The sequence below is a fragment of the Streptomyces sp. CC208A genome, assembly GCF_030010625.1.
GTDB lineage: Bacteria > Actinomycetota > Actinomycetes > Streptomycetales > Streptomycetaceae > Streptomyces.
Window position 1 is genome coordinate 1 of record NZ_JASCXN010000038.1, and the last position, 56,409, is coordinate 56,409.

At 73.7% G+C, this 56,409-nt stretch carries 50 protein-coding genes and 2 pseudogenes (1 of these 52 only partly in view); 16 read left to right on the plus strand and 36 right to left on the minus strand.

The window, feature by feature from the left end; all coding sequences use genetic code 11:
• Window positions 1–853, minus strand: an 853-nt coding sequence (locus QK442_RS30525; protein ID WP_282697331.1) for an alpha/beta fold hydrolase, incomplete at its 3' end; no start/stop codon positions are given.
• Between the two features lie 266 nt (window positions 854–1,119).
• On the opposite strand from QK442_RS30525, the gene QK442_RS30530 reads away from it, so the two are divergent.
• Window positions 1,120–2,157, plus strand: a complete 1,038-nt coding sequence (locus QK442_RS30530; protein ID WP_282697332.1) for a DUF3533 domain-containing protein — start codon at window positions 1,120–1,122, stop codon at window positions 2,155–2,157.
• Between the two features lie 53 nt (window positions 2,158–2,210).
• Here QK442_RS30530 and QK442_RS30535 read toward each other — a convergent pair whose 3' ends face one another.
• From QK442_RS30535 to QK442_RS30545, 3 genes are all read right to left on the minus strand, one after another.
• Window positions 2,211–3,065, minus strand: coding sequence for a S1 family peptidase (locus tag QK442_RS30535; RefSeq protein ID WP_282697333.1), 855 nt, complete (start codon window positions 3,063–3,065; stop codon window positions 2,211–2,213).
• A 229-nt stretch (window positions 3,066–3,294) separates the two neighbouring features.
• A complete protein-coding gene (locus QK442_RS30540; RefSeq protein ID WP_282697334.1) occupies window positions 3,295–4,119 on the minus strand; it encodes a DUF1684 domain-containing protein in 825 nt (274 codons plus the stop codon).
• A 98-nt stretch (window positions 4,120–4,217) separates the two neighbouring features.
• Window positions 4,218–5,453 carry a DUF5685 family protein gene (locus tag QK442_RS30545; RefSeq protein ID WP_282697335.1) on the minus strand — a complete coding sequence of 412 codons (1,236 nt, stop codon included), beginning with the start codon at window positions 5,451–5,453 and terminating at the stop codon, window positions 4,218–4,220.
• 381 nt (window positions 5,454–5,834) lie between these two features.
• On the opposite strand from QK442_RS30545, the gene sepF reads away from it, so the two are divergent.
• Window positions 5,835–6,269 carry a cell division protein SepF gene (gene sepF, locus QK442_RS30550; protein WP_282697336.1) on the plus strand — a complete coding sequence of 145 codons (435 nt, stop codon included), beginning with the start codon at window positions 5,835–5,837 and terminating at the stop codon, window positions 6,267–6,269.
• Between the two features lie 97 nt (window positions 6,270–6,366).
• Here the strand turns inward: sepF and QK442_RS30555 are convergent, their stop codons facing one another.
• On the minus strand, window positions 6,367–8,121 hold the full coding sequence (locus QK442_RS30555; protein ID WP_282697337.1) for an MFS transporter: 1,755 nt from the start codon (window positions 8,119–8,121) through the stop codon (window positions 6,367–6,369).
• A gap of 409 nt (window positions 8,122–8,530) precedes the next feature.
• On the opposite strand from QK442_RS30555, the gene QK442_RS30560 reads away from it, so the two are divergent.
• Window positions 8,531–9,427 carry a phosphatase PAP2 family protein gene (locus QK442_RS30560; protein WP_349239694.1) on the plus strand — a complete coding sequence of 299 codons (897 nt, stop codon included), beginning with the start codon at window positions 8,531–8,533 and terminating at the stop codon, window positions 9,425–9,427.
• A gap of 69 nt (window positions 9,428–9,496) precedes the next feature.
• On the opposite strand, the gene QK442_RS30565 is transcribed toward QK442_RS30560, so the two are convergent.
• Window positions 9,497–9,712, minus strand: coding sequence for an I78 family peptidase inhibitor (locus QK442_RS30565; protein ID WP_282697339.1), 216 nt, complete (start codon window positions 9,710–9,712; stop codon window positions 9,497–9,499).
• Window positions 9,713–10,005: 293 nt separating this feature from the next.
• Here QK442_RS30565 and ctaD point away from each other — a divergent pair, with 293 nt between their 5' ends.
• Window positions 10,006–11,697 carry a cytochrome c oxidase subunit I gene (gene ctaD / locus QK442_RS30570; RefSeq protein ID WP_282697340.1) on the plus strand — a complete coding sequence of 564 codons (1,692 nt, stop codon included), beginning with the start codon at window positions 10,006–10,008 and terminating at the stop codon, window positions 11,695–11,697.
• A gap of 24 nt (window positions 11,698–11,721) precedes the next feature.
• On the opposite strand, the gene QK442_RS30575 is transcribed toward ctaD, so the two are convergent.
• From QK442_RS30575 to QK442_RS30590, 4 genes and pseudogenes are all read right to left on the minus strand, one after another.
• Window positions 11,722–13,005, minus strand: a complete 1,284-nt coding sequence (locus tag QK442_RS30575) for a glycosyltransferase (RefSeq protein WP_282697341.1) — start codon at window positions 13,003–13,005, stop codon at window positions 11,722–11,724.
• Between the two features lie 64 nt (window positions 13,006–13,069).
• A pseudogene (locus tag QK442_RS30580) lies at window positions 13,070–13,882 on the minus strand (ABC transporter substrate-binding protein); the annotation flags it as partial.
• Window positions 13,866–14,243: pseudogene (locus QK442_RS30585) on the minus strand (ABC transporter substrate-binding protein); the annotation flags it as partial. The pseudogenes QK442_RS30580 and QK442_RS30585, both read right to left, overlap by 17 nt.
• On the minus strand, window positions 14,221–14,748 hold the full coding sequence (locus QK442_RS30590; protein ID WP_349239697.1) for a hypothetical protein: 528 nt from the start codon (window positions 14,746–14,748) through the stop codon (window positions 14,221–14,223). The gene QK442_RS30590 and the pseudogene QK442_RS30585, both read right to left, overlap by 23 nt.
• A 142-nt stretch (window positions 14,749–14,890) precedes the next feature.
• On the opposite strand from QK442_RS30590, the gene QK442_RS30595 reads away from it, so the two are divergent.
• From QK442_RS30595 to QK442_RS30605, 3 genes are read left to right on the plus strand one after another with little or no spacing between them, the layout of a single operon-like run.
• Complete coding sequence (locus QK442_RS30595) at window positions 14,891–15,298, plus strand: hypothetical protein (protein ID WP_282697380.1); 408 nt, start codon at window positions 14,891–14,893, stop codon at window positions 15,296–15,298.
• A complete protein-coding gene (locus tag QK442_RS30600; RefSeq protein WP_282697343.1) occupies window positions 15,286–17,817 on the plus strand; it encodes an ATP-binding cassette domain-containing protein in 2,532 nt (843 codons plus the stop codon). The genes QK442_RS30595 and QK442_RS30600 overlap by 13 nt, the downstream gene beginning before the upstream one ends.
• Window positions 17,814–18,461: an ATP-binding cassette domain-containing protein gene (locus QK442_RS30605; protein WP_282697344.1), complete on the plus strand. Its 648-nt coding sequence runs from the start codon at window positions 17,814–17,816 to the stop codon at window positions 18,459–18,461. The genes QK442_RS30600 and QK442_RS30605 overlap by 4 nt, the downstream gene beginning before the upstream one ends.
• A 13-nt stretch (window positions 18,462–18,474) precedes the next feature.
• Here the strand turns inward: QK442_RS30605 and QK442_RS30610 are convergent, their stop codons facing one another.
• Window positions 18,475–19,107, minus strand: coding sequence for a transglycosylase family protein (locus tag QK442_RS30610; RefSeq protein ID WP_282697381.1), 633 nt, complete (start codon window positions 19,105–19,107; stop codon window positions 18,475–18,477).
• A 422-nt stretch (window positions 19,108–19,529) separates the two neighbouring features.
• On the opposite strand from QK442_RS30610, the gene QK442_RS30615 reads away from it, so the two are divergent.
• Window positions 19,530–20,312, plus strand: coding sequence for a hypothetical protein (locus QK442_RS30615; RefSeq protein WP_282697345.1), 783 nt, complete (start codon window positions 19,530–19,532; stop codon window positions 20,310–20,312).
• A 179-nt stretch (window positions 20,313–20,491) separates the two neighbouring features.
• The gene (locus QK442_RS30620) at window positions 20,492–20,767 is read left to right on the plus strand and encodes a hypothetical protein (RefSeq protein WP_349239695.1); all 276 of its coding nucleotides are present in this window, start codon (window positions 20,492–20,494) and stop codon (window positions 20,765–20,767) included.
• A gap of 81 nt (window positions 20,768–20,848) precedes the next feature.
• Here QK442_RS30620 and der read toward each other — a convergent pair whose 3' ends face one another.
• From der to QK442_RS30645, 5 genes are all read right to left on the minus strand, one after another.
• Window positions 20,849–22,297: a ribosome biogenesis GTPase Der gene (gene der / locus QK442_RS30625; RefSeq protein ID WP_282697347.1), complete on the minus strand. Its 1,449-nt coding sequence runs from the start codon at window positions 22,295–22,297 to the stop codon at window positions 20,849–20,851.
• Window positions 22,298–22,372: 75 nt separating this feature from the next.
• Window positions 22,373–23,017: a lysophospholipid acyltransferase family protein gene (locus QK442_RS30630; RefSeq protein WP_282697348.1), complete on the minus strand. Its 645-nt coding sequence runs from the start codon at window positions 23,015–23,017 to the stop codon at window positions 22,373–22,375.
• On the minus strand, window positions 23,014–23,715 hold the full coding sequence (cmk, locus tag QK442_RS30635; protein ID WP_282697349.1) for a (d)CMP kinase: 702 nt from the start codon (window positions 23,713–23,715) through the stop codon (window positions 23,014–23,016). The genes QK442_RS30630 and cmk overlap by 4 nt, the downstream gene beginning before the upstream one ends.
• A gap of 568 nt (window positions 23,716–24,283) precedes the next feature.
• Complete coding sequence (locus QK442_RS30640; protein WP_282697350.1) at window positions 24,284–25,372, minus strand: prephenate dehydrogenase; 1,089 nt, start codon at window positions 25,370–25,372, stop codon at window positions 24,284–24,286.
• A 122-nt stretch (window positions 25,373–25,494) separates the two neighbouring features.
• A complete protein-coding gene (locus tag QK442_RS30645; RefSeq protein ID WP_282697351.1) occupies window positions 25,495–25,911 on the minus strand; it encodes a YidB family protein in 417 nt (138 codons plus the stop codon).
• Window positions 25,912–26,025: 114 nt separating this feature from the next.
• Here QK442_RS30645 and QK442_RS30650 point away from each other — a divergent pair, with 114 nt between their 5' ends.
• The 3 genes from QK442_RS30650 to QK442_RS30660 are packed head-to-tail and all read left to right on the plus strand — an operon-like array spanning window position 26,026 to window position 27,578.
• Window positions 26,026–26,361, plus strand: a complete 336-nt coding sequence (locus QK442_RS30650) for a DUF952 domain-containing protein (protein ID WP_282697352.1) — start codon at window positions 26,026–26,028, stop codon at window positions 26,359–26,361.
• A gap of 55 nt (window positions 26,362–26,416) precedes the next feature.
• Window positions 26,417–26,872, plus strand: a complete 456-nt coding sequence (locus QK442_RS30655) for a Rieske (2Fe-2S) protein (protein ID WP_282697353.1) — start codon at window positions 26,417–26,419, stop codon at window positions 26,870–26,872.
• Between the two features lie 16 nt (window positions 26,873–26,888).
• Complete coding sequence (locus tag QK442_RS30660) at window positions 26,889–27,578, plus strand: nucleotidyltransferase domain-containing protein (protein ID WP_282697382.1); 690 nt, start codon at window positions 26,889–26,891, stop codon at window positions 27,576–27,578.
• On the opposite strand, the gene QK442_RS30665 is transcribed toward QK442_RS30660, so the two are convergent.
• From QK442_RS30665 to QK442_RS30725, 13 genes are all read right to left on the minus strand, one after another.
• Complete coding sequence (locus QK442_RS30665; RefSeq protein ID WP_282697354.1) at window positions 27,558–28,328, minus strand: nucleotidyltransferase domain-containing protein; 771 nt, start codon at window positions 28,326–28,328, stop codon at window positions 27,558–27,560. The genes QK442_RS30660 and QK442_RS30665 overlap by 21 nt on opposite strands.
• A gap of 25 nt (window positions 28,329–28,353) precedes the next feature.
• The gene (locus tag QK442_RS30670) at window positions 28,354–29,367 is read right to left on the minus strand and encodes an ADP-ribosylglycohydrolase family protein (RefSeq protein ID WP_282697355.1); all 1,014 of its coding nucleotides are present in this window, start codon (window positions 29,365–29,367) and stop codon (window positions 28,354–28,356) included.
• The gene (locus QK442_RS30675) at window positions 29,364–30,095 is read right to left on the minus strand and encodes an NUDIX domain-containing protein (RefSeq protein ID WP_282697356.1); all 732 of its coding nucleotides are present in this window, start codon (window positions 30,093–30,095) and stop codon (window positions 29,364–29,366) included. The genes QK442_RS30670 and QK442_RS30675 overlap by 4 nt, the downstream gene beginning before the upstream one ends.
• Window positions 30,092–31,144, minus strand: coding sequence for an AAA family ATPase (locus QK442_RS30680; RefSeq protein ID WP_282697357.1), 1,053 nt, complete (start codon window positions 31,142–31,144; stop codon window positions 30,092–30,094). Before QK442_RS30680 ends, QK442_RS30675 begins: the two co-directional genes overlap by 4 nt.
• Before the next feature lie 288 nt (window positions 31,145–31,432).
• A complete protein-coding gene (locus QK442_RS30685; RefSeq protein ID WP_282697358.1) occupies window positions 31,433–32,557 on the minus strand; it encodes a pseudouridine synthase in 1,125 nt (374 codons plus the stop codon).
• Window positions 32,557–33,174 (minus strand): SMC-Scp complex subunit ScpB, encoded by a 618-nt coding sequence (scpB, locus tag QK442_RS30690; RefSeq protein WP_282697383.1) that lies wholly within the window; start codon window positions 33,172–33,174, stop codon window positions 32,557–32,559. Before scpB ends, QK442_RS30685 begins: the two co-directional genes overlap by 1 nt.
• Before the next feature lie 5 nt (window positions 33,175–33,179).
• Window positions 33,180–34,199: a segregation/condensation protein A gene (locus QK442_RS30695; protein ID WP_282697359.1), complete on the minus strand. Its 1,020-nt coding sequence runs from the start codon at window positions 34,197–34,199 to the stop codon at window positions 33,180–33,182.
• 50 nt (window positions 34,200–34,249) lie between these two features.
• Window positions 34,250–34,744 carry a hypothetical protein gene (locus QK442_RS30700; protein ID WP_282697360.1) on the minus strand — a complete coding sequence of 165 codons (495 nt, stop codon included), beginning with the start codon at window positions 34,742–34,744 and terminating at the stop codon, window positions 34,250–34,252.
• Complete coding sequence (locus QK442_RS30705; RefSeq protein WP_282697361.1) at window positions 34,741–35,784, minus strand: ParA family protein; 1,044 nt, start codon at window positions 35,782–35,784, stop codon at window positions 34,741–34,743. Before QK442_RS30705 ends, QK442_RS30700 begins: the two co-directional genes overlap by 4 nt.
• A 453-nt stretch (window positions 35,785–36,237) precedes the next feature.
• Complete coding sequence (gene ald, locus QK442_RS30710; RefSeq protein ID WP_282697362.1) at window positions 36,238–37,353, minus strand: alanine dehydrogenase; 1,116 nt, start codon at window positions 37,351–37,353, stop codon at window positions 36,238–36,240.
• Between the two features lie 145 nt (window positions 37,354–37,498).
• Window positions 37,499–39,487: a tetratricopeptide repeat protein gene (locus tag QK442_RS30715; RefSeq protein ID WP_282697363.1), complete on the minus strand. Its 1,989-nt coding sequence runs from the start codon at window positions 39,485–39,487 to the stop codon at window positions 37,499–37,501.
• 216 nt (window positions 39,488–39,703) lie between these two features.
• On the minus strand, window positions 39,704–40,333 hold the full coding sequence (locus tag QK442_RS30720) for an NUDIX hydrolase (RefSeq protein WP_282697364.1): 630 nt from the start codon (window positions 40,331–40,333) through the stop codon (window positions 39,704–39,706).
• Window positions 40,334–40,412: 79 nt separating this feature from the next.
• Entirely contained in the window at window positions 40,413–42,062 is a 1,650-nt protein-coding gene (locus QK442_RS30725) for a CTP synthase (RefSeq protein WP_282697365.1), read from the minus strand.
• 564 nt (window positions 42,063–42,626) lie between these two features.
• On the opposite strand from QK442_RS30725, the gene QK442_RS30730 reads away from it, so the two are divergent.
• A complete protein-coding gene (locus QK442_RS30730; RefSeq protein WP_282697366.1) occupies window positions 42,627–44,429 on the plus strand; it encodes a glycoside hydrolase family 15 protein in 1,803 nt (600 codons plus the stop codon).
• An 82-nt stretch (window positions 44,430–44,511) separates the two neighbouring features.
• The gene (locus tag QK442_RS30735) at window positions 44,512–45,903 is read left to right on the plus strand and encodes an FAD-binding oxidoreductase (protein ID WP_282697367.1); all 1,392 of its coding nucleotides are present in this window, start codon (window positions 44,512–44,514) and stop codon (window positions 45,901–45,903) included.
• Between the two features lie 12 nt (window positions 45,904–45,915).
• Here the strand turns inward: QK442_RS30735 and QK442_RS30740 are convergent, their stop codons facing one another.
• On the minus strand, window positions 45,916–47,565 hold the full coding sequence (locus QK442_RS30740) for an NAD(P)/FAD-dependent oxidoreductase (protein WP_282697368.1): 1,650 nt from the start codon (window positions 47,563–47,565) through the stop codon (window positions 45,916–45,918).
• Between the two features lie 54 nt (window positions 47,566–47,619).
• Window positions 47,620–49,155: an APC family permease gene (locus QK442_RS30745; protein WP_282697369.1), complete on the minus strand. Its 1,536-nt coding sequence runs from the start codon at window positions 49,153–49,155 to the stop codon at window positions 47,620–47,622.
• A 159-nt stretch (window positions 49,156–49,314) separates the two neighbouring features.
• On the opposite strand from QK442_RS30745, the gene QK442_RS30750 reads away from it, so the two are divergent.
• Window positions 49,315–50,937, plus strand: a complete 1,623-nt coding sequence (locus tag QK442_RS30750; protein ID WP_282697370.1) for a PucR family transcriptional regulator — start codon at window positions 49,315–49,317, stop codon at window positions 50,935–50,937.
• Window positions 50,938–50,944: 7 nt separating this feature from the next.
• On the opposite strand, the gene QK442_RS30755 is transcribed toward QK442_RS30750, so the two are convergent.
• The 5 genes from QK442_RS30755 to QK442_RS30775 all read right to left on the minus strand — a co-directional run bounded on the left by QK442_RS30755 (window position 50,945) and on the right by QK442_RS30775 (window position 56,053).
• Window positions 50,945–52,033: a glycosyltransferase family 4 protein gene (locus tag QK442_RS30755; RefSeq protein ID WP_282697371.1), complete on the minus strand. Its 1,089-nt coding sequence runs from the start codon at window positions 52,031–52,033 to the stop codon at window positions 50,945–50,947.
• Window positions 52,034–52,226: 193 nt separating this feature from the next.
• Window positions 52,227–53,978: a DNA repair protein RecN gene (gene recN / locus QK442_RS30760; RefSeq protein WP_282697372.1), complete on the minus strand. Its 1,752-nt coding sequence runs from the start codon at window positions 53,976–53,978 to the stop codon at window positions 52,227–52,229.
• Window positions 53,979–54,025: 47 nt separating this feature from the next.
• Window positions 54,026–54,943 (minus strand): NAD kinase, encoded by a 918-nt coding sequence (locus QK442_RS30765; protein ID WP_282697373.1) that lies wholly within the window; start codon window positions 54,941–54,943, stop codon window positions 54,026–54,028.
• Entirely contained in the window at window positions 54,940–55,755 is an 816-nt protein-coding gene (locus QK442_RS30770) for a TlyA family RNA methyltransferase (protein WP_282697374.1), read from the minus strand. The genes QK442_RS30765 and QK442_RS30770 overlap by 4 nt, the downstream gene beginning before the upstream one ends.
• A gap of 7 nt (window positions 55,756–55,762) precedes the next feature.
• A complete protein-coding gene (locus tag QK442_RS30775; RefSeq protein ID WP_349239696.1) occupies window positions 55,763–56,053 on the minus strand; it encodes a hypothetical protein in 291 nt (96 codons plus the stop codon).
• A 42-nt stretch (window positions 56,054–56,095) separates the two neighbouring features.
• On the opposite strand from QK442_RS30775, the gene QK442_RS30780 reads away from it, so the two are divergent.
• Window positions 56,096–56,409, plus strand: partial view of an SCP2 sterol-binding domain-containing protein gene (locus QK442_RS30780; RefSeq protein WP_282697375.1) — the 5' portion only. Its footprint extends 34 nt past the window's final position; the window shows 314 of its 348 coding nt (coding positions 1–314); the start codon lies at window positions 56,096–56,098; its stop codon lies off the right edge, out of view.

A 56,409-nucleotide genomic window follows, 5' to 3' on the forward strand; every position in this document is an offset into this window, starting at 1 on the left:
CGATCACCGACAGGCAGGTGGTCGGGGTGGCGTGGGCCGGGTCGAGGGCGTTGGCGACCTCGTGGAAGGCGACCCGGTCCACCGTGCCGATGGCCACGTGCTCGGAGAGGTCGAGGGCGCACTTGTCCTGGATGAGGACGTTGGTGACGTTCGGCCCCGTGAGGAACTGGGAGCGGTACGGGGTGACGACCTCGTCGTACTTGGTCGCGATGACGTGGTAGCGGACGCCGGGCACGGTGTCGCCGCCCTCGTTGAGCTTCGTGAGGAAGGCGGAGCCCGCGATCTGGTCGGCGAGGCCCGGCGTGGCGGAGCTGATGAGGTCCTCGGCGCCGGGGAAGTACGGCAGCAGCCTCGTGAGGCCGAGGAGGGTGGTGCCGTGGTTGTCGGGGGCGATGCCGACGAGCGCGTTCACCTTCTCGGCCCCGCCGAGGAACTTGAGGTACCAGCGGGGCATCATGCCGCCCTGCGAGTGTCCGACGAGGTCGGCCTCGGGGGCGCCGGTGGCGGCGAGGACCCTGTCGACGAAGGCGTCGAGCTGTCCCGCGGACTTCTCGATGGGGCCGAGGCCGTGGAAGAAGGGCACGTTCGGCAGTTGCCCGTAGTCGAGCGAGTAGACGCAGTAGCCGCGGTTCACCAGGTAGGGGGCGAGGGCGAGCCAGTTGTCGACGGAGTTCCCGAGGGTTCCGTGGACGAGGACGACCGGACGCGGGTGGGCGGCGGAGGGCTTGCAGGTCCAGTCGTTCCAGCCACGGCTGGGGGCTGCGGCCTGGGCGGCGGCGGTGGGGGCGAGGACGGCGGCGACGGTCAGGAGCAGGACGGACAGCGCTCTGGTCAGGTGTTTCCAGGGCAGCATCGGACGATCTCCTTGCGGCTCAAGGGGATGGTGGGGGTGCTGTGCCCTGTGGCCCGGACCACAAGTGGGGATGGTTCTCCGCCAAGTTACGCACGGGTGTTACCGGCTGGGAAGTTACGCGTCGGTAAAAACTGAGCGCGTCGTCGCTCCCCGGCGCACGCCCCCCGTCTCTCCCCCGGTACGCACCTCTCCCCCGGCGCTCCGCCCGTCCTCCGTTCGGCCCCTTCCCGCCTGCGGGGGCGCACCCCGCCCCGGAGCCTGGGGGCATGAGTCTCGTCGACGAACTGAAAAGCGCCGTCACCCCCCGAGCCGCCCTGCTCGTCGTCGGGGTCTTCGCCCTCCAGCTCCTCTTCATCACCTCGTACGTCGGAGCCCTGCACAACCCGAAGCCGTCGGAGGTGCCCTTCGGCGTGGTCGCGCCCCCGCAGGTGGCCGACGGCCTGGTGGACCGACTGGAGCAGCTGCCCGGCGACCCGCTCGACCCGCGGCCGGTCGCCGACGCGGACGAGGCCAGGGACATGGTCCTGAACCGGGAGATCGACGGGGCCCTGATCGTGAACCCGGCGGGCCGCACCGACACCCTGCTCGTCGCCTCCGGCGGCGGCACCGTGCTCTCCTCGGCCCTGGAGAAGATCTTCACCGAGGTGGAGGCGGCCCAGCAGCGGGAGGTGCGGACGGTCGACGTGGCCCCGGCCTCGCCGCAGGACTTCGACGGGCTCTCGGCCTTCTACCTGGTGGTCGGCTGGTGCGTCGGCGGCTACATCTGCGCCGCGATCCTCGCCATCAGCGCCGGTTCACGGCCCGCCAACCGCGAGCGGGCGGTCATCCGGCTCGGCGTCCTCGCGCTCTACTCCGCCCTCGGCGGCCTCGGCGGCGCGGTGATCGTCGGCCCGGTCCTGGGCGCGCTGCCCGGCTCCGTCGCGGCCCTGTGGGGACTCGGCGCCCTGGTCGTCTTCGCGGTCGGGGCGGCGACCCTCGCGCTCCAGTCGGTCTTCGGGATCGTCGGCATCGGTCTGGCGATCCTGCTCGTGGTCGTCCTGGGCAACCCGAGCGCCGGCGGCGCCTTCCCCGCGCCGATGCTGCCACCGTTCTGGAAGGCGATCGGCCCGGCCCTGCCGCCGGGCGCGGGCACCTGGGCGGCGCGCTCGATCGCGTACTTCAAGGGCAACGACATGACCGCCTCGATGCTGGTGCTCTCCGCCTGGGCGGTGGTCGGCGCCGCGGTGACGCTGGTGACGGCCTCGCTGAAGCGGACGCCGGAGGGCGAGCCGATCGCGGCGGAGGTGGACGGGGCCAGGGTCTGAACCGGCGTACGCGTGGGGCCCCGCCGCGGCGGGGCCCCACGTCGTTCCGGAGATCAGTACAGGGAGACCTTGTACTTGGCCAGGGCCTCCGGCACCGGCTGGTAGAAGGTGACGCCGCCGGTCGAGCAGTTGCCGCTGCCGCCGGAGGTGAGGCCGAGCGCCTTGGTGCCGTCGTAGAGCGCGCCGCCGGAGTCGCCCGGCTCGGCGCAGACGTTGGTCTGGATCATGCCGCGCACGGTGCCGCCGCCGGAGTAGTGCACGGTGGCGTTCAGGCCGGTGACGGTGCCGCTGCGGGTGCCGGTGGTGGAGCCGGACCGCTTGACCGGCTCGCCGACGTAGGCGTCGGCAGCGGTGAAGCCGCCGGTGTGGGAGAGCGAGGTGTTGTCGTAGCGGACCAGGGCGTAGTCGTTGCCCGGGAAGCTGGAGCCGACGGTGGCGCCGATCAGGGTGGACTGGGCGGAGTTGGCGTACCAGGTCTTCACCACGTCGCCGCAGTGGCCCGCGGTGAGGAAGTAGTACGTGCTGCCGCTGCGGACGTTGAAGCCGAGCGAACAGCGGTAGCCGCTGCCGTAGATGGCGTCGCCCGGGCCGAGGAGGGGCTTGAAGACACCGGGGGTGCGCTGGACGCGCAGGGCCCCGGCGTCGGCGCCGGCCGCCGCGCGGAGCTTGGCGAGACCCGCTTCGGTGACGGTGGAGTCGGCGGTGACGACGAGCCGGCCGGCGGCCTTGTCGACGTACCAGGCGGTGCCGCCGACGCCGGCGGCGTCGACCGCGCTCTCGGCGCGGGCCAGCTGGGCGGCCGAGGCCGGTCCGGGGCTCGGGGCGGCCTGGGCTCCGGGGAGTCCGAGGGCGGTGACGGCCGCGAGTCCGGCGGCGACGGCGAGCAGACGGGTGCGCTTGATCCTCACTGTGCTCCTCACATCCTTCTGGGGGGGAAAAGCGGAGGGGGCCCGGGGGGTGAAAGGCCCGTGAGGCGCCATCAGGTGACGTGTCCCTGACATCCACCGCCAGCGATGGTGCCGCCTTCCGGCCACGGGCACAAGACCGCCTCGCACGGCACGGGACCGCCGGACCCGCGGGTGCCCCCGCCCGCACCGGCCGGGGGCACCCGTCGTCCGAAAGCCGGAAGACCCCCGGTCAGGCGGTCAGCACCCGTCGCTCCCCCGCCTCCACGGCGAGGTCGAGGGTGTTCCCCGGCGGCGGGAAGGGGCAGATGAAGTGGTCCACGAAGGCGCAGGGCGGCAGCAGCGCCCGGTTGAGGTCCACCGTCACCGAGCCGTCCGCCGCCGGCGCCGCCGGACGCAGGAAACGGAAGCGGAAGGTGGACCGCCCGCTGGTGGCGTCCGCGAAGACCGCCCACAGCGAACCGTCCGCCTCCACCGCCACCTGGAGCGTGTGCGCCCGCCCGTCGAGCTCGAAGGACACCTCGCCGGAGAGCCCGAGCCCGCGCTCCTTGCCGTCCGCGTTCCGCACCCGGACGCTGCGTGTCCCCTCGTACGGCCGGTGGACCCCCGGCACCACCCAGCGCGGGTCGTACGGCGTGGCCTCGATGCCCCGGAAGGCCCGCCGCGCCGCCGATCCGGGGTCGAAGTCCCTTACCGCCCACAGCCCTTCGCGGCGCATCACCACGATCCGGCGGCCCGCCGACTCGACCCGGGACTCGTGGATCGGCCCGTGGTCGGCGGTGAGCCGGACGGTCCCGGCGAAGGGCTTGCCGTCGACGGTGATCCCCTCGTCGGCGCCCGCCGTCAGGACCACCTCGTCGCCGTCCTCCCGCCACTCCCCCGGCAGGTCCGGCAGACGGCCGTCGGGGAAGTCCGCGAGCCAGTGGGTGCCGGTGAGGGAGAGCGGGCCGTACGAGGAGGCCACCGCCGCCTCGCGCTGCTCGTGCCAGTGCCGCCAGTCCGCGCGGGGGTCGGTCTCCGTACCGCCGGGGCCTCGGCTGTCGTGGGTGTCGCTCATGGTGTTCCACCTTTCCACACCGGCACCGGAAGGCCGGGGTGCGGGCGGGGCGTCGTGGCGGGGTACTCCGTACGGAAGACACCGGACCCGACGGGGCGTCAGCAGCCGTCGCAGGGACAGCAGCAGCAGTCGCAGCCGCCGCAGTCGCAGCCATTGCAGTTGCAGCAGTCGCCCTTGTGGCAGCAGCCCTCGCGCTTCTTCCGGGACCAGGGCCCCTCGTACTTCTCGGCGCAGCAGATCCGGCAGGTACAGAACAGCCAGGTGAACATGGCACAACCGGCGAGGAAGCCGCGCGGCTTGGGGGCCTTCGGCGCCCCCTCGCCGAACTGCGGCGGCAGCCCGCCGCCGGGGCCGCCCGGCCCGCCCGCGCCGCCACCGTACGGATTCCCGCTCCCGCCCCCGTAGGGGCCGTGCGCCCCGGGCCCCCCGTTCGCGTACGGGTTCCCCTGCGCGGGGCCCGGCGTGCCGTGGGAGCAGGTCGTGGTGCCGAAGGCGCGGTCCACCGAGGCGCGCAGTTCGTGGGCGAGCAGCTGGTGGACGAGCTTGCCGTCGGTGAACTCGGCGTCCCGCAGGGCCAGCCGGATGCCGTGCAGGGCGTCGTCGGCGAGGCGGCGGGCCTCCTCGCGGGAGGTGCCGGTGGCGGTGAGCGGGTTCCAGGCGCCGGCCTCCGCGTCGGCGGCCTGGTCCTCGACGGCGTCGAGGAGGTGGGCGAGGCGGCCGAAGAGCCGGCCCGCCTCGGCGAGCGGTTCGGCGTTCCCCGGCCGGCCGGCGAGGAGCGCGGTGTGCGCGAAGGCCGCGGCGGTGGCGGTCTCGGTGGGTTCGGTGACGACGAGGAGCGGGGTGCCGGGCCCGGCGAGGGCCTCGATCCCGGTCTGGCGGTCGACGGCGTCGACGAGGACGGCGGTGTCGAAGCCGACCGCGTGGCCCGCCCGGGCGCCGGCCCGGTCCCAGGAGCGGGCGACCCGGCGGGCCGCGGCGGCGACCGGCCGGCGGGCGAGGAGGCCGTCGCGGTCGGCGACGTGGTCGCGGACCTTGGCCGAGGCGAGGACGAGCGAGACCGCGGCGGCGAGCCGGGCGCCCTCGCCGCGGGCGACGGGCGCGGTGCGCATGGCGCGCAGCGGGCAGGGGCCGGCGGTGCGCCGTCCCGCGCCGGTGACGCCGGTCTGAGCCTCCGTCAGGACGGAGACGATGAGCCCGTCGTAGTTGGTGACGATCCGGGCGAACTGGCCGTGGTCGGCGCGGAGTGCCAGGCACAGTCCGCAGAGATGGGCCATCCACTGGGTCTTGAGACCGTCGGTGAGCCGGTGCGTGCAGGGTCTGACGATTCCGAACATTTCCGTTCCCCCGTGGCGCGGTGCGAGAGCGTGCCGCGCGCGGAGCGCACGACAGGCCGCACGGAACGTTCCCGGGGGTGTCCCCCGGGGAATCGCCGAACGGCCTCGCGGCATCGTAGCGAGGGCCTGTTCACCCGTACGCGCCCGACATCACCCTTCCAGACCGACTTTCATATTTTCAGCAACATGGCCCTCCGTCAGGCCCCGCATACCCCAAGTTTCCTGACGAATCGCCAGAAAACGGCCCTCACGTTCTGCACCAGTACCGTCACGAATCCCCTGTGCGGCGCCTATCCACTTGGCGCGCGATCCGCATCATGGACGACGATAGGGATTGCGGAACCACAAGTGACCGCAGTGACCGCGTGAAAGGAGGCGTCCATGGGATCGGTGCGCAAGGCGAGTGCCTGGCTGGGACTCGTCGAGGACAACGACGAGCGTTACTACGACGACGAGTACGCCGACGGTGCCGAGAGCGGAGACGCCTGGGTGACGGATCCCCGGGTCCGGGTCGCCACGGACACCGCCGAGGAACGGGGCCGCCGCATCGCCACCGTCTCGCCGGACGGCTTCCGGGACGCCCGGAGCATCGGCGAGCTCTTCCGGGACGGTGTCCCGGTGATCGTGAACCTGACCGCCATGGAGCCGAACGACGCCAAGCGGGTCGTCGACTTCGCCGCCGGTCTCGCCTTCGGGCTGCGCGGCTCGATCGAGCGCGTCGCGACCCGGGTCTTCCTGCTGACCCCGGCCGACACGGAGATCGTCAGCGGTGAGTCCGGCCGCCGTCGGCAGGACGGTTTCTTCAACCAGAGCTGACGCCCGGGCCCACGCGCGCGGCACCACCTGAACCACCTTCGGCCCGGACCCGCCCTCGCGGCTCCGGGCCGGTCGCACGTCCGGAGGGGCGCGCCGCTCAGCGGGTCCTGGCGGCCCCGCCGCTCACCGTCTCCGCCGGACCGGCGCACGGCCCCGGCCCGTCCGGATCGGCCGGGGAGACGACCGACTGCCCGGGCACCCTGCCCGCCGCCGAAGCCGACGCTCCCCCGGCCACCGACGGAGCCGCCGCCGCGGCCTTCGCGGCCGCTTCCGCCGCGGCTTCCGCCTCCGCCTCCTCCACGGCCGCCTCGACGTCCACCGGCGACTCCATCACCCGGGGCAGCCGGAGGGCCATCACGGCGCCCGTGACGAGCAGGCCCGCGCTCACGAAGAGCGTCAGGTGCAGTCCGTCGACGAAGGCGTGGCGCGCGGCCGTGTGCAGGGCCTGTCCTGCCGCGCCGCCGAGCCGGTCGGCCACCTGGTACGCCTCGCCGAGCGAGTTCGCCGCGGCGCCGCTCGCCTCCGCCGGCACGCCGGGGACGTTCGCGAGACCGGGGGCGTACGCGGCGTTCATGACGCTGCCGAGGAGGGCGATGCCCATGCCCGCGCCGAGCTGGTACGAGGTCTCGCCGATCGCCGCCGCCCCGCCCGCGCTGCGCGGTGGCGCCTCGCTGAGCATCGACTCGTACGCCGAGAAGAGGGTCGTCTGGAGGCCGAAGCCGAGCAGGACGAAGCCCCCGGTGAGCAGCAGCGGCCGGTCGTGCTGGCCCATGAGCGTGAGCAGCAGCACCGCTCCCGCGGTGAGCAGGAAGCCCCAGCCGACCATCCGCCGGGGGCCGATCCTGCGCAGGGTGTACGAGCCGGTGGCGCCGGCCGCCATGGCGGCGAAGGTGAGCGGGAGGAGCCGGAGCCCGGTCTCCAGGGGGCTGAGCCCGAGGACCAGCTGAAGGTACTGGACGGCGATGAGCTCCAGGCCGACGAGGGCCAGCATGGCGAGGACGATGCAGCCGACGGAGGTGGTGAAGGCGGGCCGGGAGAAGAGCCGCGTGTCGATGAGCGGGTGCGGCCTGCGCCGCTGGCGCCGGACGAAGAGGACGAGGAGCAGCGCCCCGGCGAGCAGCGGCCCCGCGGTGAGCGCGGAGAGCGGCGGTTCGCCGGCGCCGACGCGCTTCACGCCGAGGACGCAGCCGAGGACGCCGGCCGCGGCCATCAGCGCGCCGAGGACGTCCCAGGGGCCTTCGGCTCCGCCCCGGGACTCGGGCAGCAGCCGGCGGGCGAGCGGCAGGATCAGCGCCATCAGCGGGATGTTGATGAGGAAGACGGAGCCCCACCAGTAGTGCTCGACGAGGAAGCCGCCGAGCACGGGCCCGGTGGCGGCGCCGATCGCGGCGACCGCCGTCCAGATGCCGATGGCGGTGGCGCGCTCGCGCCGGTCCGGGAAGACGGTCCGGATGATGGAGAGGGTCGCCGGCATGATCATGGCGCCGCCGACGCCGAGCAGGGCGCGGGCCGCGATGAGGACCCAGGGCTCGGTGGCGAGGGCGGCGAGGGCCGAGGAGGCGCCGAAGAGGCCGTAGCCGAGGAGCAGCACCCGGCGGCGGCCGATCCGGTCGCCGAGGGTGCCGAAGAGGATCAGCAGCGAGGCGCAGACCAGCGGGTAGGCGTCGACGATCCAGAGCAGCTCGGTGGCGCCGGGCCGCAGGTTCTCGGTGAGCGAGGGGACGGCGACGTGGAGGATGGTCGCGTCGAGGGCGACCAGCAGGAGGCTGACGCAGAGGACGACGAGGACGGCCCAGCGGTTGGCGCCGCCGTCGGCGCGCCGTCCTGCTCGGGCCGTGATCGTCCGCGACATATACCTACCTCCAAGTGACGCTCTCGCGCTCGGCGGACGCCGCCGACCAGGGCTGATGTGCGCGGGGCGGCACGGCGACGAGGGGCGAGTGAGCCGTCAGCGTACGCGAGTGCGGAGCCCGAGTGGGTGGCGCACCTCTCACCCCGGCGAGGCTCCGGGTGTGGCGTACGCCACTCCGCCCGGCCCGCGCGTCGCATGGAATTCCGCACGGACGGGTGTTTGAAGTAATTCCGTGCCATACAAACAGGCTTCCGGAATCACCTCCGGCGGCAATAGGGCGGAAGGTCATCGGATTTTCCGACGGGAGTCCGGAAAAGGCGGACGACCGAGACCCGTTCCACATCACATCGTCATCACGAAGGGTGCGGATCGCCCGGGGCGGCTACCCGCCCCCTGTAACGTCGATTGGGTGCGTACCGACATCTTTGCCCGGCTGGACCGGGAGCCGGTCCCGCCGAAGATAGAGGTCCCGCGGATGACCCGGACGCGTCTCGCCCTCTTCGGCGGGACGTCGGCGTTCTACCTCCTCATCGTGGTGGCGGTACTGCTGTCCACCTGGCTGGTGACCCTCGACTGGAAGATCATGCTCTTCCGGCCCTATCAGCAGTGGCCGGAGCTGCACGCCTTCCTGGACTACTACGTCGTCCTCGGCCAGCGCGGTCCGACGGCGGTGATGGTGGCGGCCTGGCTGGGGTGGCGCTCCTGGCGCCAGCACACCCTGCGGCCGCTCCTCTCCCTCGGCGCGGCGCTGCTGCTCCTCAACGTCACCGTCGGGGCGGTGAAGCTCGGACTCGGCCGGCTCGGCCCCCACTACGCGACACAGATCGGCTCGGCCGAACTGTTCGCGGGCGGCGACATATTCCCCTCGGGTCACACCGCGAACGCGGTGGTGACCTGGGGCATCCTGGCCTACCTCGCCACCACCCCGCGGGCCCGGCGCTATCTGTCGGCGCTCTCCGCCGTGGTCGCGCTCGGCGTCGGCCTCACCACGGTCTACCTCGGGACGCACTGGCTGAGCGACGTACTGCTCGGCTGGGCCGCCGGCCTGCTGATCCTGCTCGCGCTGCCCTGGTGCGAGCCGGTCATCGCCGTGGTGGAGTCCTGGGTCCTGGACCGGCGGGACCGGATCAGGGAGCGGCTGCGGGCCCGGCGCCGGCTTGTGCCCTCGCTGCCGGTGGCGTCCGGCGGTCCCCGCCTCTTCCCGGCCCCCGCGGACCGGGAGGAGCCCGCGCGGGAGACCGTGGGTACGGCGGCGAGCCACGCCAGGCCCGCCCGGGGCAGGCCGTCGGACCGGCTCACCGCCTGACCCGGCACACCCCCTCCGTACGGGAAGGGCCCCGGCCGCACCGGCCGGGGCCCTTCCCGCTGTCCGCCGTCAGCCGATCCAGCAGCGGGTGACGGTGTCGTCCTCGACCTCGAAGTTGATCCGTCCGGTGACGTACTCCATGGTCACGATCGCACCGGGCGGAAGGGCTCTGACGACGTGCCAGCCGCGTGTCCGGGCGAGCCGGGCGGCGCCGTCCGCGTCGAGGCCCACATAGGACTCGGGCGTGTCTCGGGGCGGTTCGGGGATGCGCGGGTGGGATGCCATGGGGCCACGTTAGTCCCCTGCCGGTCACGCTTGCGTCACAACTTCCCGACAGCCGGCCGGGCCGCGGCGGCCCCGCCGGAAGGCCCGTTCCCGGCTGTTTCTCCGTCAATTCGAAAAAGCGGCCGGAGGTTCGTACGAACCGTTCGGGAAGGTATCGCGGTCGTCCGGAATTCCGGTCGGAAGGGGCCAAGCAGCGAAATGTACGGAAGTCCGCGCGCGGCTCCCGCACCCTTCCCCCACACCGTGTTTACGCTGACCGGACGCCGGAGAACGGAACACGGGCGGAGGCACCGATGAGTACCGAGGTGGCGACCACGACGGCGGAATCGGGGCGGCAGCGGCACGGCCGGATCCTGGTCGGCTGGCTCACCACCACCGACCACAAGAAGATCGGTCACCTCTATCTGGCGACCTCGTTCCTCTTCTTCCTGTTCGCCGGTCTGCTGGCGATGGCGATGCGGGCCGAGCTGGCCCGGCCGGGGCTGCAGTTCCTCTCCAACGAGCAGTTCAACCAGGCGTTCACCCAGCACGGCACGATCATGCTGCTGCTCTTCGCCACCCCGACCTTCGCCGGCTTCGCCAACGAGCTGGTGCCGCTCCAGATCGGCGCGCCCGACGTGGCCTTCCCGCGCCTCAACATGTTCTCGTACTGGCTGTTCCTCCTCGGCGGGCTGATGGTGGTCGGCTCCTTCCTCACCCCGAGCGGACCGCCCGACTTCGGCTGGACCGCCTACGCCCCGCTGAACAGCGCGGAGCGCTCCCCCGGCGTCGGCGCCGACCTGTGGATCATGGGGCTCGCGCTCTCCGGCTTCGGCACGATCCTCACCTCGGTGAACTTCCTCGCCACCATCATCGGGATGCGGGCGCCGGGCATGACCATGTTCCGGATGCCGATCTTCACCTGGAACGTGCTCTTCACCGCGATCCTGGTGCTCATCGCCTTCCCCGTCCTCGCGGCGGCGCTGCTCGCCCTGGAGGCCGACCGGCGGTTCGGGGCGCTGACCTTCGCCCCCGGCAACGGCGGGGCGCTGCTCTGGCAGCACCTCTTCTGGTTCTTCGGCCACCCCGAGGTCTACATCATCGCCCTGCCGTTCTTCGGCATCGTCAGCGAGATCCTCCCGGTCTTCGCCCGGAAGCCGATCTTCGGGTACGGGGGCCTGATCGCCGCCACCATGGCGATCACCGGTCTGTCGGTGGTGGTCTGGGCGCACCACATGTTCGCGACCGGGGCGGTACTGCTGCCGTTCTTCTCCTTCCTCTCCTTCCTCATCGCGGTGCCGACCGGGGTGAAGTTCTTCAACTGGACGGGGACCATGCTGCGGGGCTCGCTCTCCTTCGAGACCCCGATGCTGTGGGCGACCGGCTTCCTGGTGTCCTTCGTCTTCGGCGGCCTGACCGGGGTGATCCTGGCCTCGCCGCCGATGGACTTCCAGGTGACCGACTCGTACTTCGTCGTCGCCCACTTCCACTACACGGTCTTCGGCACGGTCGTCTTCGCGACCTTCGCCGGCTTCCACTTCTGGTGGCCGAAGTTCACCGGCCGGATGCTCGACGAACGGCTCGGGAAGATGCACTTCTGGACCCTCTTCGCCGGCTTCCACCTCACCTTCCTCGTCCAGCACTGGCTGGGCGCGGAGGGGATGCCCCGGCGGTACGCCGACTACCTGGCCGCGGACGGCTTCACGGCGCTCAACACGGTGTCGACGATCGGCGCCTTCCTGCTCGGGATCTCCACCCTGCCGTTCCTCTACAACGTGTGGCGGACCTGGCGGTACGCGCCGAAGGTGGAGACCGACGACCCGTGGGGCTTCGGCCGGTCCCTGGAGTGGGCCACCTCCTGCCCGCCGCCCCGGCACAACTTCCTGGAGGTGCCCCGGATCCGCTCCGAGTCCCCCGCCTTCGACCTGCACCACCCGGAGTTCGCCGACTACGAGCGGATGCGGCTCACGAGCCCGCCGCCGTCCCCGCCGGCCCGGGGCCGGTAGGTCGGGCGGCCGGGCCCGAGGGCGTCAGCGCAGGCCGAGGCGGCGCAGGGTGCGGCCCGCCGCGGCCTTGGCGGTGTAGGCGGCGTCGACGGCGCGGCCCGTCCAGGCGTGGCGTGCGGCGGCGCCGGGCGAGTGGGCGCGGCGGCCCGTGCGGCGGTCGAGGAGCGCGGTCCACAGCTCCTCGTGGCGGGCGGCGATCCGCGCGGGGTCGAAGCGTTCCGCCGCCGCGAGGGCCGCCCGGCCCGCCTTCGCCCGCAGCTCCTCGTCGGCCATCAGCTCGCCGAGCGCGCGGGCGACCGCGCCGGGGTCGCCGACGGGCACGAGCCGTCCGTCCACCCCGTCCTCGACGATCTCGCGCGGCCCGTGCGGGCAGTCCGCGGCGACCACCGGGAGGCCGCACCGCATCGCCTCCACGACGGTCATCCCGAAGGCCTCGCGCTCGGAGGTCATCGCCGCGATGGAGCCCTTCGCCCACTCCGGTTCCATCGGCTGGACCTGGCCCATCAGCCGTACCCGTCCGCCGAGTCCCCGTGCCTCGATCTGCCGGGACAGCGCGCCCCGCAGGTCCTGCGCGGCGTCGCCGCTGCCGTAGATCCGCAGGGTCCAGTCCGGGTGGTCGGCGGCCAGTTCGGCGAAGGCGTCGACGAGGACGTCGTACCGCTTGACCCGGGTGAGCCGGCCGGCCGCGACGATCACCCGGGCGGACGGGTCGGCGGGCGGGACGGACGGCGCTGGCACGCCGTTGGGGACGGCCTCGACGCGGACCGCGGCGGGCAGGCCGAGCTTCCGGTAGGCGCGGGCGTCGGCCTCGGTGACGGTGGTGACGAGGTCGAGGAGCCCGTACTCGTGGGCGATGTCCCGGCGCAGCCGGTAGCTGTGCCCGTCCAGGATCAGGTGCTCCTGGGCGACGAGGACGGGGCCGGGCCTGGCCTGCCGGGCCAGCTGGACGTTGAGCCCCGGCCGGGTGGCGACGAGGACGTCGGCCTCCACCCCGCGCAGGTGGTCCCCGATCCGCGCGTCGGTCAGCGCGCTGTACTGCTTCCAGCGCCCGTCGCCGCGCGGGAAGACGCGGGCGGGGCGGTGGAAGTCGGGGTGGTCGCCGTCGTACCCCGGTCCGTCCTTCCGCAGGTCGACGAGGTGACGGAGAGTCACCCCCGACGGGAGGCCGAGGCGGGGCCGGTCACGGTGGCGGAAGACCGAGACGATCTCCACCTCGTGACGTTCCGCCAGTTGTTCGGCGAGGGTGAAGGTGGTCCGGATGGTGCCGCCGTAGTGATAGCCGTTGTGGAGCAGGAAGGAGATGCGCATCTGCCGGTTCCCCCCGGTCAGTTGGTCGGTCCTGGCGACTGTACTGCTCCAGCGGCCCTCTTCCTCACGGCCGGTAACCGAGCTGGGGGACGGTGGCGCAGTTCCGCGTCATCTCGCCCTGGCTCACCCAGCCCCGCCCGTCCTGCCAGCGGGCCACGGAGAGGCAGGTCTCGCGGGTGGCGGGCGGCCGGTCCAGGTGCTCGAAGCGGACGGGGAGCAGCAATCCCCGGGCGGTGTACGGCTCCGGGCGGTTCAGGTACGCCTCGACACACTCCCGGGTGAGTCCGTCCCCGTCGGGGCGGTCGAGGCAGGAGCGGGCCGCGTCGGTGAACCACAGGGCCGCCGCCCAGCCCTCCAGCTTCCACTGGGAGTCGGCCCGCTCCCCCATCGCGGCCCGGAAGGCACGGACCTCCGGGTGGTCCGTGTCCTGGAAGTTGCGGCTCGACCCGGTCACCCAGAGGGAGGCGCGGCAGCCCGGCGCGCGGGCGTAGTCGCGGGCCACGGCGGAGGACCAGTTCTGCACGTTCGTCACCTTGGCGGTGACACGGACGCCGAGCTGCTCCATCGCCTCGCACAGCCGGACGTTGCCGTGCGCGTCCAGCGCGTCGAAGAGGAGGTCGACCCGGCGTGCGCGCAGATCGGCGGCGACGGCCCGGAAGTCGGGCAGGACGAAGTCGACCTGTTCGGTCACGACCCGGTAGCCCTCGGCGCGCAGCCCCTGGGCGACGAGCCGGGCGTAGGCGGCGGAGGCGGCCTGGTTGTACGAGACGACGGCGGCGGTCCTGGCCCCCTGCTCGCGCTTGAACCAGCGGTAGACCTCGGTCCCGCCGTACAGGGTGCCGTCCCAGCCGGGCGGTGGTGGCGACCAGGGCGAAGACCTTCCGTTCGTCGAGGAGCCGGTGGACGCAGGCGGTGTTGCCGACGCCGCTGCCGCCGTCGTCGCAGGTCTCGACCTCGATCCGGCGCCCGTCGAGGCCCCCGGCGGCGTTCAGGGCGTCGAAGAAGGCGAGGGCGCCGTCGCGCGGCCCGGTGAGGGCCCGGCCGCCGACGGGGCTGGTGGCGCTGGTGATGATGCCGACGCGGAGCGGCTCACCGCCGGAGGGGTGGGCGGTGGGCCGCGTCTCGAAGGCGCTCTCCGGGAGCCGGCTGCCGCAGCCCGCGAGGAGGGCGAGGAGGAGGGCGAGCAGCAGGGCCGGGAGGCGCGCCGCGACCGCCTCAGCAGCCTTCGACGGTGACACCGCTGAGCTTCACCAGGCCGCACAGGGTCTTCTCGGAGACCTTCCAGGTGTCGTCCTGGAGGACCGAGGTGCCAGAGGAGTCGGGCAGTACCGGGTTGCCGCCGACCAGCAGGTCGTAGGTCACGTCGGCGCCGCTCGCGGAGGTGAACTCGATGCCGGTGACCTTGGCGGTGCTCGCCGCGGCCTGGGGGTTGTTGGCGAAGGCGGCGAGGACGTCCTGCATCTCCTCGCCGTTCTCCACCAGCTTCACCCGTTCGGCGGGCGGGGTGTCGGCGGAGAAGAACGCCTCCCAGTTCCGGGTGATCTCCGCCCGGGCGGCGGCCGGGTCGTCCGGTTCCTCGGCGGCCGGGGGCTGGGCCGTCGTGGGGGGCGGCGGGACGGAGGTGACCTGGTTGCCGGTCGCGGGCTCGTCGTCCGAGCAGGCCGCGAGGGGTGGGGCGAGGAGCAGCACCGCGGCGGCCGCGAAGGCGGTCGTGCGTCGCTTGAGGAGCTGTCTGAGAACCATCTGGCTCACCACCGGATGTCCGTGCGGGCCGTTGCGGCCTTGACGGTTCCAGGGTGGGCCGATACGGGGCAGACCGCAAGAATGCGGGGCATAGTCGAGGAAAGGACCAGAAGGAGTGTGGCGAGGGAGGCTGCTCGTGCCGATGGCGCGGCTCCTGTGGCGGGGCGGCCTGGTGGCGGCCGCCGGGGGCGCGCTGCTGTGCGTCCTCGGCTGGTACGGGATCTCCGGCGAGCGTTTCGCCGAGCGCCAGCTGCCCTACCTGGCCTCGTGCACGGTGCCGGGGGCGGCGCTGATCGTGGCGGGCGCGGTACTGCTCGCGGCGGCGGCCCGCACCGACACCCCGGGCCCGGAACCAGCAGCCCCGGACACGGAGGAGGAGACCGGCGGTCCTCCCCCGCCCTCCTCCGACGACCCGCCGCTGCGCGTCCCCGGCGGGACGCTGGCGCACCGCCCGGACTGCCCGCTGGTCGCGGACCGGCCGGACGCGGTGCCGGCGGCCGGGGACGCGGAGCTCGCGCCCTGCCCGGTGTGTGAGCCGTGGCCTCCCTGACGTACGAGCTGACGCTGGCCGGCCTCGCGATCGGCAGCGCGGCGGCGCTCACCGGCATCGGCCTGATCGTCACCCACCGGGCGACCGGGGTGCTGAACCTGGCGCACGGCGCGGTCGCCATGGTCTGCGCGTACGTGCTCCGTCAGCTGGCGGTCGTGTGGGGGTGGCCGCTGTGGCCGGCCGCCCTGGTCACGCTGCTCCTGGTGGCACCGGGGATCGGCCTCCTCCTCGACCGGGCCGTCTTCCGTCCCCTGGCCCGCGCCGGCGCCGAGCAGGGCCGCACCCTGGTCGCCTCCATCGGCGTCTTCGTCCTCCTCGTCGGCGGGGCGGTGCTGCTGTGGGGCGGCGGGGCGCGGAACGACGCGCCGGCGCTGCTCGGCCGCGACCCGTGGGCGCAGCTCACGACGGTGGTGGCGGTGGCCTGCGCGGTGACGGCGGTGACCCGCTGGACCCGCTTCGGCCGGGAGCTGCGGGCGGTGGTCGACAACCGGCCGCTCGCGGTCCTCTCCGGGGTGGACGCGGACCGGATCGCGGCGGCGGGCTGGGCGTTCGGCGCGTTCACGGCCGGCCTGACGGGCGTGCTGCTCGCCCCGTACGTCCGGCTCGACCCGTACGGGCTGCCGCTGCTCGTCCTTGAGGTGATGGCGGTCGCGGTGATCGCCCGGATGCGGTCGCTGCCGGTGGCGATCGGCGCGGCGCTGCTCATCGGGGCGGCCCAGGCCCAGCTGACCCGGCTCCACCCGGAGGGCTGGGCGGAGCCGCTGGTGCGGGCGGTGGGGGCGAACCTGTTCGTGGTGGCGCTGCTCGTCGCGGCCCTGGTCCTGCCGGGCATCGGCGGCAAGGGCCGCGACGCGCTGCCGCCGGCGCCCCGCGGCGGCCGCACGCCGCCGTCCGTCTGGCCGGTCGCCGCGCTGTGCTTCCTGCTCCCCCTCGCCCTCGCGGGCCCGGACCTGCGCACGGCGGTGCAGGTCCCGGCGCTTGCGATCGTCCTGCTGTCGCTGGTCGTGGTGACGGGCCGGACGGGGCAGCTCGCACTGGGCCAGGCGGCGTACGCGGGTCTCGGCGCCCTCTTCACGCTCCTGCTCGCGGCGGCCGGCCTGCCCGAGCTCCTGGCCCTGGCGCTCGCGGTGCCGCTGACCGGCGTGGCGGGCCTGCTGACCGCCGGTCCCGCGATCCGCCGCCACGGGCTCGCCCTGGCGCTCGCCACGCTCGCGGTGGGCGTGGCGGTGAGCCGCTTCGTCCTCGACCAGCCGTACGCGACGGCGGGGCTTCCGCCCCCGGACCGCCCGGCGGGCTTCGCCGACGACCGCGCCTACTACCTCCTGGAGCTGGCCCTCCTCGCCGCCGCGCTCCTCCTGGTCGCGGCCCTCCGGCGGGGCCGCACCGGCCGGGCGCTGGCCGCGCTCCGCGACCACGAGGCGGGCGCGGAGGCGGCCGGCATCGGCGCGAGCACCCACAAACTGCTCGCCTTCGGCCTGGGCGCGGCCCTGGCGGCCCTGGGCGGCGGCCTGCTCACGATGGGCGTCCACGCCTTCGACCCGGCCGCCTTCGACCCCGTACGCGGCCTCCTCTGGTTCGCCGCGGTGGTGACGCTCGGCGCGGACAACCTCCTCACCCCCCTCCTGGCGGCCCCCCTCCTCCTGGCCCTGGACACGGCGGGCCCGGCCGGCGTGGCGGCGGTGGTCCTGGGCGTCCTGGCCACCCGCACCCACCTCCCGCCCCTGACCTCCTTCCTCACCGCTCCCCTCACCCCCCTCGTCTCCCGCGCCTCCCGCGCCTCGCCCGGCCGCCCGCCCCCGGCCGCGGGGAGGTCCGCGCCGGTCCCGCCCCTCGCGGCCCCCCTCCGCCCGCCGCCCGGCGACCGGGCCGCCCGGCTCCGGGCGGAGGGCCTGTGGTTCACGCACCGCGGCGGGGTGACGGCCCTGAGGGACGTCGGTCTCGCGCTGCCGACCGCCCAGGTCACCGCGCTCGTCGGGCCGAACGGGGCGGGGAAGAGCACGCTCTTCGACTGTCTGGCCGGTGCGGCGCGGCCCCGCCGCGGCCGGGTCGTCCTGGACGGCGAGGACATCACCCGCCGGCCCGCCCACGTCCGGGCCCGGCTGGGGATCGCCCGGACGTTCCAGCGGCTCGCCGTCTTCCCGTCCCTCTCCGTGGAGGAGAACGTACGGGTGGGCGCCGAGCACGGCCACCGCCGGAAGTCCCCGGACGCCGCCACCGAGCGGGCGCTGCTCCTGACCGGCCTCGCCGGACCCGTACGGCACCGGGCCGCCGCGGGCCTTCCGACCGGGACGCTGCGCCGGGTCGAGCTGGCCCGGGCGCTCGCGGGCCGGCCGCACACGCTCCTCCTGGACGAGCCGGCGGCGGGCCTGGACGCGGCGGAGGCGGCGGCCCTGTCCCGGCTGCTCGCCGCGCTCGCCGCCGACGGCCTGACGGTCCTGGTGGTCGAGCACGACCCGGACCTCGTCGCCGGCATCGCCCGTACCGTCCACACCATGGAGGGGGGCGGGCTCCGGTCATGAGCGTCGAGATGGAGCTGCGCGGCGCCCGGGTGCGCTACGGCCCCCTGGAGGCCCTGCACGGCCTGGACCTGCCGGTCCCCGCGGGCACGGTGACGGTCCTGGTCGGCCGGAACGGCGCGGGCCGCACCACGGTGCTGCGCGCGCTCGCCGGGACGGTACGGCTCGCCGCGGGCCGGGTGCTCTGGCACGGCGAGGACGTGACAGGGCTGCCGCCGTACGAGCGGGCCCGCCGCGGGCTGTGCCTCGTACCGGACAGGGGCGCGGTGTACGAGGGGCTGACCGTCGCCGAGAACCTGGCGCTCGCGGGGCCGCCCGCCCCGGTGCCGTACCCCGCCCTCCTCCCGCTGCTGTCCCGGACGGCGGGGACGCTCTCCGGCGGGGAGCGGCGGATGCTGGCCGTGTCGCGGGCGCTGCTGCGACCGGCGCGGGTGGTCCTGGCGGACGAACCGGCCCTGGGCATGGCACCGCCGGTCGCGGCGCGGACGTACGCGCTGCTCGCCGAGCTCGCCGCGCGGGACGGCACGGCGGTGGTGCTTGCCGAGCAGAAGGTGCCGGACGGGCTGCCGCCCGGCACCCTCCTCCACGAACTGCGCCGCGGCGCCCGCGTGTTCAGCGGCGAGGCGGCGGAGCCCCGTCCCACGTGAGGGCTCCGTGGGCTCAGAGGGGCGCGATCCGCAGCATCATGCCGATGTACAGCCGGTCCGGGTCGGGCCCGATGACGCTCTTGTTGGCCTCGTACAGCCGCTGCCAGCCGCCCTTGATCGAGAAGCGGCGGGCGATGGCGGCGAGGGTGTCGCCGGCCTGCACGGTGTGGACGCGGCCGCTGAGCCCGTACCGCTTGGAGCAGACGGGCCAGGCGCCCCAGCCCTGGACGCGGAGGACGTCCTCGGCGACGGTGATCTGCTGCTGACGGGTGGCCAGGTCGGCGCGGCGGGCGAACCTGAGGCCGCCGAACTCGATCCAGGTGGGCTGCCAGAACTGGAGCCCGCCGTAGTAGCCGTTGCCGGTGTTGACGTCCCAGCGGCCGCTGCTCTCGCACTCGGCGATGCAGCCCCAGGGCCACTGGTCCTCGGCGCAGGCGTACGCGGGCACGCCCCCCGGTCCCGCCGACGGCGGCGGCGGAACGGCCCCGGTCCCTTCGGCCCCGGTCCCTTCGGCACCGTTCCCGGTCGTGCCCGTGCCGTCGCCCCGGGCCTCCGCGACGGCGGCCGCGGCGGCTTCGAGCGCGGCGGCGGCCTCGCCCGCCCCGGCCTCGGCGAGGGTCCCGGCGAGCTCCGCCGCGTCCGGCACGGCGGGCGGCGGCGGCAGCGCGGGCGCGCCGGGCACCCCGGCCCGCCCCGGTCCGTCGTCGCCGGGCGCCGCCACGGCGACGGGCGCCTGGTGGAGGGCGAGCAGCGCCGCCGCGGAGGCCGCCGCGAGCGAGCCGGCTGTCCAAAATCGGATCATCGACATCGCCGCAGGCTAGGTCGGGCCTCCAGGGGCCGGACCCGTGCCGCGCGGAACACCGTTCACTTCCCACCCGGTCGGAGGTACCCGCGCCCGGCCCCTCCCCGCGCCCCCCGGCGCGCCGCTTCCCGCCCGCCTCCGCACGGGCCGGCGGCAAGTTGCCTCCCTTCGGCGCGTGACCCCTCCCGCGCCTGGCCCGTTGAACTCGGCATGAGACGCCCGGGAAAGGCCCGGGGTCCGTCCGTACCGACTCCAGGGAGCCCTCCGTGCCGCGCATGCTCGACGTCAGCGAGGACGTACGCGCCGAGATCGGCGACGAAGAAGCCGACCGGCTGCTCGCCGGCGACAACGCCCCGGGCAGCTACGACTGCACCTCCTGCCGCACGCCGGGCGACTCCGAGCAGGAGCGCACCTCCACGGTGCTGTTCGTCGGCGAGGAGACCGCGGTCCTCGCGTTCGCCCACGCCAGCTGCATCCCGTCGCAGGTCGTCCGGGTCGCCGAGGAGCAGCTCCAGGGGGCCGTCGCCTCCATCACGGCCGCCGACGCGGCCGAGGCGCTGTCCGCCGCCCACCCCGAGCAGGCCGTGCTCGGCGTCACCAGCGGTCTCGTACTGATCGACGGCGAGCTGCACCCGGCGCTGGTCGTGGAGCCGACCGCCCCGGTGGCCCGCCCCGGCTCCGGCGGGCTCACCGACGAGTTCCTGTCGCTCCTCACGGAGCAGGGCTTCCAGCCGGTCTCCGACCTGAACACCAAGCCGGCCGCGCTGCCCGGCTGGTCCGTCCTGGTCGCGATGGGCCAGCTGCACTCGGTGCTCCAGCCCGGCGCGGGCGGCGCGGGCCAGTCCGCCTGGTGGCAGGCGCACCAGCCGCTCCAGGTCACCGAGGGCTGGCGCGCGGCGGCCAACAAGTCGCACACGGTCCTCGTCTTCGCCGCGCCCGTCGGCTCCATCGGCCAGCAGCCGCGCGAGGACCTGCTGCGCGACGCCCTGGAGAAGGCCGCGGTGAACGGGCGCCTGGTCGCCGCCGCGATGCCGCTGGCCGGTACCTGATGGACGGGGGGCGTCCCGGGATAGGGCCGGTGCGTCCGTCCGGGGTCCCGACCGTGCCGCGGCCCCGGCGGGCGCCTCTTTCGGAGAGCCGCCCGCATCCCACGGGCGGCGGGGTCGTTGGCACCTACGTGCACGCATACGACCCTTTCCCCCAGCCGCATCCGAGTCCGATCCCCGCCATGCGCCCGGCGCAGGACGGCCCGGCCGGTTTCTCGGCGACGCCGATCTTCGACGCCCTGTACTCGGAGTACCGCCGGTCGTTCCGCACGCTTCCGGGTGACCGCAGCGGCGAGGAGGACCTGGTGTTCCGGGCCTTCGGCACGGTGCGGAGCACGGGCCTCTCGGGGTTCTCGGGCTACCACGGCCACCAGCACACGGCGTATCCGGCGGCCTGGTCGGCGCAGCACCATCCCCCGCAGGCGGCGCTGCCGCCGGCCCCGCGCAGAAGCCACTGAGCGGGCCGGCGGAAGCAGAAACGGCCGAGGGCTGGAGTCGTACCGTACGACTCCGGCCCTCGGCCGTGCTCCTGGCGCGGGTTACTTCTTCTTGCCGCGCTTCTCGCGCACGCGGACCGAGATGTGGATCGGGGTGCCCTCGAAGCCGAACTCCTCGCGCAGCCGGCGCTCGATGAAGCGGCGGTAGCCCGCCTCCAGGAAGCCCGAGGCGAAGAGCACGAAGCGCGGGGGCTTGGTGCCGGCCTGGGTGCCGAAGAGGATGCGGGGCTGCTTGCCGCCGCGGATCGGGTGCGGGTGGGCGGCGACCAGCTCGCCGAGAAAGGCGTTGAGCCGGCCGGTGGGGACGCGGGTCTCCCAGCCGGCGAGGGCGGTCTCGATCGCCGGGACCAGCTTCTCCATGTGGCGGCCGGTCTTCGCGGAGACGTTGACCCGGGGGGCCCAGGAGACCTGCTGCATCTCGGTCTCGATCTCGCGCTCCAGGTAGTAGCGGCGCTCCTCGTCGAGCTCGTCCCACTTGTTGTAGGCGATGACGATGGCGCGGCCGGACTCGACGGCCATCGTGATGATCCGCTGGTCCTGGACCGAGATCTGGTCGGTGGTGTCGATGAGGATGACCGCGACCTCGGCCTTCTCGACGGCGGCGGCCGTGCGGAGGGAGGCGTAGTAGTCGGCGCCGGCCTGGAGGTGGACCTTCTTGCGGATGCCCGCCGTGTCGACGAACTTCCAGGTCTTCCCGCCGAGCTCGATCAGCTCGTCGACCGGGTCGCGGGTGGTGCCGGCCAGCTCGTTCACGACCACGCGGTCCTCGCCCGCGACCTTGTTGAGCAGCGAGGACTTGCCGACGTTGGGGCGGCCGATGAGGGCGATGCGGCGGGGGCCGCCGACGGCCTTGCCGAAGGTCTGCGCGGGGGCGTCGGGCAGCTTCCTCAGGACCTCGTCGAGGAGGTCGCCGGTGCCCCGGCCGTGCAGCGAGGAGACGGGGAACGGCTCGCCGAGGCCCAGGGACCAGAGCATGGCCGCGTCGGCCTCGCCGGACTGGCCGTCCACCTTGTTGGCGGCGAGGACGACCGGCTTGCCGGCGCGGCGGAGCAGCTTGACGACGGCCTCGTCGGTGTCGGTGGCGCCGACGGTGGCGTCCACGACGAAGAGGCAGGCGTCGGCGGCCTCGATGGCGTACTCGGCCTGGGTGGCGACGGAGGCGTCGATGCCGAGGACGTCCTGCTCCCAGCCGCCGGTGTCGACGACCTTGAAGCGGCGGCCGGCCCACTCGGCCTCGTAGGTGACGCGGTCGCGGGTGACGCCCGGCCGGTCCTCGACGACGGCCTCGCGGCGGCCGATGATGCGGTTCACCAGGGTCGACTTGCCGACGTTCGGACGGCCGACGACGGCGAGGACGGGGAGCGGGCCGTGGCCGGCCTCCTCGATCGCCTCCTCGACGTCCTCGATGTCGAAGCCCTCTTCCGCGGCGAGCTCCATGAACTCCGCGTACTCGGCGTCGCCAAGTGCCCCGTGGTCGTGCTGGTCGTTCATGAAGTCCGTTCCTTGATCATTCGTGGTCGGTGGTCCCGGAGGCCGGAGCCGTGGGGCCACTACTGAGAGTGTCGCTCAGCGCCCGGTGAGGCGCCTGGCGTTTTTCAGGTGCTCCGTGAGGTGCTCCTGGATGCGGAGCGTGGCCTCGTCGAGCGCCTTGCGGGTACGCCGCCCGCTGCCGTCGCCTGCTTCGAAGGGCTCTCCGAAGACGACGTCCACCCGGCTGCGCAGGGCGGGCAGCCCCTTCACCAGCCGTCCGGGCCGCTCGGTGCTTCCCAGGACCGCCACCGGGACGATCGGGGCGCCGCTGCGGACGGCGAAGTAGGCGAGGCCGGCGCGGAGCGAGGCGAAGTCGCCCTCGCCGCGGGTCCCCTCGGGGAAGATCCCGAGGACACCGCCCTGCTCCAGCACGCCCAGCGCGTTGCCGATCGCCTTCCGGTCGGTGGACTCCCGGTCGACCTTGAGCTGCCCGATGCCCTCCAGGAAACCGCCCAGCGGCCCGACGAACGCCTCCTTCTTGATGAGGAAGTGCACGGGGCGCGGGGCGGTGCCCATGAGCATGGGGCCGTCGATGTTGTGCGCGTGGTTCACGGCGAGGATGACGGGGCCGGTGGCAGGGACCCGCCAGGCGCCGAGCACGCGCGGCTTCCAGAAGCCGTACATCAGCCCGATGCCGATGCGACGGCCGACGGCGGCGCCCTTCGCGGAGGGCTGGGTCACTTGGCGGCCGCCCGCTTCTCCGGCTTTGCGGTCGCGCTCCGCCTCGACTCCACCAGGGTGACGACGCACTCGATGACCTGGTCAAGGGTGAGCTCGGTGGTGTCGACCTCGACGGCGTCGTCGGCCTTGGCGAGCGGGGAGGTCCTGCGGCTGGAGTCGGCCGCGTCCCGCTTGGCCAGGGCCTCCTGGGTGGCCCGTACGTCGGTGCCCTTCAGCTCGCCGGAGCGGCGGGCGGCGCGGGCCTCCGGCGAGGCGGTGAGGAAGATCTTCAGGTCGGCGTCCGGGAGGACGGTCGTCCCGATGTCCCGGCCCTCGACGACGATGCCGGCCTCCGCCTCGCGGGCGATCGTCCGCTGGAGCTCGGTGATGAGCGTGCGCACCTCGGGGACGGCGCTGACCGCGCTGACCCGGGAGGTGACCTCCTCGGTGCGGATCGGCCCCGAGGCGTCGACGCCGTCCACGGTGATGGTGGGCCGGGACGGGTCGGTGCCGGAGACGATGACGGGCTTGCCGGCGGCGTTCGCCACGGCGTCGGCGTCGGTGACGTCCACCCCGTTGCTGATCATCCACCAGGTGATGGCCCGGTACTGGGCGCCGGTGTCCAGGTAGCTCAGCCCCAGCTTGGCGGCGACCGCCTTCGAGGTGCTCGACTTGCCCGTGCCGGAGGGGCCGTCGATGGCGACGATCACGGATTCCACGGTGAGGGTGACCTTCCTGGGTGGGTGGGGCCCCGGCGGCAGTCCGGAACCCCTACAAGGTTACCGAGTCCCCCACCCCCATTCGGCCCAGCGGCCCGCACGCCGCCCCACGCGGGCGCGGCTCTCGCTGCGCGGTGCCCGCCGGGGCTGCGCTCCGCTGCACCCCTGTATGGGCTGCGGTCCCCGTCACCGTGTGGGCTGCGCCCGCCGTCCCTGTGGGCAATCGTCCCGCTTGGGGGTCTCCCCTGGACGTAGTCCTTGGGAGAGGGACGGGTGGGCACAGGGAGGGCGCCCTCTGCCGGGCCCAGGCTTTCCGCGCCTGAGCCCGCACCCCGTGCGCGGCGCACCCGTGGTGCGGGTCCAGGCACCGGTGCGGAGGCACCCGCAGAGGGTGCCGTTCCGTTGTGCCCACCCTCCCCCAGACTTCGTCCGGGGGGGGGACCACCACGCCCTGGGGGCACCCCCTGGATGAAGTCCTTGGAGGAGGAACGATTGCCCACAACGGAACGGAACCGCGGCGCCGGGCGCGCAGGCCCCGGGCGCGGGGTGGGCGCCGCGCGGCGGGGGGTCAGCCGGTGCGGAGGGACCAGCCTCGTTCGCGGAGGGACGCGGCGAGCGCGGGGGCCGCCGACGGGTCGACCATGAGCTGGACGAGGCCCGCCTGCTGCCCGGTCGCGTGCTCGATGCGGACGTCCTCGATGTTGACCCCCGCACGCCCCGCGTCCGCGAAGATGCGGGCCAGCTCGCCGGGCTGGTCGCTGATGAGGACCGCGACGACCTCGTAGGTCGCGGGGGCGGCACCGTGCTTGCCGGGGACCCGCGCGCGCCCTGCGTTGCCGCGCCGCAGCACGTCCTCGACGCCCGCGATGCCCTCCCGACGCTTCTCCTCGTCCGCGGACTGGAGGGAGCGCAGCGCCCGTACGGTCTCGTCGAGGTCGGCGGCGACGCCGGAGAGGACGTCGGCGACCGGCCCGGGGTTGGCCGACAGGATCTCCACCCACATGCGCGGGTCGGACGCGGCGATCCGCGTGACGTCCCGGATGCCCTGCCCGCAGAGCCGTACGGCCGACTCCTCCGCCTCCTCCAGGCGCGCCGCGACCATCGAGGAGACCAGCTGCGGGGTGTGGGAGACGAGGGCCACCGCCCGGTCGTGGGCGTCGGCGTCCATGACGACGGGCACGGCCCCGCAGACCGCGACGAGTTCGAGCGCGAGGTTGAGGACCTCGGTGTCGGTGTCCCGGGTGGGCGTGAGCACCCACGGCCGGCCCTCGAAGAGGTCGGCGCCGGCGGCGAGCGGGCCGGAACGCTCCTTGCCGGACATGGGGTGGGTGCCGATGTACGCGGTGAGGTCGAGGCCCATCGCCTCCAGCTCCCGCCGCGGGCCGCCCTTGACGCTGGCCACGTCGAGGTAGCCCCGGCCCAGGCCGGCGCGCAGGGCGTCGGCGAGGGTGGCGGCGGTGTGCGCCGGCGGTACGGCGACGATCACGAGGTCCACCCGCCCCTCGGGCTCCGCGTCGGTGCCCGCGCCGAGCGCGGCGGCGGTCCGGGCGCTCGCCGGGTCGTGGTCGCGGAGGTGGACCGTGACGCCCCGGCCGGCGAGGGCGAGGGCGGCGGAGGTGCCGATCAGTCCGGTTCCGATGACGAGCGCTGTTCTCACGGGGTGAAGTCCTTGAGGGCATGGGGTGGAGAGGGCCCAGCCTAGTCAGCCGCCGCCCGCACGCGCGCGTGCGCCCACCCCGCGAGACACGGGGCGGGCGCGGCGTGCGTGGCCTGCCCGGTTCAGAGCCGCTGGGCGCGGATGATCTCCTCCAGGGAGCCGCCCTCGGGCAGGGCGCCGCCGGGGGTGAGCCTGTCGACGGCCTGCGGCAGCGACTGCGCGAGCTCGTCGGCGGCCTGCTGCGGGGTGACCCCGGCCTCCCGCGCGACCTTCTGGAGGGTCTCGTCGGGGAGGGCCTGGGCGATCTGGGTGCCGTCGACGGGCTTGTTCTCGCCGGTGCCGATCCAGGACTGGGCCTGTTCGGCGAGGCCCGACCTGGTGAGCATGTCGAGGAGCCCGCCGAGCGGGTTCTGCCCCGCCTTGCCCCCTGCGCCGCCGCTGCCCGCGAGGGCGCCGAGCAGCGAGCCCAGAACGCCGTTCCGGCCCCCGTCCCCGCCGAGCAGGGGGCCGAGGAGACTGCCGAGGTCGTTTCCCGCCATGGTTCCGCCTTTCCTCCGGTGAGCATCGCTGTCGAACAGCCTCAATGTCACCCATACACAGACATCCCACCACCCGGGGTGAGCGCCGGCCCGGCGAGCGGGTAGAAAAGGCGGATGCTGCTCCATGTCGTGCCCCTGGACGAGTGGTCCGCGGACCCCGGTCTCCCCTACGCCCCGCCGTCGCTCGCCGCCGAGGGCTTCGTGCACTGCTCGCCGGACGAGCAGGCGGCGCTCGCCGTCGCCGACGCGCACTACCGGGACGTGCCGGGCCCGCTCCTGGTGCTGGTGATCGACGAGTCCCTGCTCTCCGGCGAGGTCCGTTGGGAGGGTTCGGAGGACCAGGTCTTCCCGCACGTGTACGGGCCGGTCGAGCGGGGTGCGGTGACCGCCGTCCTGGAGGTGCTGCGGGAGGCGGACGGCCGTGCGAGGGAGTTGGCGCCCTGGGTCTAGCCGGGCCCCGGCGTGTTGCGGGGGCGGCGGGGCGGGCCCGGCGAAGCTGGGTCGTATGACTTCACGGACGACACCCCGCAGGACGGTCCTGTTCGCCGCGGCGGCCCTGACGACGGCGACCGCGGCGACGACCGCCGGCTGTGGTTCGGACGGCGGCGACGGCGGTACGGAGACGAGCGCCCCGCCCACCGGCACCGGCGCCTCCCCGACCGCGCCGGGCGACGGCACCCCGCTGGCGAGCACCTCGGAGATCCCGGTGGGCGGCGGCACCGTCTTCGCGGACCGCAAGGTGGTCGTCACCCAGCCCGAGGAGGGCGAGTTCAAGGCCTTCTCGGCGATCTGCACCCATCAGGGCTGCACGGTGAACAAGGTCGCGGACGGCACCATCGACTGCCCCTGCCACGGCTCGAAGTACAGCATCACGGACGGCTCCGTACAGGCCGGGCCCGCGCCGCGTCCGCTGCCCGCCGAGGAGATCACCGTCTCCGGGGAGACGATCGTCCTGGCGTAGCCTGGCCGCCATGGACATGTCCCCCGAGACGCTGGTGCGCGAACACACCGTCTACGCCTGTGTGATGGGCTCGCGCGCCTTCGGCCTGGCGACCGAGGAGAGCGACACCGACGTGCGGGGCGTCTACCTCGCCCCGACACCGCTCTTCTGGCGCTTCGACAAGCCCCCGGCGCATGTGGAGGGCCCTGCGCCCGAGCAGTTCAGCTGGGAGCTGGAACGCTTCTGCGAGCTGGCCCTCCGCAACAACCCCAACGTCCTGGAGTGCCTCCACTCGCCGCTCGTCACCCACACCACCGAGTGGGGCGGCGAGCTGCTCGCCCTGCGCGGCGCCTTCCTCTCCCGGCAGGCCCACCGCACCTTCGTGCGGTACGCGGGCGGGCAGCGCCGCAAGCTGGAGGCGGACGTGCGCCAGTACGGGCATCCGCGCTGGAAGCACGCCATGCACCTGCTGCGGCTGCTGATGAGCTGCCGGGACCTGCTGCGCACCGGCGAGCTGCGGATCGACGTGGGCGCGGACCGGGAGCGGCTGCTCGCCGTCAAGCGCGGCGAGCTCTCGTGGGCGGAGGTCGAGGGGTGGATGAACCGCCTCCAGGACGAGGCCGACGCCGCGCTCGACACCAGTCCGCTGCCCGTGGCCCCGGACCACGCGCGCGTGCAGGACCTCCTGGTCCGCGCCCGCCGCGCCTCAGCCCTTCAGGAGCTGTAGCCGGGCCCGTACGACGAGGTCGTGGAGGGCGTCGTACGCGCTCACCTCGTCCGCGAGGTCCGAGGCCGCGCGTGCCGCGTCGAGCGTGCCGTGCAGGGCCTCGACCTCGGCCCGTACGTCCTCCGTCACGACGCCGGCGGCGCCGTGCTCGGCGGCCGTCTTCGCGGCGACGAGGTCGGGGATCCGGGCCGGGGCCTCCGGCACCTCGCCGACGAGGGTGGGCAGGTGGGCCTGGACCTCGCCGGAGCGCATGAGGTGGATGCCGGTGAGCAGCGCCCGGTAGGTGTAGAGCAGCGGCTTGAGTTCGCCGCTCTTCTCGAAGAGCCGCCACTGGGTGGCGGCGAAGCCCCGGTAGTGGTGGGCGTGGTGGGTGGTGAGCACCCCGGGCACGAGGGCGGTGAGCTCGGCGTGGACCGGGGTGGTGTGCACGACCAGCGGCGAGGTGAGCTGCTCCAGGACGTAGCCGTTGCGGCGCAGCATGAGCCGGGCGAACTTCCGCAGGTCGTGCGTGACGAGGTCCATCTCGACGCCGTCCCGTGTCCACATCCGGTCCCGGGTCTCCTCGGGCTCCCGGAGCCCGACCAGCGCCTGGGCGGGCAGCAGGTGGGCGCCCCGAAGGTCCACGTCGGAGTCGCGGGACGGGAAGCCGTACAGGTGGGCGCCGGAGACCGTCGCGAAGAGCAGGGGGTCCGGCTCCTCGGCGACGACGGCGGTCAGGTCGGCCTTGTGGGCCTCAAGGGTGAGCGTCATGGGGCCCTAGCTTCCCAGAATTCGATCACTCGTCCCAGAGGGCCCCGAGAGCCAGCAGTTCGTCCCGGTGCTCGATCCGCGCGGTCCACTCGGCCGGCCAGGCGTCCGCGCCCAGATGGGCCCCGGCGAAGGCGCCGGCGAGGGCGGCGATCGAGTCGGAGTCGCCGCGGGTGCAGGCGGCCCGGCGCAGGGCGGTCAGCGGTTCGCCGGGGAAGAGCAGGAAGCAGAGAAGCCCGGTGGCGAGCGCCTCCTCCGCGATCCAGCCGTCGCCCGTGTACGTACAGGGGTCGAGCTCCGGGTCCGCGGTGCGCTGCACGGCGTCGAGCCGTTCCAGGACGGCCAGGCACTCGTCCCAGCCACGCCGGACGAAGTGGGCGGCGGAGGGGTCCTGGGAGCGGGTCCACAGGTCGCCGAGCCACCGCTCGTGGTACCGGTCGCGGTTCTCGTACGCGTACGAGCGCAGCCGTCCGACGAGCCCGGTCGGGTCGACGCCCTGGGCGAGCAGCCACACGGCCCGCGCGGTGAGGTCGGAGGCGGCGAGCCCGGTGGGGTGGCCGTGGGTGAGCGCGGCCTGGAGCTGGGCGGCGCCGGCCCGCTGCTCCTCGCTCAGGCCGGGGACGAGCCCGATGGGCGCGACCCGCATGTTGGCGCCGCAGCCCTTGGAGTGGATCTGGCTGGCGTCCTGCCAGGGCCGGTCGCCGTCGAGGAGCATGCAGGCGCGCATGCAGGTGTTGCCGGGGGCCCGGTTGTTCTCCGGGGAGTGGTACCAGTCGACGTACTCGTCGCGGACGGGCCGGGCGAGCCGGAGCGGGGCGAGCGGGCCCCGTTCCAGGGCGGTCCGGATGCCCCGGGCGAAGGCGAGGGTCATCTGCGTGTCGTCGGTGATGTACGCGGTCCCCCGCCGCACCGGCAGCTCCATCGCCCGCCACGGCCCGCACTTGGCGAGGATCGTGGGCACGTCGTTGAACTCGGTGGGGAAGCCGAGCGCGTCACCGAGCGCCAGCCCCATCAGCGTCCCCGTGGCGGCCTTCTTGGTCATGCGGATCGTCCTTCCGGTCGGAGCAGCGGCGGGTGGAGGGTGGTGGCCTCCCCCGCCCGGTAGAGCGCGGCCGGTTTCCCCCGTCCGCCGGTGCGGCGCGGCGGTCCTTCCACGGCCTCGACGAAGCCGGGGGTGGTGAGGACCTTGCGCCGGAAGTTGGGCCGGTCCAGGGAGACGCCCCAGACCGTCTCGTACACCTCCCTCAGCTCGCCGAGGGTGAACTCGGGCGGGCAGAAGGCGGTGGCGAGGCAGGTGTACTCCAGCTTGGCGCCGACGCGTTCGCGGGCGTCGGCGAGGATCCGGTCGTGGTCGAAGGCGAGCGGCGGGACCTCGTCGTAGGGCAGCCAGCGGGCCTCGGCCGCGTCGCCGCCGCCGCGCGGTTCGGGCAGGTCGGGGACGAGTGCCGTGTACGCGACCGAGACGACCCGCATCCGGGGGTCGCGGTCCGGTTCGGTGTAGGTGCGGAGCTGTTCGAGGTGGAGTCCGGCGACGGTGGCCTCGGGCAGCCCGGTCTCCTCGGCGAGTTCGCGGCGGGCGGCGGTGCCGGCCGACTCGCGGGGCAGCACGAAGCCGCCGGGGAGCGCCCAGGCGCCCGCGTACGGCTCCTGGCCGCGCTGCACGAGCAGGACGTGGAGCCGGCCGGTGCGGACGGTGAGGACGGCGAGGTCGACGGTGACGGCGAAGGGTTCGAAGGCCCTGGGGTCGTATCCCTCGGGACGGGTGCTCATCGGCGCTCCGGAAGGGGATCGGTGAGGTGGAGGCCCTCGGCGAGGAGCGCGTCGACGGCGGCGACGGCGGTGGCGAGGCGCTCCTCGTGGGGGCCGGTGAGGACGGCGGTGCGGCGCCCGCTGTGGGCGAGCCCGGTGAGGAGCCGGGCGGTCGTCCAGGCCCGCAGGTCTGCGTCGTCCGGCGGCCCGTCGTCCCCGGCGGCGACTCCCCGGTGGTCGGTGAGCAGCCACAGGTGCTGGCGGCCCTGGGCGGCGATCGCGCAGGTGTCGGGGCTGGTGGTGCCGGTGTACCGCTCGTGCCGGACGGTGGCGGCGAAGGCGTCGGTGTCGCAGAAGAGGACGGGCGAGCCGTCGCGGGCGGCCTCCTCCTCCCGTTCGGCCTGGTGCTGGGCGATGACGGGGAAGTCGGAGGAGCGGAGGACGAGGTCGGCGGGGGTGGCGTCGGGGTGGCGCTCGCGCAGCTCGGCGAGGGCGCGTCCGGCGTACTCGCGCCGGTATTCGGCGACGTACCGGGTGCGCGCCCAGACGCCGCCCCGCCGCCGGTAGTGGTCGGTGAGGGCGAGGGCCAGGGTGGTGGTGCCGGTGGATCCGGCGCCGAGGACGACGACCCGGCGGGTGAGCGCGGCCCGTACGGGTGCGGCGAGGAGGTCCCAGCAGGCGGCGGGGTCGGCGCGGACGGCGGCGCTGGAGACGGGGAAGGCGGTGGGGCCGGGGTCGACGAGGACGGGGACGGCGCCGAGGCGGCGGGCGAGCTCGTCGTACGGCTCCGACCCGTACGGCTCCGACGCGAAGAGGGCGTCGACGGGCTCGGGGACGGCGGTCCCGAGATCGCGGGGAAGGTCGGCGGCACCGACGACGAGGGCGTCGGGGTGGATCTCGCGCATCCAGGCGACCCGGTCCGCCGGGGGGAGGGGGTCGGCGGGGGTGGCGCGGACGAGGACGGTGACGCGTTCGCAGGCGGCGAGGGCGGTGCGGACGAGGTGGTGGTGGCCGGCGTGCGGCGGACAGAACCTGCCGGGGACGAGTCCGTGCCCGTATCGGGTGCTCATGCCCTCGCCTCCGGTACCGGCGGGCCCGGCGTACGAGGGGCGCGGACCCCCACCGTCCCCGCCGGAACGGCCTCCGTGGGACCTGGTCCACCCCCGTGGGTCCAGGTCCGCCGGCCGCTCGCGGCGGGAACGGTGAGGACGTTCACGCCCGCCTCCTTAAGAGTCATTCTGACTATAAAAGGTGCGGGGGCTTCCGCACAAGCTCGGAGCACGAGGCCGGAGAACGGCGGGAGGCCCGTGCTCCGCGCGGATCGCGCGGGGCACGGGCCTCCTCTGCCCTCGGGACTCCTACAGGCCGACTTCCTTCATCAGCATGCCGACCTCGGTGTTGGACAGGCGGCGCAGCCAGCCCGACTTCTGGTCGCCCAGGGTGATGGGGCCGAAGGCGGTGCGGACCAGCTTCTCGACCGGGAAGCCCGCCTCGGCGAGCATGCGGCGCACGATGTGCTTGCGGCCCTCGTGCAGCACGACCTCGACCAGGTAGTTCTTGCCGGTCTGCTCGACCACGCGGAAGTGGTCGGCGCGGGCGTAGCCGTCCTCCAGCTGGATGCCCTCCTTGAGCCGCTTGCCGACCTCGCGGGGCAGCGGGCCGGTGACGGCGGCCAGGTAGGTCTTCTTCACGCCGTACTTGGGGTGGGTGAGACGGTGGGCCAGCTCGCCGTGGTTGGTGAGCAGGATGATGCCCTCGGTCTCGGTGTCGAGCCGGCCGACGTGGAAGAGCCGGGTCTCGCGGTTGGTGACGTAGTCGCCCAGGCACTGGCGGCCGTCCGGGTCCTCCATGGTGGAGACGACGCCGGCCGGCTTGTTCAGCGCGAAGAACTGGTACGACTGGGTGGCGACGGTGAGGCCGTCGACACGGATCTCGTCCTTCTCCGGGTCCACGCGGAGGCCCTGCTCCAGGACGATCTCGCCGTTGACCTCGACCCTGGCCTGCTCGACCAGCTCCTCGCAGGCGCGGCGCGAGCCGTAGCCGGCGCGGGCGAGCACCTTCTGGAGGCGCTCGCCCTCCTGCTCGGCGCCCGGGAAGGTCTTCGGGGTCTTGACCTGGGGCTTGTTCGCGTACCGCTCGCGGTTGCGCTCCTCGGCCCGGGCCTCGTACTCGCGCGAGCGCGCCGGGGCCGTGCGGCCTCCGCCCCGCTGCTGCTTCGGGGACTGCTTGGGGCCGCCCTTCGCGCCGCCGCGGGCGGCGGCGCCCCGGCCCTTCTTGGGGGCGCCGGAGCCGCCCTTGCCGCTGTCCGAGGGCATGCTCACGTCGTAGGTGCGCTCCTCGGGGCGGGTCTTGCGCGGACGGCCGGCGCTCTGGCCGCGCTCGTCGCGGTTGTTGCCCGCTCCCCGGTAGTTGCCGCGGCCGCCGCTCTTGGCACCACGGCTCCCGCCGTTGTTTCCGCTGTTCCTGCCGCTGCTGCTTCGCATCAAACTTCCGTCGTCTCTTCGTCCGCTGCTTCGCCCCCGCCGGATTCGTCCCGGTCGGGATCGAACGACGGAACGCCTTCCAGGGAGTCCGGTTCGACCGCGTCCGCCTCGGGGAGGAAGGGCGCGAGCTCCGGGAGCTCGTCCAGGCCGCGCAGGCCCATCCGCTCCAGGAAGTAGTTCGTCGTCCTGTACAGGATCGCACCTGTTTCGGGTTCCGTGCCCGCCTCCTCCACCAGACCCCTCTGGAGGAGGGTGCGCATCACGCCGTCGCAGTTGACCCCGCGGACGGCGGAGACCCGGGAGCGGCTGACCGGCTGGCGGTACGCGACGACCGCCAGGGTCTCCAGGGCGGCCTGGGTCAGCCGGGCCTGCTGGCCGTCCAGGACGAAGGCCTCGACGGCGGCGGCGTGGGCGGGGCGGGTGTAGTAGCGCCAGCCGCCGGCGACCCGGCGCAGCTCGAAGCCGCGCCCGTCGGCGGTGTACTCGTCGGCCAGCTCGCGCAGGGCGTCGGCGACCTCGCGCGGGGTGCTGCCGAGGACCTTGGCGAGGTGGGCCTCGGCGGCCGGTTCGTCGACGACCATGAGGACGGCTTCGAGGGCGGGCTTGAGGTCGCTCATGTCGGTCATGCGGACTCCGGTGCTTCCTGGTCGAACTCTGCCGTGACACGGGTCTCGCCGTCCCCGCCGGTCCAGGTGACCGTGAGGTCGCCGAGCGGGTCCTTCTGGTCGAGGGAGACGGCCTTCTCCCGGTAGAGCTCCAGGAGGGCGAGGAAGCGGGCGACGACGGTGAGGGTGTCCCCGGCGTCCTCGACGAGCTCCCGGAAGTCCGCGGTGCCGCGCTCGCGCAGCAGGGCGGCGACGATCCCCGCCTGCTCCTGGACGCTGACCAGCGGGGCGTGGATGTGGTCCACGTACACCTGCGGCCTGGCCTTGGGCTGCAGGGCCTTCACGGCGAGCTCGGCGAAGCCCTCGGGGCCGATCGAGAGGACGACCTCGGGGAGCAGGGCGGCGTGGTGCGGCTCCAGGCCGACGGTCCTGGGGTGGCGCCGTCCCTCGGCCTCCCAGCGCTCGGCGAGGATCTCGGCGATCCGCTTGTACGCCCGGTACTGGAGGAGCCGGGCGAAGAGCAGGTCGCGGGCCTCCAGGAGGGCGAGGTCGGCCTCGTCCTCGACCTCGGCGGCGGGCAGCAGCCGGGCGGCCTTGAGGTCGAGCAGGGTGGCGGCGACGACCAGGAACTCGGTGGTCTGGTCGAGGTCCCCGTCGGGCCCGAGGGCCCGGAGGTGGGCCATGAACTCGTCGGTGACCTGGGAGAGGGCGACCTCGGTGACGTCCAGCTTGTGCTTGGTGATCAGCTGGAGGAGCAGGTCGAAGGGCCCCTCGAAGTTGGCGAGCCGCACGGTGAACCGCCCGTCGCCGGCCCCGCCGGGCTCTCCGGCCGCGGGCTCCGACTGCTCCGGTACGGCTCCGGGGGCGTCCGGAGCGGGTACGGCCTCCGGTACGGGGGCGGCCCCGGGATCCGGTACGGGCCCGGGTTCCGCCTCCGGTACGGGTGCCGCCTCCGGCTCGGGGGCCGGGAGCCCGCCGCCCCGTCCCAGCGCGCGGCGGCGCGGTGGGCGGGACGTCTCGTCGGCGTGCTGGGGCATCGGGGGCGGTTCCAGGGAGGTGCGGGGGCGGGGCCGCCCGCAGGGTACCGTCAGCGGCCGCGCAGACGGCGGACGAGGATGCTCGCGTCGCCGCGGGACTCCAGGTCCGCCAGGACCACGGCGACCGCCTCGCGGACGATCCGGCCGCGGTCGACGGCGAGGCCGTGCTCGCCGCGCAGCACGAGCCGCGCGTGCTCCAGGTCCATCAGCTCCTCGGCGGAGACGTAGACCGTGATCTTCTCGTCGTGGCGTTCCCGGCCGCTGGGGCGCCGGTTGGTGGTCCGGCCCCGGCGCCGCGCGGGGGCGGCCGCCTTCGCGGGGGCGGGCTGCTGCGCGGGGACCGACTCGGTCTCCCGGGCGCGGGGCTCGGCCGCCTCCGAGCCGGCCGCCGCGTGCTCGGCGGAGCCGGGAGCGGCACCGCCGTCCGCGCCTGCCGCCGGGTCGCTCTCGCCCGCCGGAGCGGGAACGGTTCGGCGGGGTGAGGACGCCTGGAGCGCCATCCCCCCGGTCGTACGGAAGAGTTCGTCGGCTCCGGGCAGACTCACTCGGCGTGACACCGGGCGAGCACCTCCCTGGCGAGCTGGCGGTAGGCGGCGGCGCCCACGGAGTTGGAGGCGTACGTGGTGATGGGCTCGCCGGCGACCGTGGTCTCCGGGAAGCGCACCGTCCGGCCGATCACCGTGTGGTAGACGTGGTCGTCGAAGGCCTCGACGACGCGCGCGAGCACCTCGCGGGAGTGGACGGTCCGGGAGTCGTACATCGTGGCGAGGATGCCGTCGAGCTCCAGCTCGGGGTTGAGCCGCTCCTGGACCTTCTCGATGGTCTCGGTCAGCAGGGCCACACCGCGCAGCGCGAAGAACTCGCACTCCAGCGGCACGATGACCTTGTGAGCCGCCGTCAGGGCGTTCACGGTCAGCAGGCCGAGCGAGGGCTGACAGTCGATCACGATGTAGTCGTAGTCGTTCATCAGCGGCTTGAGGGCGCGCTGGAGCGTGGACTCGCGCGCGACCTCGGAGACCAGCTGCACCTCGGCGGCGGAGAGGTCGATGTTGCTCGGCAGCAGGTCCATGTTGGGGACCGCCGTCTTGAGCAGCACCTCGTCCGCCGACATGCCCCGCTCCATGAGCAGGTTGTAGACGGTGAGGTCGAGCTCCATCGGGTTCACGCCGAGGCCGACCGACAGGGCGCCCTGCGGGTCGAAGTCGACGAGCAGCACCCGTCGTCCGTACTCGGCGAGCGCGGCACCCAGGTTGATGGTCGACGTGGTCTTGCCGACGCCGCCCTTCTGGTTGCACATCGCGATGATCGTGGCGGGGCCGTGGTCGGTCAGCGGGCCCGGGATCGGGAAGTACGGCAGCGGCCGTCCGGTGGGGCCGATCCGCTCGCGGCGCTGGCGGGCAGCGTCGGGCGCGAGGGTGGCCGCGTACTCCGGGTCGGGCTCGTACTCGGCGTCGGGGTCGTAGAAGTGCCCCTCGGGCAGCTCGTCGTAGGCGGCGAAGTGGGTGGACTCTCGGCCCATCTCGTTGCCGGCCGTGGCGTTCACGTGTAGGCCGTCCATCGTCTTCAGCGTGTGGGTTGTCGTCATGGGCTGGTGCGTCGCGAAGGTCCGCACCGCGACGGAACCGACCGGGGCACCTGGCGCACCGCTCCCGGGAGTAAATGTCGACTCATTCACAAGTCGTCTTACCTCCTTGGACGTGACCAGGAACATTTATCGATAGGTCAGCGTGGCACCATGCCGACGGTTGGCGACTCTATGGCGTGTCACCGCTCCGCAGCAACACAATCGCCCGGACCCGGCCCGATGTGTCGGCAACCGAACACGCCTCTGTCAAGGGCGCGCAGCCATGCATCCACACGTTTCAGGGGTGTGCGAAACGGTTAAAGGGTTACGTTCGAGGCGAGTTGACCGAACGTTTTGGCGTGGCCGGAGACACAGTCGGCCGGACCTTGTCGAACAAGGTCCGGCCAGGTGCGTGACATTGACGGCGGGCGTTGACGGGGCCGTCGTCGGGGGGTGTCCGGGAGGTGCTCCGGATCAGCCGATGAGGGTGCTCAGCTCCACGTGCTCGTAGCCGTGCGCCTCGGCCACCTCCTTGTAAACGACCTTGCCGTCATGGGTGTTGAGGCCCAGGGCGAGCGCGGAGTCGCGGCGGAGCGCCTCGACCCAGCCGTTGTTCGCCAGCGACACGATGTAGGGCAGCGTGGCGTTGGTGAGGGCGTAGGTGGAGGTGTTCGGGACGGCGCCCGGCATGTTGGCCACGCAGTAGAAGATCGAGTTGTGGACCTGGAAGGTCGGCTCGGCGTGGGTGGTCGGGTGGGAGTCCTCGAAGCAGCCGCCCTGGTCGATGGCAATGTCGACAAGGACACTTCCGGGCTTCATCTTGGCGACGAGCTCGTTGGTGACCAGCTTCGGGGCCTTGGCGCCGGGGATGAGGACGGCACCGACGACGAGGTCGGCCTCGACGACGGCCTTCTCCAGCTCGAAGGCGTTGGAGACGATCGTCTTGACCTTCGTGCCGAAGATCTTGTCGGCCTCGCGGAGCTTGTTGATGTCCCTGTCGAGCAGGGTCACGTGGAAGCCCAGGCCGATGGCGATCTGCACGGCGTTCCAGCCGGAGACGCCGCCGCCGATGACGACGCACTCGCCGGCGTGGGTGCCGGGGACGCCGCCGGGGAGGACGCCGCGGCCGCCGGCCGAGCGCATCAGGTGGTAGGCGCCGACCTGCGGGGCCAGGCGGCCCGCGACCTCGGACATCGGGGCGAGCAGCGGAAGCGCGCGGTTCGCGGTCTCGACGGTCTCGTACGCGATGGCGGTGGTGCCGGACTCCAGGAGGGCGTCCGTGCACTCCTTCGAGGCGGCGAGGTGCAGGTAGGTGAAGAGCGTCTGGTCCTTGCGGAGGCGGTGGTACTCCTCCGCGATCGGCTCCTTGACCTTGAGGAGCAGGTCGGCGGTGGCCCAGACCTCGTCGGCGGTGCCGAGGATCTCGGCACCGGCGGCGACGTACTCCTCGTCCGTGATCGAGGAGCCCACGCCCGCGTTCTGCTCGATGAAGACCTGGTGGCCGTTGCGGACGAGCTCGTGGACACCGGCGGGGGTGATGGCCACGCGGAACTCGTTGTTCTTGACCTCGCGGGGGATGCCGACCTTCATCGTCGATCACGGTCCTTGAATCAGGGGATAACTGGGTCACTGCGATACATACCCGGATGCACTGCGGCACACCGGGGCAGACCACGTTCCAACGCGGCAGAACCAGTCTAATGAAGGAGTTCCCGCTGTCTAGCCTTTCAAAGTACTAATCTTCTGCGGAGCCACTGCGGATTTCGTAGGCGTGGCGTTCCGTTTCCAGGAGTCGGTCCGCCGTGGCGCGGTGCAGCCGCGCCGCCGCGGGGTCGCCGAGCCGGTCGAGGGTGTCGGCGAGCCGCAGCCGGAGCGCCGCCTGGAGCCGGGTGTCCTGGGCGCGGCGGGCCCACTCGACCGCCTCCTCACAGGTCCGCAGCGACTCCTCGGGACGTCCGGCGTACTCCTGCACCCGGGCCGCCTCGCTCAACGCCCGTGCGTGGCCCGGGAGATCGCCGAGCCTGCGGTACCCGGCCGCGGCCGCCCGCCAGTGCCGCAGCGCCTCCCCGTACCGCCCCGCATAGGTCTGTACGGCGCCGAGGCGGGCGTACAGCCGCGCCTGGTCCGCCCGCTCGTCGTGGGCGAGGCGCTGGGCGAGGGCGCGGCCGTACCAGTCGCCGGCCCGCTGCCAGTCGCCGAGCTCCTGATAGCTGCCACCTACGGATTCCATTGCGCGACCGGTGGCGTACGGGTCATTTGCTTGCCTTCCGGCCTCCCATGCCAACCGATATCGCAGCAGAGCGTCCTTGGCGCGGCCGGTTCTGGCGTCGAGGTCGCCGAGGTTGAGCAGGGCCGCGGCCCGTTCGCGGTGCAGTCCGCGCCGCTCGGCCACGTCGAGGACGAGCCGGTGCAGCCCGTAGAGGTCGGCGGCCGCCGCCTCGGCGCCGGAGTGCGCGGTGAGCGCCCGCACCAGGGAGGCGATGAGCCGGCGGGCGAGGGTGTCGAGCTCGCCGTCGGCGACCGCGAGCCGGGCGCAGGCGAGGAGCACGGTCCTGCGGGTGGCCAGCCAGCGGGCGGCGGCCTCGGGGGTGGGGAAGCGCAGGGCGCGCGGCAGGCCGGCGAGCTTGCGCCGGGCCGGGGAGCCCTCGGGTTCGGTGACCGCACGGCAGGACTGGAGGAGCCGTACGGTCCGCTCCAGCATCCGGGCCCGGGCGAGCTGCACCTCGGCGGGCCGGTCGCGCTCCTCCAGCTGGGCGCGGAGAAGGGGGACGAGATGGCCGGGGGCCTCGTACTGTCCGTCCCCCCTGTCGGCCACCAGCCCCAGACGGGCGAAGTCCGCGAGGGTGGTGGCCGCCGCCGAGACCGAGCAGCCGGCCAGGGCGGAGGCGGTGTGGGCGTCGGCCCGGCCGAGCGGGGCGAGCGCCAGGTAGCGCAGTATCCGGGCGGCCGGCTGGGGCAGCGCCTGGTGGGCGAGGAGGAAGGCGCGGGTGAGGGGGTCGCCGCTCATGCCGCGGAGCCGTTTGGCGAGGTCGGCGACGGAGGTCTCGGGCCGTCCCGCCAGCCAGCCGCCGGCCAGGACCACCGCGGCGGGCAGTCCGCCGCACTCCTCCACCAGCGCCTCGGCGGCCTGGGGGTCGACGGTGATGCGGACCGAGCCGGTGGCGGAGGTCAGCAGCTCGATGGCCGACTTCGGGTCGAGCCCGCCGACGGTGCAGGGCCGTACGTCCGGGATGCCGGTGAGCGGCCCCCGCGCCACCGCGACGACGAGGGCGTCCGGGTTGTCGGGGAGGAGGGGGTCGGCCTGCTCGGCGTCGACGGCGTCGTCGAGCAGCAGCACCGCCCGGCGGGTGGAGAGCGCCTCGCGGACCAGCTGGGTCAGTTCGTCCTCGGCGGCGCCGGGGGGTTCGGCGACCCCGAGGTCGCGGAGGAGTTCGCGGGCGGCCCGCGCGGTGGGGACGGGCTCCCCGCCGGGCTCGGTGAGCCGGGCCCGGTGGACGCCGTCGGGGTAGCGGTCGGCGAGCGAGGCGATCAGCTCCTCGGCGAGCGCGGTACGGCCCGAGCCGGGCCGGCCGGCGATGAGGAGGACGCGGGCACGGGGCGCCTTGCGGCCGGTGAGGGTGTCCAGGCCGGTCCGCTCGATGTCGGCGCGCAACGCCTTCAACTCCCGCTGCCGGCCGTAGAACTGCCGGCTGCCGGCCGCCGCTGCCACAGCCTGATCCGTCACGGGGCCACACTCCCGTCCACCTGCGCACGAGCCGATCCCGCGGGGACTCCGCACGGGCGTGTACGAGCGTAGTTCAGCCCCCCGCACACCCCTGGCGGAGCACGACGGGCACATCCCCCGATCGGATCAACGGACAGTCACACCGGACCTTGCCCACGCAGGCGGGCGCAGCCCACACAGGGACGCGGGGCGCAGCCAGCGCGGGGCGTCGAGGCGCTACGCCTCGAAGGGGCGGGCCGGCCAGGGCGCGTCGGCGGGGCGCAGCGCGTCCAGGCCGTCACCGGCCCTCGCGGCGACCAGCGACAGCACACCCACGACCAGGCAGTTGTTGTGCAGCTCGCCGGCGAGGACACCGCGCACCAGGTCCGTCAGCGGGACCCGCGCCACCTCCATGTCGGCCTCCTCCTCGGCGACCTCGTACCGCTCCCCCTCCGCCTCGGCGAGGTCGCGCGCCAGGAAGATCCGTACGGCCTCGTCGCAGCCGCCGGGGGTGGTGTAGACGTCGGTCAGGACGTGCCACTCCCCCGCCTTGGCGTGCGCCTCCTCGTACAGCTCGCGCTGGGCGGCGTGCAGCGGGTTCTCACCGGGCACGTCGAGCAGTCCGGCCGGGATCTCCCACAGCTTCTGCCGCACCGGGTGCCGGTACTGCCGCAGCACGAGCACCCGGTCCTGGTCGTCCAGGGCCAGGACGGCCACGGAGCCCGGGTGGACCTGGTAGTCGCGGCGGACGACCGAGCCGTCCGGCATGACCACGTCGTCCGTGCGGACACTCGTCTTGTTGCCCGTGAAGGGGGTGGCGGTGGCGACGGTCCGCCACTCCTCCGGGGTGTCCTGCACCTGTGTCACTGGTCCTCCCACATACGAAAGCCGGGGTACGGGTCCTCGTGCGAGGAGCCGTACCCCGGCAACGTTAACAAGGGGGGTGCTACTGGGCCGTCTTGCGCTCGACGGCCGCCTTGACCAGGCCCGCGAAGAGCGGGTGGGGGCGGGTCGGGCGGGACTTCAGCTCCGGGTGCGCCTGGGTGGCGACCAGGTAGGGGTGGATCTCCTTCGGGTACTCGACGAACTCGACGAGCTTGTTGTCCGGGGAGGTGCCGGAGAAGACCAGGCCGGCCTTCTTCTCCAGCTCCGCGCGGTAGGCGTTGTTCACCTCGTAGCGGTGGCGGTGGCGCTCCTCGACGTACGGCTCGTCGCCGTAGGCCTCGCGGACGACCGAGCCCTCGGCGAGCTTGGCCGGGTAGAGGCCCAGGCGCATCGTTCCGCCCAGGTCGCCGGCGCCCTCGACGTAGGCGAGCTGCTCCTCCATCGTGGAGACGACGGGGTGCGCGGTGGCCGGGTCGAACTCGGTGGAGTTCGCCTCGGGGATGTCCGCCAGGTTCCGGGCCGCCTCGATGACGATGCACTGGAGGCCCAGGCAGATGCCGAGCAGCGGCACCTTGTTCTCGCGGGCGTACCGGATGGCGCCGACCTTGCCGGCGACACCGCGGTCGCCGAAGCCGCCGGGGACGAGGATGGCGTCGCAGTCGCCGAGCTGCTTCTCGGCGCCGGCCGGGGTCTTGCAGTCGTCGGAGGTGACCCACTTGACCTTGACCCGCGCCTTGTTGGCGAAGCCGCCGGCGCGCATGGCCTCGGTGACCGAGAGGTAGGCGTCGGGCAGGTCGATGTACTTGCCGACGAGCGCGACGGTGACCTCGTGCTCCGGGTTGTGGACGCGGTCCAGGAGGTCCTCCCAGACGGTCCAGTCCACGTCGCGGAAGGGCAGGTCGAGCTTGCGCACCACGTAGGCGTCGAGGCCCTCGGAGTGCAGCACCTTCGGGATGTCGTAGATCGACTTGGCGTCGATGGCGGCGACCACGGCGGCCTCGTCGACGTCGCACATCAGCGAGATCTTGCGCTTGATGGCGGTGGGGACCTCGCGGTCGGCGCGCAGCACGATCGCGTCGGGCTGGATGCCGATGTTGCGCAGGGCGGCGACCGAGTGCTGGGTCGGCTTGGTCTTCAGCTCGCCGGAGGGGCCGATGTAGGGCAGCAGCGAGATGTGCACGACGAAGACGTTGTCGCGGCCGACCTCGTGGCGGACCTGGCGGACGGTCTCCAGGAAGGGCAGCGACTCGATGTCGCCGACGGTGCCGCCGACCTCGGTGATGACCACGTCGACGTCGTCGGTGGCCATGCGGCGGATCCGCGACTTGATCTCGTTGGTGATGTGCGGGATGACCTGCACGGTGTCGCCGAGGTACTCGCCGCGCCGCTCCTTGGCGATGACCTGCGAGTAGACCTGGCCGGTGGTGACGTTGGCCGAGCCGTCGAGGTCGACGTCGAGGAAGCGCTCGTAGTGGCCGATGTCCAGGTCGGTCTCGGCGCCGTCGTTGGTGACGAAGACCTCGCCGTGCTGGAACGGGTTCATCGTGCCCGGGTCGACGTTGAGGTACGGGTCGAGCTTCTGCATCGTGACCCGCAGGCCCCGCGCCTTGAGGAGCGCACCCAGGCTGGAGGCGGTGAGACCCTTGCCGAGGGAGGAGGCGACACCCCCGGTGACGAAGATGTGCTTGGTCGTCGTGGTGTTGGGCGGCATCGCCAAGAGGGGGCTCCCGTGGTCGCGTTCTGGAGGTGCGAAGCGGCAGGTCCTCCGGAAGAATCGGGGGTGCCGTCGCTGCGGTTTCGGGGGCCTCGGCTGAGCGCCGTTTCCCACCGGTCCACGGGGTACCAGGGTATCAGTGACAGCAGGAGACCGCTTCCGGCCACACGGTCGGCGCACCGGCCGACCGTGTGGGAGGGACCGCGAGGGGGCCGTCCGGGGGAGGCCGGCGGACCACGGAGAAGATCACACAGACGCTCGATGAACATCCTGTTCACCCGTACGGAGCAGCACGTCACCGGGTGATCATCACGGTCGTCAGGGTGCGGACCGTCCCGCCGCACGTCGTCACCGGGCGGCGGGCCGACGCCGCCGCCCCGCCCGGGGAAGCGGACCGGGGGCCGTGTCGGCTCCCCTTGATCCGCTGCCCGGGCCGGGCATCCCGCACACTGGCACCGCGGGTACCTTCTCGCACCCACCGCAGGTCTCGCGGCGCGTGGACGCGACACCCGCAGCACGCGCCCCGAGGGGCGGACAGGCCGTTCGACTGGAGTGAAACACGTGGCCGGGCGTATCGAGGATTACGCACTCATCGGAGACATGCAGACCGCGGCGCTGGTCTGCCGGGACGGCAGCGTCGACTGGCTCTGCCTGCCCCGCTTCGACTCGCATGCCGTCTTCGCGGCACTGCTCGGCACCGAGGAGCACGGCTTCTGGCGGGTGGGCCCGGCCGGCCCGGCCGACGCCGAGCCGGCCCCCGCCGACCGCCGCCGCTACCTGGGCGACTCGCTGATCCTGGAGTCGGAGTGGGACACCCCGCGCGGCACGGTCCGGGTGACCGACTTCATGCCGCCGCGCGACGGCGCCCCGCAGCTGATCCGGATCGTGGAGGGGGTCAGCGGCCGGGTGCCGATGCGCTCGACGCTGCGGATGCGGTTCAGCTACGGCCGGATCGTGCCCTGGGTGCACAAGGTCGGCGAGCGGACGGTCGCGGTGGCCGGGCCCGACTCGGTCTGGCTCGACACGGAGGTCGAGACCCACGGCGAGCACCTCACCACCTACTCCGAGTTCACCGTCACCCCCGGCGACCGGCTCGCCTTCACCCTCTCCTGGCAGCCCTCGCACAAGGAGCAGCCGCCGCTGCCGGACCCGGAGGGCTCCCTGGAGGCGACCGCCGGCTTCTGGCGCGACTGGGTGGATCACTGCACCTACCACGGCCCCTACCGGGAGGCCGTGGTCCGCTCCCTGATCACCCTGAAGGCCCTGACGTACGCGCCCACCGGCGGGATCGTCGCCGCGCCGACCACCTCGCTGCCGGAGGAGATCGGCGGCGTGCGGAACTGGGACTACCGCTACACCTGGCTGCGGGACGCGGCGATCACCCTCTCCTCGCTGCTGCGCACCGGCTACCGCGAGGAGGCCCGCGCCTGGCGGGAGTGGCTGCTCCGCGCGGTCGCCGGCGACCCGGAGAACCTCCAGATCATGTACGGCATCGCGGGCGAGCGGGAGCTCGGCGAGGCGGAGCTCGACTGGCTGCCCGGGTACGAGAACTCGGGCCCCGTCCGGGTCGGCAACGGCGCCGCGAGCCAGCTCCAGCTGGACGTGTACGGCGAGGTCACCGAGGCCCTGCACCTGGCGCACATGACGGGCCTGTCCCGCAACGACTACGCCTCCCTGCTCCAGATCAAGCTGATCAACTACCTGGAGAAGAACTGGGACCAGCCCGACGAGGGCATCTGGGAGGTCCGCGGCCCGCGCCGGCACTTCACCCACTCCAAGGTGATGGCCTGGGTGGCGGTCGACCGCACGATCAAGCTGATCGAGTCCGGTGACGCGGACGGGCCGCTTGAGCGCTGGCGCGAGCTGCGCGACGAGATCCACCGGGACGTCTGCGACAAGGGCTACGACAAGGAGCGGAACACCTTCACCCAGTCGTACGGCTCCAAGGAGCTGGACGCCTCGCTGCTGCTGATCCCGCAGATGGGCTTCCTGCCGCCGGACGACAAGCGGGTGATCGGCACGATCGAGGCGATCCAGCGGGAGCTGTCCACGGAGGACGGCTTCGTGCTGCGCTATCCGACGGCCGGCGAGGAGGCGGGCGTCGACGGTCTGGAGGGCGACGAGGGCGCCTTCCTCGCCTGCTCGTTCTGGCTCGCCGACGACCTGGCGATGATCGGCCGGGTCGACGAGGCCCGCACCCTCTTCGAGAAGCTGCTGTCGCTCCGCAACGACCTGGGGCTGCTCGCGGAGGAGTGGGACCCGCGGCTCCAGCGGCAGGTGGGCAACTTCCCGCAGGCGTTCAGCCACGTCCCGCTGATCGACACCGCCCTGCGGCTGACGGCGAGCGGCGCGTACGGCGGCTGAGGGGCGCGGTGGAGGGGCGCCCTCCGGGGGCCGGACCTACGATGAAGATGTCCCGGCCCCCGCAACGAAAGGGGGGCGTTCGATGGCTCCCCAGACCCCCGTCCCGGACACGGCCCTGGCAGGTCTCCGTGAGGACCTGGCGGGTGAGGTGCTCGTCCCCGGCGATCCGGGCTACGACGAGGCGAGGCTCGTCCACAACGGCATGATCGACCGCCGTCCGGCCGTCATCGCCCAGTGCGCGACCCAGGCGGACGTGTCCAACGCGGTCCTCTTCGGCCGCGAGACCGGTCTGCCGATCGCCGTGCGCGGCGGCGGGCACAGCGTCGCGGGCGCCTCCGTCGTCGACGGCGGCCTGGTGATCGACCTGCGCCGGATGCACGCCGTCGTCGCGGATCCGGAGCACATGACGGTACGGGTCGAGGGCGGCGCCACGATGGGGCACCTCGACCGCGCCACCCAGCCCTTCCACCTGGCGACCACCGGCGGCCGGGTCTCCACCACCGGCGTCGCCGGCTTCGCCCTGGGCGGCGGCTCGGGCTGGCTGGAGCGGAAGTTCGGGCCGGCCTGCGACAACCTGCTGGCCGTCGAGCTGATCACGGCCGAGGGGAAGCACGTCGTCGCGAACGCCGAGGAGAACCCGGAGCTGTTCTGGGCGCTGCACGGCGGCGGGGGCAACTTCGGCGTGGCGACCTCCCTGACGCTGCGGCTCCACGAGCTGCCCGCGATGAGCTTCGCCCTGATGTTCTTCCCGCCGGCCTCGGGGCAGGCCGTGACGACCGCCTACCGCACGCTCTTGGAGACGGCGCCGGACGAGGTGGGCGGCGGGGTGCTGTACTTCCCCGCGCCGCCGGAGCCGTTCATACCCGAGCACCTGGTGGGGCAGCTGGTGTGCGGCGCGCTGATCACGTACGCGGGGCCGGTCGCCGGTACGCGGGAGCTGGCGGGCCCGCTGTCCGCGCTGCGGCCGGTGGTGGAGCTCGTCCAGGACATCCCCTACGCGGACTTCCAGTGCATGCTGGACGACCCGCCGGGGCTGCGGAACTACTGGTCGGCGGAGTACCTGGGCTCCTTCCCCGACGAGGCCGTGGAGGTGTTCTGCGCCCGCGGGGAGCGGATCCCGGCGGGCACGGCCACCCAGCACGTGCTCTTCCCGATGGGCGGCGCGTTGGCCCGCGGCCCGCTCGACTATCCGGTGCCGTGGCGCACCGCGCCCTGGGCCGTCCACCCCTTCGCCACCTGGGAGAACCCGGAGGACGACGGCAGGGCGGTGCAGTGGGTGCACGACGTGCGGACCGACATGCGGCCGTGGTCGACGGAGGCGGTGTACCTCAACTTCATCGGCACGGAGGGCGAGCAGCGGGTCGTCGCCGGCTTCGGTGCCGACCACTACCCGCGGCTCGCCGCCGTGAAGGCCGCGTACGACCCCGACAACGTCTTCCGCTTCAACCACAACATCGTGCCGGCGGCCGCCTGAGCCCACCGGGGGTCACCGGAGGGCGTCGATCACCTCCTTCGCGGCCCGCTCGCCCTCGGTGGCGCCGCCCTCCATGAAGCCCTGGAAGTCGTAGGAGCAGTGCTCGCCGCCGAGGTGGACGTTGCCCTGGGCGGTGCCCTCGTACCCGGCGTACCGGTGGAGGTAGCCCACCGGCCAGGAGGAGTAGGCGCCGAGGGCCCTGGGGTTCTTGTGCCAGGCGGAGAGCTGGGCGCGGCCGGTCCAGGTGCGTGAGGTGCCGGGGAAGAAGGCGTCGATCCCGGTGAGGTAGCGGCCGACCAGGTTCCTCACGTAGGGGTCGGACTCGGTGGAGAAGGGGCCCGCGGGGTTCAGGTTCCGGGCGAGGCTGCCGCCGTTGTACTGGATGAGGATGCCGCCGGTGCCGCCCTGCACCTTGGTGGTGTCCCAGGTCTGCTGCACGTCGAGGTCGGTGAAGCAGTCGCCGGCGGAGACACCGGGCCAGGGCCCTGTGCCGCGCCAGGGGCGGGTGGCGAACTGCATGTTGAGCTTGGTGCAGTAGCCCATGCGGGCGTCCCGCAGCAGGTTCGTCATGAGCGGGTCGAAGCCGGCGCGGCTGAGGTCGAGGCGTTGTTGCAGGACCGGCAGCGGGACGCACAGGATCGTGTGGTCGGCGGTGACGGTGCGGGTGGAGCCGCCCTCGGCGAAGGTGAGCGTCTGGGTGCCGTCGGCGTTGGCGCGTACCGCCTGGAGGGTCCAGCCCATGCGGAGGGTGCCGGGGTTCAGGGCGCCGGCGATGGCGTGCGGGAGCCGGTCGTTGCCGCCGACGACGTGGTACCGCTCGTTGGACAGGCCCCAGATGTTGAAGTTGCCGGGATTGGTCTGGTAGCCCATGAGCAGGACGAGGGCGAGCGAGGACTGCTCGGTGGTGTCGGCGCCGTACTCGACGTTGTAGGCGACGTCGATGAACCGGCCCAGCGGCGAGGAGTGCCCGCCGGGGACGCGGGTCTCGATCCACTCGTACAGGGAGAGGTTGTCGAGGGCGGTGCCGGCGGGCGTGGTCTGGTTCCAGAAGACCTCTCCCGCCTCCGACAGGTCGCGGCGCAGCGCCTGGTAGACGGCCTTGAAGTCCTCGTCGGCCTGGCGGCGCGGGTAGTAGCCGCCGCCGAACCAGAGGACCTCCTCGGCCCCGTTGGGCCCTCCGCCGAGGAAGTCCTCGGTGGTCAGGCCGAAGCGGCGGCAGAGTGCCAGCATCTTCTTGTGGCCGGTGTCGATGAGCTCGCCGCCGATCTCGGAGATCTGTCCGTAGGCCCAGTGGCCGCGCTGGGTCCACATGCGGCCGCCGACGCGGGCGGGGTCGGCCTCGTAGAGGACGGGGCTGAGGCCCGCGTCCTGGAGGGTGAGGGCGGCGGTGAGTCCGGCGATGCCGGCGCCGACGACGGCGATCCGGGCGTCGGACCGCACCGGCCGGTCGGGGACGGCGGCCGCGGCGGGGGCGGGGGCGGCCCCGGTGGAGACGGCGGAGACGGTGATGCCGGCCGCGGCGGCGGCCTTGAGGAGGGTGCGGCGGCCGAGGGGGTCGTTCCTCAGGCCGCGGAGTTCGTCGACGGGGAGGCCGAGCCGGCGGGCGTCGGCGTGGTCGGCGGCGAGGCGGTTCAGGAGGTGCATCGGGTTGGTGCGTGCCATGGGGCGCTCCTGGAGAGGTGAAGGGGTCGGCTGTGCGGTCTCAGCCGTGAGGGGTCAGCCGTGCGCTGCCGGTACGGGCTCCGCCCGCTCGTCGTCGTCGCGTTCGGCGGCGTCCTCCAGGACGATCCGGCCGATGATCTCGTACCGCTCGGGCCGCCTGGCCCTGAGGTAGAAGCCGAGGCCGAGGCCGCCGAAGAAGACCGTGCCGACGATCCACGGGATCGCCTTGAAGAAGAGCGACTCGGCGGCGAGCCCGGCCGCGGTCTCCATGTTGACGATCAGCAGCACGACGACGGCGGTCATGCCGATGCCGCCGAGGAGGGGCGCGGTGAGGGTCCTGAACCAGTGCCGGTCCTCGGGGTGGTTCTTGCGGAAGTAGCCGATGACGGCGAAGGAGCAGAGCGTCTGCACGATGAGGATCGCCATCGTGCCGAGGATCGCGAGCAGCGTGTAGAGGTGGATGTACGGGTCCTGGCCGGTGAGCCAGAAGGTGCCGACGAGCCCGACGGCGATGGCGCTCTGGACGAAGGAGGCGATGTACGGGGAGCCGTGCCCGGGGTGGGTCCGGCCGAGGGCGGGGTGGAGGAAGCCCTCGCGGCCGATGGCGTAGAGGTAGCGGGAGGCGCACTGGTGGAAGGCCATGCCGCAGGCGAAGGAGCCGGTGAGCAGCAGCCACTGGAAGGCGTCGACGGCCCAGGCGCCGATGAAGGTCCGGGTAGGGGCGAAGAAGAGGTCGAGGGGGTTGTCGGAGGTGGCGAGGGCGGCGGAGCCGGAGAGACCGTTGCCGGCGATCGCCATCCAGGAGACGTAGATGTAGAAGAGTCCGACGCCGACGACCGCGATCAGGGTGGCGCGGGGGATGACGCGCTTGGGCTCGCGGGACTCCTCGCCGTACATGGCGGTGGACTCGAAGCCGACCCACGACCAGAACGCGAAGAAGAGGCCGAGGCCGGCGGAGGCTCCGGTGAAGGCGTTCGCGGGGTTGACCGGCTCGACGGGGATGCCGTCGGGGCCGCCGCCGTGGATCAGGATCGCGGTGGCGACCGCGAAGAGGACGGCGATCTCCGCGACCAGCATGATGCCGAGGGCCTTGGCGGTGAGGTTGATGTCGAAGTACGCGAGGACGGCGGTGACCGCGAGCATGGCGGCCGCGTACAGGATCCACGGCAGGTCGACACCGAGCTGGTCGGCGACCGTCGTCTTGGTGAAGTAGGCGAACACGCCGACGATGGACGCCTCGAAGACGATGTACGCGAGGACGGCGAGCATGCCGGAGGCCATGCCGGCGATCCGGCCGAGGCCGTGCGAGATGTAGCCGTAGAAGGCGCCGGCGGCGGTGATCCGCTTGGCCATGGCCACGTACCCGACGGAGAAGACGGTCAGGACGAGGGTGGCGAAGAGGTAGCCGGCGGGGGCCCCGGTGCCGTTGCCGAAGCCGACGGCGATGGGCAGGTTGCCGGTCATGGCGGTGATGGGCGCGGCGGTGGCCACGGCCATGAAGACGACGCCGACGAGTCCGACGGAGTTCGCCTTGAGCCGGTCGACGCGGGGCGCGGGGCCGCCGCCCGGCGGGGTGGAGGTGTCTGTCATGGCGGGAGAGCATCCACTGGAGTGACGTAGGCCACAATCGACAGGCGGTCAGTCAATCGGCGCCGTACCACGACGAGTTGTCGCCCCTGAGGGCGAACCGTCGTCCCCTGTGACCGTGGGGAGATGTCCAGGAAACACCACGGGCGATAGCGTCCGCCCATGGACACGCAGGGCGGCATCACCGTACAACGGGCACTCGAACTCCCGGGGCTCCGCAGCGGCCTCCCGGAGGTCGTCGCCGGAGCCGACCGGCTCCAGCGGACGGTGCGGTGGGTGCACGCGGGCGAGGTGCCCAACATCGCGTCCCTGCTGAAGGGCGGCGAGCTGCTCCTGACGACCGGTCTCGGTCTGGGCACCCGCCCGGCCGAGCAGCGGACCTTCGTGCGCCGCCTCGCCGACCGGGGCATCGCGGCCCTCGTCGTCGAGCTCGGCCCGCGGTTCGCCCGGCTCCCGGCGACGATAGTGGAGACCGCCAGGACCGCCGGGCTTCCGCTGGTCCAGCTCCACCGCGAGGTGCCGTTCGTCACGGTCACCGAGGAGATCCACACCGAGATCGTCAACGGCCACTACGCGCTCCAGCGGCGGGCCGAGGAGGTCCACCGGCAGTGCACCGAGGCGCTGCTCGGCGGCGGCGGGGTCCCCCAGGTGCTCCGCATCCTCTCGGACTTCGCCGCGAACCCGGTCTTCCTGGAGACCGCCGACGGGCAGCTGCTGTACGCGGCGGGCACCGAGTCCGGTCCTGCCGACCCGCTCCAGGTGTGGGACGGGCTGCGGGGCCAGCGCGCGGCCCGCGAGTCGGGGCCGCCGACCGGCACGGTCCTCGTCGACGTGCCCGGCGGAGGCCCGGGTACGGGCTCGGTGCGGGCCCGCCTGGTGCTGCTGGCGGTCTCCGGCGCCCTCGCCCCGGTCCACCGGATGGCCGCCGAACGGGCGGCGGGCCTCCTCGCGGTCGTCCTCATGCAGGCCCGGCAGGAGGAGGAGCTGGCGGCGCGCGGCCGCGGGGACTTCCTGACGGACCTCGCGGAGGGCCGGATCTCGGCGGAGGACGCCCCGGCGCAGGCCCGGGTCCTCGGCTTCAAGCCGGGCGAGGGCCCGCTGCTGCCGGTGGTCATGCGGCTCGCCCCCGAGCTGTCCCCCTCCGGCAGCTGGGCCCTGCTTGCCCGGGCCGTCCACGAGGAGCTCTCCGCCGTCGGTGTCCCGGCCCTGCTGGGCGTCCGGCCGGTCGAGGGCCGGGTCCCGCTGCTCCTCGGGCTGCGTTCGGAGTCGGAGCGGACGGCGGTCGCGGACCGGGTCGCGGCGGCGCTGCGGGCCGGTGTCGAACGGGCCGGTCTGGAGGGCGCCGGGACGCATCCGCCGGTCGTGGTGGTGGGCATGGCGGGCGGCTGGGCGGCGGCCTCCGCGGGGCTGCGGCACGCGGCGGAGACCGCGACGGCGGCCCAGGGCCTCACCGACCGCCCCTGGTACGACGCCCGGCGCCTCGACATCGACCTGCTGCTGTGGCGGCTGCGCGACCACCCGGACCTGGCGGCCTTCGTCGACCGCGCGATCGGCCCGCTCCGCGACCACGACCGGACCTCCCGCCCCCCGCTGCTCCCCACCCTGGAGACGTACCTGGCGCACGCGGGCCGCAAGGCGGAGACGGCCCGCGAGCTCCACCTCAACCGCCAGACCCTCTACAACCGTCTGGGCCGCATCTCCGAACTCCTCGGCACGGACCTGGACGACCCCCAGACGGTCCTGGCGCTGTCCCTGGCGCTGAGGGCGAGGAGGCACACGCCGTAGCAGGCGGCTAACGGCCGGTCAGTTCGTCGTAGACGCTCAGCACATGGGCGATCGTGTCGTCCTCCGTCGGCCATGTGCCCGCCTGCACCCGGCCGGCCGCCGCGAGGTCCATCCGCCGCTCCTCGTCCGCCAGCAGGCCGCGCACGGCCGCCGCGAGGGCGCCGGCATCGCCGTACGGCACGAGTTCGGCGGCGTCGCCGACGAGTTCGGGCACGCCGCCGACGGCCGTGGCGACCAGCGGCACGCCGAGCCGCAGCGCCTCCTGCGCGAGCAGGGACCGGGCCTCCCACCGCGAGGGCAGGACCGCGATGTCCGCGGCGGCGAGCAGCTCGGCGACGTCGTCGCGCCGGCCGATGAGCCGTACGGCGAGCCCTTCGGCGGCGATCCGCCGCTGGAGCACGGCCCGTTCGCGTCCCTCGCCGGCGATGACGAGCAGCGGCTGCGGGTCGAGCCCCCGCCACTCCCGCGCCGCGTCGAGCAGCGTCCCGTACCCCCGTCCGGGTTCGAGCGCGCCGACGGCGATGAGCAGCGGCCGGTCGACGGCGCCGAGTTCGGCCCGGGCCTTGCCGTCGTGGAGGCAGACGGGTCCGCGAGCGGCGGGCACGGCGACGGGGGCGAGCCGCGCGTCGCGGGCGCCGCGGCGGCGGGCCCGGTCGACGAGTTCGGAGGAGGTGCCGAGGACGACGGTGGCCGCCCGTGCGGTCCGCCGCTCCAGGAGCCGTACGAGCCCGGCGCGGGGTCCTTCGGCGTGCGGCCGGCCGTGCCAGGTGGTGACGAGCGGGAGGCGGGCGGGTCCGACGCCGCCGGAGACGGCGAGCGCGGCCCGGACGGAGGCGTGCAGCCCGTGGGCGTGGACGACGTCGGCGCCGATGCAGGCGTTGCGGAGCACACCGACGGTCGCCGGGTCGTTGCGGCGCGCCAGCGGCACGACGTGCGCGCCGGTCCCGGAGTAGTCGTAGAGGCGGTCGAGTTCGGCCGGAGCGCACACGGTCACCCGGACGCCCCTCGCCACCAGCCCCGAGGCAAGTGATCTGACGTGAGCGCTGCTGCCCGCGCTGCCGCCGCCCAGCACTTGGACCGTACGGAGCTGTGTCACGCGCCCAAGGATGCCAGTCCGGACGCCCCACCGTACGCACGTTCCGGCACCGACACCGCATCGTTCCCCGGCGCGTCGGGCGTCCGGTGCCGCACCCCGCCCCCGGGTTCACCCACACGGGTGAGCGCGCGCCTCCGCTTAACGCGCCCCCCGTGCACGCGCCGGAGCCGCCCCGGACTCCCCGGACGGGAGGTCAGAGGTCCGCGCGGGCCGTGGCCAGGAGTTCCTCCGCGTGGGCGCGGGCCGTCTCGGAGTCCTCCTGCCCCGCGAGCATCCGGGAGAGCTCGCGGACGCGCTCCTCGCCCTCCAGGACGGTGACGCCCGAGCGGGTGACGGAGCCGTCGTTGGTCTTCTCGACCAGCAGCTGCCGGTCGGCGAAGGCGGCCACCTGCGGCAGGTGGGTGACGACGACGACCTGCGCGGTGCGGGCGAGCTTGGCGAGCCGGCGGCCGATCTCCACCGCCGCCTTGCCGCCGACGCCCGCGTCGACCTCGTCGAAGAGGTACGTCGGCACCGGGTCGACCCCGGCGAAGACCACCTCGACCGCGAGCATCACGCGGGACAGCTCACCGCCGGACGCGCCCTTGGCGATGGGCCGCGGCGGGGCGCCGGGGTGGGGGGCGAGCAACAGCTCGACCTCGTCGGCGCCGGTGGGCCCGTAGGCCACGTTCCGCCCGTTGACCTCGACGCCCGAAGCCTCGTCGACGGACTCGGTCTGCCGGATGTCGAAGGACACGCGCGCGTGCGGCATGGCGAGGGAGGCCAGTTCGGCGGTGACCGCCCCGGCGAACCGGTCCGCGGCCTCCGTCCGGGCATCGGTGAGTCGCTGGGCGAGGACGGACAGTTCGTCGCGCAGCCGGTCCCGCTCGGCGGTCAGCTCCCCGATCCGCTCGTCGTCGCCCTCCAGCTCCCCGAGCCGCGCCGCGCTCTCCTCCGCCCAGGCCAGGACGGCCGCGACGGAGTCGCCGTACTTCCGGGTGAGCTGGGCGAGGGCGGCCCGCCGCTCCTCGACCGCGGCGAGCCGCAGCGGGTCGGCGTCCAGATCGTCCGCGTACCCGGCCAGTTCACCGGCCACGTCGGAGAGCAGGATGGAGATCTCCCCCATCCGGTCGGCGAGCGCGGCGAGCGCCGGATCGTGCGCCCGTACGGCCTCCAGGGCCCGGCCCGCGCCCGCGACCAGGGTGGTCGCGTCGACGGACTCGGGGTCCTCCGGGTCGCCGACCAGCGCGGCGTGCGCGAGCGCGGCGGCGGAGGCGAGGGCCTCGGCGTGCCCGAGCCGCTCGGCCTCGGCGGCCAGCTCCGTGTCCTCTCCGGGACGCGGCTCGACGGCCTCGATCTCGCCGAGCCCGAAGCGCAGCAGATCGGCCTCCTGGGCTCGCTCACGTGCCCGGGTGGTGATCTCCTCCAGCTCGGCGGTGACGGCCCGCAGCCGCCGGTACGCCTCCGTGTAGGCGGCGAGCGGCACGGACACGGCGGCACCGGCGTACCGGTCGAGCGCACCGCGCTGCCGGGCGGGCTTGAGCAGGCCCTGCTGGTCGGTCTGGCCGTGGACGGCGACGAGTTCGTCGGCGAGCTCGGCGAGCAGTCCGACGGGCACCGCGCGCCCGCCGAGGTGGGCCCGTGAGCGTCCCTCGGCGGAGACCGTACGGGTCACCAGGAGGGCGCCCTCGTCGAGTTCGGCCCCGGCCTCCTCGGCCCGCAGCGCGGCGGGCGAGCCGGGCGGCAGGGCGATCCGCCCCTCGACGACCGCCGAGGCCGCGCCGATCCGCACCAGGGCCGGGTCGGCCCGTCCGCCGAGCAGCAGCCCCAGGCTCGTGACGACCATGGTCTTGCCCGCGCCGGTCTCACCGGTCACCGCGGTGAATCCGGGCGACAGCTCGACCACCGCGTCGTCGATGACCCCGAGCGACCGTATCCGCATCTCCTCCAGCACGCCCCAGACCATACGAGGTTTCCGGGCCGCGACGCGACATCACCCCCGTCACGGGGTGATCAGTGGGGCGCGCCCCGCCATCCGGAGACCGGCAGGGCGAACTTGGCGACGAGCCGGTCGGTGAAGGAGGCGTGGTGGAGCCGGGCGAGGCGGACCGGGACGGCGCCGCGCCGGACCTCCACCCGGGCGCCCGAGGGCAGTTCGACGGTCCGCCGCCCGTCGCACCACAGCACCCCGTGCGGGGTGTGCGGCTCGACCTCGACGGCGAGGACGGAGTGGGGGGTGGTGACCAGCGGCTTGGCGAACAGCGCGTGCGCCCCGATCGGCACCATGAGCAGCGCCTCCACCTCCGGCCAGACGACCGGGCCGCCGGCCGAGAAGGCGTAGGCGGTCGAGCCGGTCGGCGTCGCGCAGATCACCCCGTCGCAGCCGAAGCCGGTGACGGGCCGCCCGTCGATGGCGAGGACGACCTCCAGCATCCGCTCCGGGGACACCTTCTGCACGGCGGCCTCGTTGAGCGCCCAGTCGCGGTGCAGGACGTCGCCGTTCTGGTAGACGGCGACGTCGAGGGTCATCCGTTCCTCGACCTCGTACGCCCGGGTGACGACCCGGTCGACGACCTTGTCGAGGTCGTCGCGCTCGGCCTCGGCGAGGAAGCCGACCCGGCCGAGGTTGACGCCGAGCATCGGCACGCCGGAGGCGCGGGAGAACTCGGCGCCGCGCAGCAGCGTCCCGTCACCGCCGAGGACGATGATCAGCTCGCAGCCGTCGATCGCCTCGGGGCAGTCGTCGGGGATCTTCTCCACGGCGGGCGGCAGCGGCAGGTCCGCGGCCTCCGTCTCCAGGACGCGGACGCCGATGCCGCTGCGCAGCAGCCCCAGGACGACGAGTTCGGCGCTGCGCACGGCGGCCGGCCGCCCGGTGTGCGCGAGCAGGAGGACGGTACGTGGTGCCTGTGGTGCCGCTGATGCTGTCAACGAGGTCCCTCCGCCACGGCGCGGTCGACGTCCGCCGGATCGAGCGCGGGCGCGCCTGCCCGCAGCCACAGAAAGTACTCGACGTTGCCGGAGGGGCCGGGCAGCGGGCTGGCGGTGACGCCGAGCACGCCGAGCCCCAGCTCCGCCGCCTGCCGGGCCACGTTCTTCACGGCGTCGGCGCGCAGCTCGGCGCTGCGGACGACGCCGCCGGACCCGAGCCGGTCCTTGCCCACCTCGAACTGCGGCTTGACCATCAGGACGAGGTCGGCGTCCGGGGCGGTGCAGGCGGCCAGGGCGGGCAGCACGAGCCCGAGCGGGATGAAGGAGAGGTCGCCGACGACGAGGTCCACGGGGACGCCGTCGAGGACGTCGAGGGTCAGCTCGCGCACGTTGGTGCGGTCCTTGACGGTGACCCGCTCGTCGCTCTGCAGCGACCAGGCGAGCTGCCCGTAGCCGACGTCGACGGCGACGACGTGCCCGGCGCCCGCGCGCAGCAGCACGTCGGTGAAGCCGCCGGTGGAGGCGCCGGCGTCCAGCGCGCGCCGGCCCTCGACCCGCAGCCCCTTCGGGACGAAGGCGGCGAGGGCGCCGGCCAGCTTGTGGCCGCCGCGCGAGACGTAGTCGGGGTCGGAGTCGTCCCGGGAGACGACGATCGCCGCGGCGGTCTCGACCTGGGTGGCGGGCTTGGTGGCGACGGTCTTGCCGACGGTCACCCGGCCTGCGGCGATCAGCTGGCCGGCGTGCTCGCGCGAGCGGGCGAGTTTGCGCCGGACCAGCTCGGCGTCGAGTCGGCGGCGTGCCACTCCTGCCACGTTGGGTTCAGCTCCTGGGGTCGTGCGGACGGGGTGCGGAGGCGGGGTGCGCGTCGAGCGAGGTCAGTTCGGCGCGCAGTCCTCGGTGTACATCCTCGTACACCGCGAGGTGTCCGTCCGCCGGGAGGTCGTCGGCCTCGCCGAGCCGCTCCAGGAGCGCGTCGACGGCCGGCAGCCCGGTGGGCTCCCGGGGGACCCCCAGGGGCGCGGGCGCGGCCGGCTCCGCGGACTCCGCGGGCTCCTCCGCCGCCGGTTCCGTACCGGCGTCCTCACCGGTGTCCGTCATCGCTTCGCTCATGCCCCGACGCTACCGCGAAGCCCTGGGGTACGGTCGTCGGCGATGGCGACGATCACGGAGTGCCGCGACGCACTCGACAGGCTGGCGGCAGGTCTCGCGCGGGCGGACGGCGGGGTCCGGGGCGCGGCCGCGCTCGACCGCACCCTGAGCTGCCACCTCACCGACCTCGACACCACCTTCACCGGCCGGCTCGCGGGCGGCCGGATGGCCGTGGAGTCGACGGTGGCGGGCCCGCCGCCCTCGAAGGCGCAGATCCGCCTGGCGATGACCGGCGACGACCTGGTCGCGATGGTGGACGGCCGGCTGCACTTCGCGAAGGCGTGGGCCTCCGGCCGGGTCAGGCTGGAGGCCGGTCT

Coding starts and splice junctions, on each gene's coding strand:
- QK442_RS30740 (WP_282697368.1), bottom strand. CDS start 47,565: ATGGCACGCACCAACCCGATGCACCTCCTGAACCGCCTCGCCGCCGAC.
- QK442_RS30735 (WP_282697367.1), top strand. CDS start 44,512: ATGGCTCCCCAGACCCCCGTCCCGGACACGGCCCTGGCAGGTCTCCGT.
- QK442_RS30655 (WP_282697353.1), top strand. CDS start 26,417: ATGACTTCACGGACGACACCCCGCAGGACGGTCCTGTTCGCCGCGGCG.
- QK442_RS30680 (WP_282697357.1), bottom strand. CDS start 31,144: ATGAGCACCCGATACGGGCACGGACTCGTCCCCGGCAGGTTCTGTCCG.
- QK442_RS30575 (WP_282697341.1), bottom strand. CDS start 13,005: ATGCGCATCTCCTTCCTGCTCCACAACGGCTATCACTACGGCGGCACC.
- QK442_RS30545 (WP_282697335.1), bottom strand. CDS start 5,453: ATGTTCGGAATCGTCAGACCCTGCACGCACCGGCTCACCGACGGTCTC.
- QK442_RS30725 (WP_282697365.1), bottom strand. CDS start 42,062: ATGCCGCCCAACACCACGACGACCAAGCACATCTTCGTCACCGGGGGT.
- QK442_RS30540 (WP_282697334.1), bottom strand. CDS start 4,119: ATGAGCGACACCCACGACAGCCGAGGCCCCGGCGGTACGGAGACCGAC.
- QK442_RS30555 (WP_282697337.1), bottom strand. CDS start 8,121: ATGTCGCGGACGATCACGGCCCGAGCAGGACGGCGCGCCGACGGCGGC.
- recN (WP_282697372.1), bottom strand. CDS start 53,978: ATGGTCTGGGGCGTGCTGGAGGAGATGCGGATACGGTCGCTCGGGGTC.
- QK442_RS30695 (WP_282697359.1), bottom strand. CDS start 34,199: ATGCCCCAGCACGCCGACGAGACGTCCCGCCCACCGCGCCGCCGCGCG.
- sepF (WP_282697336.1), top strand. CDS start 5,835: ATGGGATCGGTGCGCAAGGCGAGTGCCTGGCTGGGACTCGTCGAGGAC.
- QK442_RS30605 (WP_282697344.1), top strand. CDS start 17,814: ATGAGCGTCGAGATGGAGCTGCGCGGCGCCCGGGTGCGCTACGGCCCC.
- QK442_RS30685 (WP_282697358.1), bottom strand. CDS start 32,557: ATGCGAAGCAGCAGCGGCAGGAACAGCGGAAACAACGGCGGGAGCCGT.
- QK442_RS30595 (WP_282697380.1), top strand. CDS start 14,891: ATGGCGCGGCTCCTGTGGCGGGGCGGCCTGGTGGCGGCCGCCGGGGGC.
- QK442_RS30665 (WP_282697354.1), bottom strand. CDS start 28,328: ATGACGCTCACCCTTGAGGCCCACAAGGCCGACCTGACCGCCGTCGTC.
- QK442_RS30705 (WP_282697361.1), bottom strand. CDS start 35,784: ATGACGACAACCCACACGCTGAAGACGATGGACGGCCTACACGTGAAC.
- QK442_RS30675 (WP_282697356.1), bottom strand. CDS start 30,095: ATGAGCACCCGTCCCGAGGGATACGACCCCAGGGCCTTCGAACCCTTC.
- QK442_RS30750 (WP_282697370.1), top strand. CDS start 49,315: ATGGACACGCAGGGCGGCATCACCGTACAACGGGCACTCGAACTCCCG.
- QK442_RS30745 (WP_282697369.1), bottom strand. CDS start 49,155: ATGACAGACACCTCCACCCCGCCGGGCGGCGGCCCCGCGCCCCGCGTC.
- QK442_RS30650 (WP_282697352.1), top strand. CDS start 26,026: ATGCTGCTCCATGTCGTGCCCCTGGACGAGTGGTCCGCGGACCCCGGT.
- ctaD (WP_282697340.1), top strand. CDS start 10,006: ATGAGTACCGAGGTGGCGACCACGACGGCGGAATCGGGGCGGCAGCGG.
- QK442_RS30565 (WP_282697339.1), bottom strand. CDS start 9,712: ATGGCATCCCACCCGCGCATCCCCGAACCGCCCCGAGACACGCCCGAG.
- QK442_RS30530 (WP_282697332.1), top strand. CDS start 1,120: ATGAGTCTCGTCGACGAACTGAAAAGCGCCGTCACCCCCCGAGCCGCC.
- QK442_RS30775 (WP_349239696.1), bottom strand. CDS start 56,053: ATGAGCGAAGCGATGACGGACACCGGTGAGGACGCCGGTACGGAACCG.
- QK442_RS30620 (WP_349239695.1), top strand. CDS start 20,492: ATGCGCCCGGCGCAGGACGGCCCGGCCGGTTTCTCGGCGACGCCGATC.
- QK442_RS30660 (WP_282697382.1), top strand. CDS start 26,889: ATGTCCCCCGAGACGCTGGTGCGCGAACACACCGTCTACGCCTGTGTG.
- QK442_RS30590 (WP_349239697.1), bottom strand. CDS start 14,748: ATGGTTCTCAGACAGCTCCTCAAGCGACGCACGACCGCCTTCGCGGCC.
- scpB (WP_282697383.1), bottom strand. CDS start 33,174: ATGAGCGACCTCAAGCCCGCCCTCGAAGCCGTCCTCATGGTCGTCGAC.
- der (WP_282697347.1), bottom strand. CDS start 22,297: ATGAACGACCAGCACGACCACGGGGCACTTGGCGACGCCGAGTACGCG.
- QK442_RS30645 (WP_282697351.1), bottom strand. CDS start 25,911: ATGGCGGGAAACGACCTCGGCAGTCTCCTCGGCCCCCTGCTCGGCGGG.
- QK442_RS30670 (WP_282697355.1), bottom strand. CDS start 29,367: ATGACCAAGAAGGCCGCCACGGGGACGCTGATGGGGCTGGCGCTCGGT.
- ald (WP_282697362.1), bottom strand. CDS start 37,353: ATGAAGGTCGGCATCCCCCGCGAGGTCAAGAACAACGAGTTCCGCGTG.